Origin of the sequence: Lederbergia citri, from assembly GCF_018343625.1 — a bacterium.
GTDB classification, from domain to species: Bacteria; Bacillota; Bacilli; order Bacillales; family Bacillaceae_C; genus Lederbergia; species Lederbergia citri.
The window spans coordinates 59,855-103,324 of record NZ_JAGYPG010000001.1 but is presented as its reverse complement, the minus strand read 5'-3'; the positions used below and the strand labels follow the sequence as shown (position 1 = coordinate 103,324).

Genomic DNA, 43,470 nt, shown 5'->3' with positions numbered 1-43,470 from the left:
TTTTTCCATGATTTTCATCGAGAATTAACACGGAATTCTCGACCAAATTGTTTTTTCCATAATTTTCATCGAGAATTAACACGGAATTCTCGACCAAATTGTTTTTTCCATAATTTTCATCGATAATTAACAGGAGATATCAGCTAATTTCATCATTCAATGAGTTTCATCGTAGAAATTTTTCCACAACACGATGCCAAACATCGAATAAAATAATATTTGGCATATATGGATAAATATTCAATATCTCTTCCTAGTTCTTTTAATTTCCTCTAGCTTCGAATATAATTCTGTTTCAAGATCATATTCAAAATAATTGGCAAGTTTCAGTAAATAGGCGAGACAGTCTGCCAGCTCCTTGCCAAGATTCTCTCTAATGGATTCTTTAGCTATTTGCATTGCTTCAACATCGCTATATCCCTCTGACAAATATTTCTCTGATAAATCAAACATACTTCTGAATTCCTCAGCAACTTCTGCTACTTCAGTCGTTAACAACATATGTATGTATAGTAAAAATGTCTGATTTGCTTTAAAGCTGTTTTCATCGAAAAGATTGTATCCCATTTCTTTCTCAAAGCTGCGATAATAATTTTGTAATTTTTCCATCCATATCCCTTTCATAGTGCCTATAGATTTTTTAAAAATACATAGCTGACCTTATCATACTTCATTTTTTCCTCGTAAAACCTATGTGCGTCAACCCGTTGCAAGCCTGAAGATAAAGCGACTTTATCATACCCCTGTGCTTTTGCACAATCGTGAACATAGGATAAAAGCTCATCACCATATCCTTTAGACCTTTCATCAGGAGCGGTCACTAAATCACTTACCCAAATGTACTCACCGTAATACAACGTAATCATTGGCATGAATCCAACAACAGCGACCATTTTTCCAGTATTATCAATGTAAGCTGCCAATCTATAATTTTCTTTTTCTATTGCTTCCAAAACAAGTTTTAAATACGTATCTTCATTGAGATGTGTTCTTAAATGTTTCATAACATGATAACCATCTAATATTTCTTCCTTACTCTTTAATTCTTTAATCAACTTATCAACCCCTTTGTCTAAAAAAAGTCTTTGACACAACCTTGTAAATATTTGTATATTTTAGATACTACTTTATATTGAAACGTAAAGGAAGGTGTTTTTTATGTGGCACTGGATTATTTACATTTCTATTCCTTTCATTGCCTTTGCAATTATTGAAGAGTTAATCTATTTAATAGTAAACTTAAGCATTTTTCGTACAAAAAAGCATCCTGAAAAATTAAAGGATATTGGTGAATAGACTAATATTTTTAGAAAAATATTATCAATATCTTTTTTTGTTTACAATAGTAACAATTGTAGTCTTACTGTAGTTATTAGAATTTGAAAGGGGTTTATTATGGCAGCTAAAGACAATCGATTGGGCTTCGTTGTCACTGGATTATTGCTCGCTATCTTAATGTCCGCAATGGATAATACAATAGTAGCAACTTCAATGGGTACGATAGTTGCCGATCTTGGAGGTTTTGATAAATTTGTATGGGTGACGTCAGCCTATTTGGTTACCGTCATGGCTGGAACGCCGATTTTCGGAAAATTATCTGATATGTACGGCCGTAAACGATTTTTTATTTTTGGGTTGGTCGTTTTTTTATTTGGCTCTATCCTTTGTGGAACTGCAAATTCAATAACACAGCTTAGTATTTATCGCGCTATCCAGGGCGTTGGTGGAGGCGCATTGATGCCAATAGCCTTTACGATTGTGTTTGATATTTTTCCACCTGATAAAAGGGGCAAAATGACTGGACTGTTTGGCGCAGTATTTGGCACATCAAGCCTTTTTGGTCCACTACTTGGCTCGTATATTTCAGAATACATCGGATGGCACTGGATATTCTTTATTAACGTCCCAATCGGCATTATCGCCTTTTCATTAATATTCTTTTTTTATAAAGAATCGCTTGAGCATAAATCACTAGAAATTGATTGGTGGGGAGCTTTTACGCTTGTAGGCGCGGTTGTTTGTTTAATGTTCGCGCTTGAACTAGGAGGAAATCAGTTTGCATGGGATTCCTTGACGATCATTGGATTATTCAGCCTATTTACAGCCTTCTTTATTATTTTCCTATTTGTTGAAACGAAGGCTAAAGAACCGATTATTTCTTTTCAAATGTTTAAAAAGCGGCTATTCGCTACAAGTAATGCGATTGCATTTTTCTATGGAGCAACCTTTATCATCGCAACGATCTACATACCGATTTATATTCAAGGTGTTTTCGGGGGAACGGCTACGAACTCTGGTCTTATTTTAACTCCTATGATGCTTGGATCAGTATTTGGCAGCCAATCAGGGGGATTACTAACTACGAAAACGAGTTACCGCAATATCATGATTTTGTCAGGTGTCTTTTTTATTACTGGCATATTTTTATTAGGTACATTAACTCCTGATACGTCACGCGTAATTGTGACCATATTTATGATTATAACTGGCTACGGGGTCGGCTTTAATTTCTCTACATTAAGTATGTCTGCCATTCATAACTTTGATATGCGACAACGTGGTTCAGCTACATCATCACTTGCATTTTTTCGTTCATTAGGAATGACGTTAGGGATTACCATTTACGGGATTATTCAAAGAAATATATTTGCAAATTCATTAACGAAAGAATTTCAGGGTATGGGAAATGGAAAGGGATTCGGCGATTCTAGGCAGCTTTTATCTCCAGAAACACGTAAAGAAATACCAGCACCTGTTTTAGAGAAAATCACGGACGCACTATCTAGTTCGATTGCACAAACCTTTATGTGGGCACTTATCCCTTCTTTGTTAGCTATCATCTTTATTTTCATGATGAGTAAGGAACGGGTTGAAATACCTGCGGAAAAAGCAAGGGCATAAACAAAAGCGCAAGCGCCTGTTCAGTGACGTACAGGCCCACAGGATGTGGGTCCGTCGACGTCGCCACAGGACGTGGCGGTTTTAGTCGACGTTCCTCGCTTTTGGGTTCTGACGAGATAAAGGAAACACGATGAGCCACGAAAAGCGGAAGGCGCCGGAATAAAAGAAGAAAGGCTAAGTACACAACGTCCTGTTGCAGGCTCAGGCAGCGACGTCCTGTCGCTTCGCCTGCACTAGTACATCCATGTACGTCGCAACGCCTTCTTGACCCGCATCCTGCGGGCCTCCGACAAGCAAATGTTCTGAGTCAAAAAAGTCGCTCTTTGACTTTATTGACTCAGAGCATTTGACCTCGAGGGGCTGGCGCCAGTAGCTGGACATTAAAGGCGAGTCGATGTTGACTTATTGTAGGGAGAAACCGAAAGTTTGCTAGTCGCCGGCTGCTTGCGCTAGACTGGAACTACCTGCTTAAAAGTTATCCACAAGGTTCCAATCTATAAGTTTCCTAGAGAATAAAAGGAAGCGATTCGCTTCCTTTTTTTATTTGGACAATTTCCGAACAATCTCGTATAAAAACCAATAGATTGAACGAGTAGTATATAATGAGTATATAGAGGTTTGTTATCTGGGAGGTTTATCCAAAATTATGAAAAAACGGTTATTTGTCCTTTTATTTTCTATTCTTTTTGTATTAAGTGCATGTTCTTCAACTCCTAAAAGTGGCACCCCAATTAAAGATTTTAATTATACAGATCAAGACCGGAAACCTTTCGGACTAAAAGATCTAAAAGGAAAAGTATGGGTATCAGATTTTGTATTTACAAACTGTACGACTGTCTGTCCACCAATGACCTCAAATATGAGCCAACTACAACAAGAAGTTAAAGACGCTGGGTTAGAGGATGTCCATTTCGTATCTTTCAGTGTTGATCCCGAAAAGGATACGCCTGAGGCGTTGAAGAAATATGGGGAAGCTTTTGGTGCTGATTTTTCAACATGGCATTTTTTAACCGGCTATTCCCAAGAGGAAATTGAGGATTATGGCCCAAAAAACTTCAAAACAATCATTAAGAAACCGAAGAATGACGACCAAGTAATACATGGAGTAAGATTTTATCTCTTTAATAAAAACGGAGAAATTATTGCAGATTATCCTGGAAACGAGGACGTTCCATTTAATCAAATTATAAAAGATATTAAAGCAGCTAATAAACAATAATCTTAAAAGGTGTGCTCATACGGTCGTCTTTGTACTGCACCCCAAAAGTTAGAGTGAAATCTGACTTTTGGGGTGTTTGTTTTTGGCTAAATACAGTGAAGAATTTAAACTTATGGTGGTTAAAGAGTATCAGGAAGGAAAACTTGGACATAGATCTCTTGCTGAGAAGCATGGTGTTAAGAGTAAAGCACAAGTTGAACGATGGGTAAAAATCTATGAGAAGTTTGGAGAAATAGGATTAAAGAGGAAGAAGCATTCTGAAAGTTATTCTGTTCAATTTAAGCTAGATGTATTAAGCTTTATGAAAAGAACAGGTTCTTCAGAGACAGAGGCTGCCCTTCGTTTTGGGTTAACAAATCCTCCTATTATAGCCTCATGGAAAAAGTCATTTTTGGAGGGGGGAATTGAAGGCCTGGAGAGACCGAAAGGACGGCCGCCCATGTCTGATAAAGCTAAGAATAGAAAAAGCCAAAAAAGAACAGATGAAAAAGAAATGACATATCAACAAAAATTGGAGAGAGAAAATGAACTTCTTCGTTTAGAAATAGAATACTTAAAAAAGTTGCGAGCTTTTCAGATGGATCCGGAAGGCTATCTCGAAAAGCACAAGCAGCGTTATCATTCGAACTCAAAGAAACCTTCCAATTAAAAGATGTTTTACATAGAGTGGGTATTCCGGAGTCTTCCTACCATTATCATATAAAAGTGATGAAACGGGAAAACCCAGATCAAGAGCTTGAAGAATGTATTCAATTAATTTTTGATGAACATGATGGCAATTACGGTTATCGTCGAATCTACTTGGAATTAAAAAAACGTGGTACTCAAGTAAATCATAAGAAAGTACAGCGCATCATGAAGAAACTTAGACTTAAAGCTACAAAGTTTACAAGAAAATCACGCAAGTATAGTTCTTATAAAGGGACGGTTGGAAATATTGCCAAGAACCGTATTAAACGTCGTTTTTACACAAATGTCTGTCGTCAAAAGTTAACAACGGATATTACAGAATTCAAGTGTTCAGACGGTGTAAAACTTTATCTAAATCCTATTATGGATATGTTCAATGGTGAAATCCTATCTTACGGGGTAAGTATGCGACCAACCTTAGAAATAGCCCTTAAACCACTAGAGAAAGCTCTAGAGATAGTAAAAGAATCAAAGTATAGAACCACCGTACATTCTGATCAGGGTTGGCACTACCAACATAATATGTGGGTAAAAACACTCAAGGAACACAAGGTCTTTCAAAGTATGTCTCGAAAAGGAAACTGTTTAGATAATTCACCTATGGAGAACTTTTTCGGATTAATGAAACAAGAAATGTATTACGGGGAAGCTCTGTGCTCATATGAGGAATTGAAAACGAGAATAGAAGAATACATAAATTATTATAATTATAAACGTATAAAGAAAAAACTGGCAGGCATGAGCCCAGTTGAATACCGGATTCATACCAGCCAATTAGCAGCTTAATATAAAACTCTAACTTTTGGGGGTCACCTCACTTTCGACTTTTGAGCACACCTTTAATTATGCGTGTCTATTGAGGACAGAAAACTGTCTTTTATGTTTATATTGGAAGAAACCAAATGTGATGATCATACAACCAATGATAAATATGGTTAAGATGGCTAGGTTATACCACATAAAGCTGAAGTCACCGCTTGAAATAACCGCCTTATATGCTTGAACTGTAAAAGTCATCGGCAAGAATGTATTAAACGGCTGTAGTTGGTGAGGAATAAGCTCTAGTGGGAACGTTCCAGCACTAGTCGTTAGCTGCAATATTAGTATTATAATAGCAATAAATCTACCTGGATCTCCAAGTAATGTGACTAAAAATTGGATTAATGCGATAAATGTTAGACTTGTAACAATTGTTGTCAAAATGAATAGTGGTACGCTTTCTACTTGTATTTTGAGACCAAATAACATGATTGCAACAGCGAGTAATGATTGGATAATACCTACAATCGCAAGAATCCCAAATTTCCCCACAAACCAACTAAACCCATTTTTCGGTGACACTGCTGGCTCCCTAAGAGGAAAGACAATAGAAATCAATAAGGCTCCGACAAAGAGTCCTAATGATAAGAAATAAGGTGCAAATCCTGTTCCGTAGTTAGGAACCTGATTGAGTGCTGTTTTATCCACCGTAATCGGTTCACCCATCATATCGTAAGTGTCATCGCTCGTCTTAATACCATTTACTTGATCTGCGGCTTCCCCAAGCTTATCTTTCATCTCGGCAGATCCATCTTCGAGCTTTTTCATTCCGTCTACGAGTTCTTTTGAGCCGCCCGCTAATATATTACTTCCATCACTAAGTTTAGTAGAACCAGAAGCTAGCTCCTTCATTCCACCATTTAATGCAGATGCTCCACTTGAGAGCTTATTCGCTCCATCCCTTACATCAGCTAACTTTTCATCGAATAAGGAAATTCCACTTAATAATTGTTTTTGTCCGCCTTCAAGTGTCTGAATCCCTTTTACTAGATCTCCAGAACCGGACGAAAGTTTATCCAATCCTACTTTTAATTGATTTTGTCCGTCTGTTAATTCACTCATTTTATCGGCTAACGTGCTTGCACCAACTTGAAATTCTTTCGCTGAAGAATACAAGCTTTTAGTACCATCTTCAACTGCTCCACTGCCTGCCTCAAGCTGAGCAATGCCTTCTTCAAGATTTGCTTTCAACTCCTTTCCAATTTGTTTTTTCACTTCATCAGGTAATGGTAGTTCAGCTAACTGAGCATCAATATTTGCAAGTTGCCCTTGCATTTGTTGAATCCCGGCATGTAATTGACTTGCTCCTTTTGCCACCTCACCGGCTCCTGTTTGAAAATCTTCTAATTTATTTGCTAAATAGGCAGTTTTATCTTGTATTTGTGTGGATCCAGAAATAACGTCCTCCATCGCCTGATCAGCACTTTTTAACCCTGCGTCCAATGTATCTGCTCCACTCGATAATGATTGTACTCCTTTATGTGCAGCTGCCGCTCCCTCTACAAGCTTTCCATGGCCATCTTTTAGTTGCGCAATACCATTTGCAAGAGTTGAAGCTCCTTCTGCTAATTCATCGCTTCCTGATTGTACTTTGGACACACCATTATTGAACTCAATCGACTTTGATGCGAGTTCATCTAATCCTTCTTTTAGAATCAGCGATCCATCGTTCAGTTTTCCTGCTCCATCATGTAACTCTTTCGCACCACTACTCGCTTCTGCAAATCCACTGCCCATTTCTTGGATTTTATCAAACATTGTTTCTGAGTAAGTGGCAACTACTTCTTTTGATACAGCTGCCTTTATTTCCTTTATCGCTGTTTCTCCGATTTGTGAAGATAGAAAATTATAACTTTCATTTGGAATATATTTTAATTCTAACTTTTTAGGATGTTCATCTAAAAGAGTTGTCGCATTTTCGGAAAAATGCTCAGGAATTTCAATGAGCATATAGTATTTCCTATTTTCAAGATCCTTGTAACCTTTGTCGCTATCGACTACTTTGAAATCAAAATCCTTACTTTCATTTAGCTTGTTGACAAGCTCATTTCCTAATTGCAGCTCTTTTTCTTCAAAAACGGCACCATTATCCTTATTTACAACCGCAACAGGCAAATCGCTAAGCCCATCATACGGATCCCAAAACGCCCATAAAAACATGCCACTATACAAAATAGGAACAAACATGACAGCAATTAACGGAATGAGGAGTTTTTTATTTTTCAAAACATGTTTAATTTCAGCAAAAAATAATGTGTTTCTCATATAATTTTTTCCTCCAAGTGAAAAACTTAATGACCATTTCTCTCATTTAGTCATATTAGTCTAAAAAAATCGGATCATCTATTTTGATAATCCAGTTAATAAATAAAACTTAAACAACTCAGATATTTTTTCTTGATTCAATGGTTCATGAGATTTTTCCCAATCAAATATTAATGAAATATACATCTTAAGCATGATAAACGCTGTTATTTCTGGATCACATTCTCGAATCTCACCCTTATTAACGGCTTCGATCACTTTCTCTTTAATATAATTTACGATTGAATTCTCGACCTTATCAATCATTTCTTTTACAGCTGGAGTCCCTATTTCCCTTTCTTCTTGAAAAAGCTTAATCGTCAATTGATGTTGCTTTCTATATTTTAATAATTCATAAATAGCCAGGTTGACATTTTCAAAAAAGGATAGTTCGTCTTGAATTACGGCCTCTGCAGCTGCTTTCATTTCTTTAATTAATGAATTAACAATCTCACCAAGCAATTCTTCTTTATTATTAAAGAAAGTGTAAATGGTCCCTTTTCCAACATTGGCTATTTTCGCAACTTGATCCATTGTGGTCGCTTTATATCCGAATAGAGAAAATGATTTTGTAGCGGCTTCAATAATAAGTTGCTTGCGATCAATGGACATTTATTCGCCTCCCTTAGAAAAATGACCGAAATACCATAATGGTCATTTAGTATTGATAAAATATATCATAATCATATAATAATAGCAAGAAAAAAACAGCTAAAATAATTAGCTGCTTAATTTTAAATATTGAACGATATCTTGAACTGCTTTTTTTCCTTGATCAATGCAATCCGGGATTCCGATGCCTTCAAAAGAACTGCCGGTAATAAAGACTCCTGGCATATCTTCTTTAAGATTTTCTTTAATTTGTTCCACTCGCTGTTTATGGCCGACTGTATATTGAGGCATCGCTTTTTCCCAGCGGGTGATAATAGTAAATTGCGGTTTTGCCTCAATATTCATTGTTTTCTTTAAATCTTCTAATACGATTTTTTCTATTTCTGCGTCTGAGAGATCGACAACCGTTTCTTCCCCTGCTCGGCCTACATAGCAGCGCAGCAGGACTTTTCCTTTTGGAGTAGTATGTGGCCATTTTTTATGAGTCCAAGTACACGCAGTGATAGTATAATCACTGTTTCTAGAAACAACGAAGCCTGTACCATCAATGGTATTCTCAACATCTTTTTCATCAAACGCCATAGCCACGGTTGCGACCGTTGTAGCCGGCATGTTTTTTAAACTACTTATATATTCTTTTTCATGTAAAAGATCAGCAATTGCTAAATGAGGTAACGCCATTACTACGCTATCAGCATGGAGGATTTCTCCATTATTTAGCGAAAGCTCATAAGTCGAATCAAAATGTCGTTCTAGCGAAGTGACTTGTACACCTTTCATAATTGTACAGTTGGTCAATTTCTCTTCAATAGCATCTACCAATGATTGCAAACCATTTTTCAAAGTAAGGAAGATACCTTGATTTTTACTGCTTAATTGGTTTTTAGGTGTCTTAGGCGTTGTTTTTTTCATTCCAAGAATCAAACTTCGATGCTCACGTTCTACTTTATAAAACTGCGGAAATGTCGACATTAGACTGAGTTGGTCAATATCACCGGCATATATTCCAGATAAAAGTGGTTCGATTAGATTTTCGACTACTTCATCTCCAAGTCTCCTACGGAAAAAGTGACCTAGAGATTGGTCTTCATTTTTATTTGAACGAGGTAAAATGAAGTCACATGTTGCTCTCATTTTTCCTTGTACAGAAAATAGTCCCGTTGTCACAAATGGGCTTATTTTAGTGGGAATTCCCATGACAGCCCCTTTAGGCATTGGATGCAGTTGTTCATTAACTAAAACAAACGACTTCCCTGCCGTATTATTAACGAGATCATCACTTAATCCAACTTCGCGAACAAGTTCTGCTGCACTCTTTTTCCTCTCCAAAAATGAGTCAGGACCTCTTTCAATGACAAATCCATCTTGATAAACCGTTTGAATTTTGCCTCCTAGTTTGTGACTTGCTTCTAGAAGTGTCAATTCAATCGGCAGTTCCTTATCGGCAATTGCTTTTTGCAAATAATAAGCTGTCGTTAAACCAGTTAATCCACCACCGATCACAACAACCTTTTTTTTATTATCATTCAACGTAAAATCGCCTACTTCTGCTAATTATTGTTTTTTTCCGAGGTGCTTTAATATAACTGAGACAAGAGCGTCAATAAATTTAGGCTGTGCATCTGGCATAGCTGGACGATAATATGCTGCACCTACCTCATCCGTTACTACTTTACATTCAACATCATTATCATATAGAACTTCGAGATGGGTAGAAACGAAGCCAACAGGAATATACACAAATGCAGTATAGCCTTTTTTCTCATGAAGCTCTCTTGTTAAATCTTGTACATCTGGTCCCAGCCATGGATCAGGTGTATTTCCTTCACTTTGCCAGCCAACTTCATATTCCGTAATACTTGCTTCTTTAGCGATTAAATCTGCTGTTTCTTGAAGCTGCTTAGGATATGGGTCTCCAAATTGGAGGATTTTTTCAGGAAGACTATGGGCGGACACAATTAAACATGCATTATTTCGCTCATCCTCCGGCATATTTTTATATACTTCCTTTACCTCGTCTGCCCAAAATCGAATGAATTTAGGTTCTTCATACCAGCTCTCAACAGACGTAATGACTAAACCTCCAAGCTTTTCAGCTGTTTCCTTCGCGCGCTCGTTATAAGATTTTACGCTAAAGGTTGAAAAATGAGGAGCCAATACTAGCGAAACAGCTTCTTCAATTCCGTCTTCGTGCATTTTTTCCACGGCATCTTCAATGAAGGGCTCGATATGTTTTAAGCCGATATAAGCCTTGAACTCAATTTCATCTTGAACTTCATTTAAGCGATCTTGAAGTCCGAAAGCCTGTTGTTCCGTTATTTTGGCAAGAGGTGATATTCCTCCAATAGCTTTATATCGATTCTCCAAATCTTCGAGAGCTTCCTTAGCAGGCGGGCGTCCATGGCGAATATGTGTGTAATAACGTTCAATATCATCCTCACTATATGGAGTTCCGTAGGCCATTACTAATAGCCCCATTTTCTTTTTAGTCATATCATTCACTCCGTTTCATTAACGTAATTGTTTTAATTTTTCAGCACTGTATTCATGAATAAAAGAAGTGAGGCGCTTTAATGTTTCCGGATTTACATCTGGGAAGACACCGTGACCAAGGTTAAAAATGAACCCAGGTGTTTGAATTCCTTCATCAATAATTTCTTTTGCTCGTTCCTCAATCGTTTCCCAATTTGCTATTAAGACGGCAGGGTCTAAATTTCCTTGAACCGCTTTTGTAACACCTATTTTTCTAGCGTCAGCAATCGGCAATCTCCAATCAAGCCCTACGACATCAAGTGGTAGGTCATTCCATTCCAATGCTAAGTGGCTCGCGCCTACCCCGTGCATAATCAGTGGAACATTCTCTGTTCTCATTTCTGTAAATATTTTGGTCATGACTGGTTTAATGTATTTTTTATAATCCGTTCTACTTAACGCACCTACCCAAGAGTCAAAGATCTGGACTGCACTTGCTCCAGCGTTAATTTGTGCTTTTAAATATGTAACCGTCATTTCCCCTAGCTTATCCATTAATAAAAACCAAGCTTCCGGTTCAGAATACATAAAAGCTTTTGTTTTATGATAATTTCTTGATGGTCCGCCTTCGATCATATAGCTCGCGAGTGTAAACGGTGCACCGGCAAAGCCAATTAAAGGAACGGAGAGCTGCTCTTCTGTTAAAAGTTTGATTGTATCAAGAACATAGGGAATATCTTCTTCAGGATGAATTTCTCCTAAAACTTCTATATCCTTAATGGAACGAATTGGGTTATCAATGACTGGACCAATTCCACTTTTAATTTCTACATTGACTCCTAATGATGGGAGTGGTGTCATAATATCTTTATATAAAATGGCAGCATCCACGTTGTACATTTCAACAGGAAGCCTAGTTACATACGCGCAAAGTTCTGGCTGATGGGTGATTTCAAATAGTGAATATTTTTCTTTTATTTTGCGATACTCAGCTTGAGAGCGGCCAGCTTGTCGCATATACCAAACAGGAACATGTTCTGTTCTCTCTCCTTTTGCCGCTCGCAATAATGTATCATTTTTAATAGGTTTCATGATTGTCCACCTTTCAAGGTTTTCAGTAACTATATTGTATAATAAAAGTACATGAACAAAAAATCTAGGAATCCGATATAACTATAGTATTTTTCCTACTTAAAGTATAGGCAACAGCACGTCTTGTCATAAATTTGTCCTTTTTATATGTCCAAAAAAAGCCCACTTGTTTGCCAAGCCATAACCCGGGTAAAGCTTATGATAGGAAAATAACAGTTGTTGATTGTATTAAATGAATGGGGTGGTTGTATGTATGTTTATATTGCAATGGGGACTTACTATTTTTTGAAAAAACTCGAAGAAAAACATCCAAATGAAAAAATGGTTTTAATGCAAAATGTAGAAGGGTGTCTACTTTGGCATGAAACAGCGGGATCCACATTATTTCAGTCCCCTAAAAAGTATGAATTAATGGAGTCGATTGGCGATTTTGAAAATGAAGGAGTTGTTTCTTGTAATTTTATTCCTGTCCGAGATGAAAACCGGCCTGTATTTGAATATGGAATGACAGATAAAATTAAATTAATTCAGAACCACACTGGATTTATAACAGCAAGATTACTGCGTCCATTGTCAAATGATACGTACATGCTCATGACGATGTGGAAGGATGAAGAACATATTCGAACATGGAAAAATTCTTCTATGTACAACAATATCCATTTTCAATCAAAGGGCACGAATATATTTTCTGGACCAGCCTATACATCAACCTATTTTGTTTCAGAGGAAAAAGATACAGAATGAGCAGCTAGCAACCAGAAACATAAGAAGTATCCTTTTTTAAGATTCTAGCATCGTTTTATGAGTTTGTTGATTTTCGCTCCAGGCACTCTGTTTTCTCAGGGCTGAAAAACGGAAGGAGCTTGAGCTTGACAGGGACGAACAAGCATTATGTTCTCCAACCCAGGAAGTTGTTCTGAAACTTCTTGGGTTGCTGGTTTTTGGCCACTAGCGCCTGTAGCTAGACAAAGTACTGGGAGCCTCCTCGTGGCAAGCCCCTGTGTAGTCTCCCCTGCCCCGTACTCCCGCAGGAGTCTTCTTGCCTTCCTATCCACTTTGACAGCGTTTTAAAACAGGAATGACCATTAACAGAGACGATCTTAATATCCTCCCATTCATCAAATTAAAAAAAGAAAGATTTTCATCGCAATCAATAAATCCACTGGTTTTTAAATTTCTTACGCACACTGTTCTTAAAAATTGATATAATTATTTCGAGCCTAAAAATATTACTTAAGTGGGTGTGCGTAGCTATGAAAGAAAAACTATTCGAACGTTTAGAGAACTATTATAAAGAAATGGTTAATATTAGACGTTACTTGCACCAAAATCCAGAGCTATCCTTTAAAGAAATTAAAACATCGGCATTTATTGCAGAATACTATAAACGCCTTGGAGTAGAAGTAAAAACTGGTGTTGGGGGCAATGGAGTTGTCGCTAGAATTAAAGGTGGAAAACCGGGAAAAACGGTAGCTTTGCGTGCAGACTTCGATGCTTTACCGATACATGAAGAAACAGGCCTTCCATTTAAATCTCTTGTTCCAGGCGTCATGCATGCGTGCGGTCATGATGGACATACCGCTACGCTGTTAATCTTGGCAAGAGTTCTGAATGAAATGAAAGCTGAGCTTTCCGGCGAATATGTCATGATCCACCAACATGCTGAAGAGTATGCACCAGGTGGGGCTAAACCGATGATTGAAGACGGATGTTTAGAAGGGGTTGACGTCATTTTCGGTACCCATCTTTGGGCGGATGGACCTTATGGAAATATCCGTTATCGAAAGGGACCGATTATGGCAGCAGCAGATCGTTTTGAAATCATCATTAAAGGATACGGCGGTCATGGTGCACAACCTCATAAAACAAAAGATGCGATTGTAATTGGTGCTCAGCTTGTCACGAATTTACAACAAATCGTAAGTCGCAGGGTGTCTCCTATTGAGTCAGCAGTTGTAACTGTTGGGTATTTCGTTTCTGACAATGCTTTCAATGTAATAGCCGACAATGCCAAGCTTGGTGGGACAGTCCGAACATTTAATGAAGATGTACGAAGTATGATAGAACAAGAGATTGAGAGAATTGTAAAAGGTACTTGCATCGCAGCAGGTTGCGAATATGAGTATAACTACTATCGAGGATATCCAGCAGTCGTCAATCACGATGCTGAGACAGACTTTCTAGTTGATGTTGCAAAAGAAATTCCTGAAAATACATTAATTGAAGAATCCAAGCCAGAAATGGGAGGCGAAGACTTTGCCTATTACTTGCAGCACGTGAAAGGAACATTCTTTTTTACAGGCGCAAGACCAGATGGAGTTGAACAAGGCTATCCTCACCATCATCCAAAATTTGATATTAATGAAAAAGCAATGCTAGCAGCAGCGAAAACGATGGGATTGGCTGCTATCAAATCAGCAATTGAATAATAAAATCCCTTAGTAACTATTTGGTATTTCATTTTTATTGGATAGAAAAGTTCACTCAAAACTAAATTTGGCAATTTGAAATTGTTGTAACTACATTTATTTTGAAAAAGAGATAAAACTGCCTTACCAGTCAGTCTTTAACTGATTGGTAAGGCAGTTTATTATATCCTTTCAAATTTTAGAATCCTTCCAGGTGCATATATAATTGCAAATGCTACTGCAAAAATCAGTGCTCCCCCTCCGACGATAACCCCTTGAAGAAAGTTTCCGCCAATGGCCCCACATATACCAAAAAAGAGTGCTTGTCCAATCAATACTTTCAAAAGCAAGGAAAGAAAAGCGGTTCTTTTTTGTGTTGGAGCAACCGGATAAAGGTGTGGCCAAATCGTCAACTCATGTTTCCGTAGCAGCGGTAATAGTTGAAAGCCGGTCAAATAGATAAATAAAAGGGCAATAACGATTGAAAAATAAATGTTTCCATAAAAGAGCAAGAATACTGCTGCTATAAGCGATAATCTAACAATCATGCCCGAAAATTCGCTCGTTCGAATAAGTGTCCTAGCCAATAAAAATCGATACGTATAGTCGCTTCCGTACGGAATACGTGTAAATAACGGATCTAGCCACCTTCTTCTCTTCACTCTACCTTTTAAATGTGGAACATCTGTAAACATGTTTGCGGCGTGGTAAAATGCCTGCATTCTTCCTTGTTCTTTTTCAATTAATAATTCCCATTTAATCGTTTTGTTTTTAGTTACTTCCCTTACATAGATCGTAAACACCGCCATTATTAATAAAACGACGCCGAAAAACCAAAATGATGCTTTTTCAATAAAGAAATAAAATAAAAGAGCATTAAAAATATAGCGGATGATCCAGTCGTATATATGCACGTAAGAATCTCTTATCTTCAACATTCGCCAATGAATCATGAGATTCCATATTTTTAAACCAAGGGCTAAAATTAGCATGGAAAAAAACATAGAGAACCCATTTCCAGTCACTTGCACATACATGGGCATACAAACAGCTAATATCAGCAAAATGATATACGCTTGACTTATAAAGCTTGCGCTTATTCCTTTTCGAAAATACGGACCGAGCTTTGTCTCAAGAGGAAGCAAAAATACGAGATCTGCTTCTTTTAGAAAGGTTGAGATTGGGCTAATTGTAATTACAATCCCTAAAATAATCGCCATTACGATTCCAACTGGAAATCCTGCAGTTAATGTTTTCACCCACCCGGAATAATAATAGATTGCCGCTCCCCCGCCAAAAATGAGCACAAAAAGTAAGTGGTCATTGAACATATATTTCAAATAGCGTCTAAGCTCTTTCATATAAGCTTGAAATCTCTCCCGCCACAACTCATTAATATGATTCATGACATCTCTTCCTTTGTAAGCTGTATATAAATATCATCTAATGTCGCATTTGGCATTGAAAATTCCTTTTGCAATTCTTGTAGGGTGCCTTTGGCTCGTACTTCCCCATTATGTAAAATAATAAATCCATCACAATAACGTTCCGCTGTCGCTAATATATGAGTGGACATTAAAATTCCTGCCCCACTCTCTTTCATACTATTCATTAATTCAAGAAGGGATTGAATTCCTAATGGATCTAGTCCAACAAAAGGTTCGTCAATGATGTATAAAGACGGTTCAATTAAAAATGCACACATGATCATTACCTTTTGTTTCATCCCTTTGGAAAAATGAGCTGGAAACCACTTCAGCTTTTTATCTAGACGAAATTCCTTTAATAGTGGATGAACCCGCTCTTCATATTCTTTTTCAGAAAGTCCGTATGCCATCGCCGATAATTTTAAGTGCTCCTCCAATGTCAGCTCTTCATATAATATTGGGGTTTCAGGAACAAATGAAAATTGCTTTCGATATTCTTCAGGCTGCCCTTTTAAGGTTAATCCATTTATTGTAATTGATCCTGAACGTTCCTCCATCAATCCAATAATATGTTTAATCGATGTACTTTTCCCCGCACCATTTAATCCAATTAATCCAATCATTTGTCCAGCTTCAACTGAAAAGGTTACATTTTTTAAAACAGGATTTTTTGTATATCCACCTGTCAAATTTTTCACTTCAAGTAATGACATGAAAAACGCCCTCTCTAATATTTCGTACAGTACCATTATTGTACCAAAAGAAATCCTATGGCACATGCTTTATGGTTATTTTTACCTCTAATACAGATTCAAATTGGGGACAATATAATATCGAAGGAGCGGGACTAAGCTAAAGCTGGGGTGGTTGTCGAAGACACATATCTGCAGTAGAAGCGGAAAGCCACGATGAACATGACCATGCTTATCAAACTTGACACAAGCCAAGGGAGATGATTGCGTTGGGCTATGAAGATTCGGATATTTCTTTAATCCATCATTAAAGGAACCTTTCCAAGTAACCCGCTAATCCCTTCAACGTGCAGGATTTTCATTAGATCCTGCACGTTTTCATTTTCCTAACAGTGTGTGTTAAAATATTTCTATTATCTCTAGGAAGGTGGAACATATGAGCGATTGTATTTTTTGTAAAATTGTAAATGGTGAACTGCCATCTGCAAAGGTTTTTGAAAATGATAATGTGTTGGCATTCCTTGATATAAGCCAAATTACAAAAGGACATACTTTAGTCATTCCGAAAGTACATAATGAAAATGTATACGATTTGCCTGAAGACACAGCAAGTAAATTATTCGAGATTGTACCAGAAATTGCTCGAGCCATTAAAAAAGAATTTCAACCTGTTGGATTAAACGTATTAAATAATAATGGATCCTTTGCTGGCCAAGCTGTTTTTCACTATCATTTACACCTTATTCCTCGCTACGATGAGAATGACGGATTTGGTACTAAATATATTAGTCGCCAATCCGAATATACAGGAGAGGATCTCCAATCGATCGCACAATCTATTCACAAGCATGTTTCAAAATAACTTCCATTAGGTGGGAGTTATTTTTTTCTTGATTGGAGCGGAAGATGCGACACTACTGCAGTTAAAAACGGGTGTTTAAAGGCTCCCGTGGAAAGCGAGCATTTGGAGCTGTAATCAACATACTTGGTTTACAAATTTTATTTTTTTAAAATACTTCTTCTTTATCTAGGACTATTATGCTACAATATTCTTAATCTTTCGCTAGCAGCAACAGTGCATGTCTAGGAAAGAAGAATAGAAGAGAATAGTTGAGAAGAGGAGAGATTTCACATGAATACAAGAGTACTTGTTATTCTAGCTTTACTGATGGGAATCGGTACAGTACTTCATTTTGTTATTCCGCCAATAGGAGGAATAAAGCCTGATATGGCACTGCCATTAATGTTTTTAGGGATTGTATTATTTCCTGAAAAGAAAAACGTATTATTACTAGCTATTGGAACTGGAATCTTAACAGCTTTAACAACCGGATTTCCTATGGGGCAAATCCCAAATATTATTGATAAACCAATTACTGCATTTATCTTTTTTGGATTATATCTTTTAATCGTTAAACGAATTCCTAATATTATAGGAGTAGCAATCTTGGCTGCAGTATGTACAGTCATTTCGGGCGTAGTTTTCCTAGGTTCAGCTGCTATCCTATTTGAATTGCCTGGACCATTTTTAGCTCTTTTTGCTACAGGGGTCGTCCCAGCAATGATTATCAATGCAATCGTATTATTTATCCTTTACCCTATTGCAAGCTCAATTCTTAAAAGATCAAATTTAGTAAACGCAGCATAATTAACTAGAACCTGGATTTTCCGTCCAGGTTCTTTTTATCATTTTCCCAAAATAACAATTATTATACCGATGATAAGAAAAATAAAAGTCGCTCCCCCTAAAGATAGTACACGTTTTTTTAATATCCTTTTAGGAGGGTAAATTCCTGGCCGTTGGTAGGCTGTAAAACTATAAAACGTCCCTATAAAAAGAATAAATCCAATAATAATAAATAAAATCGAGACTCCTTTCATAGTACTTCACCTCTAGTCGCCTGTCTTATTTCATACTATGCAAGAAAAGGTGTTTACATGTGCATGGTTGGGTAAAGTTCAATGCAGGAGTTTTTAACTTTTTGGAGAAAAGGTTAAAATAATAACAAATAATGGTTGAGGTGATCTTCTTGAATACAAAAGCACTTGCATATGGAGTTTTAATCGGTGGAGTTGTCGGCGCTGCAACAGCATTATTAACTGCCCCAAGTTCTGGAAAAGAACTTCGCAATCAACTTAAAGAATCAAAAAGCGATTGGATTAGAATTGCACAAGATTTAAAAGAAGATGCAATCGATATAAAAAACTCTGTGGCCAAAGTTTCCAAAGAGGGAAAGGAAATTATTAAAGAGCTTGCAGGCGATGTAAAAATGGCCGTGGAAGAATGGCAAAGAGAAATCGAGCCAAATATTACAGCTATGCAAGAAGAAATGCGAGAAATACAAAACACGATTTCCCAATTGGAGCAAAAATTACAAGAGGAAAAATCAACAGTTTGACATTGAGGGGGGTGGCCAGTAATGATTGGCACCCTCTTTTAAATTTTTTATTAATTTACATCTTTATTAATTTTTACTTTATTGGCATAATAATTAAAAGGCATTTTTTATAAAGTCACTAAAATACATTGGGAGTTTTTTGATATTTCTACAAAATAAAAAAAGCAGAAAACATTAAAAAATAGGACGGGGAAATCATATGGAAGGAAAACATCACTCACTAATTGAATCTTTGCTTTTTAGCCAAAGAATGGCTCAATTAAGTAAAGCGCTATGGAAATCAATTGAAAAAGATTGGCAAAATTGGATTAAACCATTTAATTTAAATATTAATGAACATCATATTTTATGGATTGCTTACCATTTAAATGGCGCTTCCATATCTGATGTTTCTAAATTTGGAGTCATGCACGTTTCGACTGCATTTAATTTTTCTAAAAAGCTGGAAGACCGTGGGTTACTCGAGTTTTCTAAGAAAGAATCCGATAAACGAAATACTTATATAAAATTAACTTCTCAAGGAGAAAGTCTGTTATTACAATTGATGGAAGTGTATGAGCCGAAAAATAACTCCGTTTATCAAGGTGCGCTTCCACTTCGTGAGTTATACGGTAAGTTTCCAGATATCATTGAACTTATGGCGATAATCCGAAACATATATGGGGATGATTTCATGGAAATTTTTGAGAAATCATTTAATAATATTGAAACACAATTTATTGAAGAAGATGGCAAGATGAAAAAAAATGATATAAAAACTGTCGTGTAATATAGATTTCTTTTAATCTTTTTTCAGAATATTCAATTTCCCACATTACATACTTATAAATTTTTCTGAAATACTTTCATAAGATCAATGTAAATTTTTTGTTTTAAGCAAGCATGTATGACTTCTGAAGGATCTAATTTGGGATTAAGTTTTTCAATAAATTCATTAAAAAGCGGTGTATAAAAAACAAATTTCTCCGCTTTTTGTTCTTCCATTTCTTTGCTCACATATTCACAAAGTGAATAAAATTCCCTTACTTCCTTCTCATCAAGATTATTTTCTATAATTAGCCGGTCAAATTCATGCCCTTCAGAGCGGATCATTCCAAGCAATAATTTTTGATGAAATTCAAGGCGTTCTATTTTCGCAAGTAATTTATCCATTTACATAACCCCATTTTAAAAAAATTGGTCTATCTATCAGTGTATTCGCTGTTTACTCTCATAATCCTCCAATAGAGTTAAATATATAAAAAAAAAAATACCTATTGCTATTCTGGATAATTCATCGTAAAGTATGTAGTTGAAACTGCTTGAATGTCAAATTTGGAGGTTATCAGTAATGCATTGTTGGAAATCCTATAATGTAAATAAAAAATACGAATTCCATCGTCTTTTTATCATATCGAGCTTTATTACGTTACTTGTATTCGTGTTTGCGTATGTATTAATGCAGTCCATTGCTGTTAATCCATTGAGTGATAATAATTTTATTTTATTTTCATGTATATTCATTTTACTATATCCTTTGCACAAGTTATTTCATATCATTCCGTTAATGAAATATCGTAAACATTTAAAATTTGAAATAGAGTTTTATTTTTATATATTACCAATTATTCATACAACAATGAGAACTATGACTTCAAAAAGAAGGTTTGCAACTTCGTTATTTTTTCCTTTTACCATTAATATACTTTTGGTGTTGGCCATGTTTCTTTTCCCGGAATATGTTCATTATTTAACCATTTTACTGGCTTACCATGTCGGCCTCTGCTCGATTGATATTATATACGCCAAGGTACTCTTGTCTTCTCCGAAAGGCGCATTGATAGAGGAAAATGAAGATGGTTATGAAATATTGATTAAAGAATAATGAGGGTTATTCATAAATATTAATCTATCTTTTTTCAAACGAATTTGCTATCCTTTTACTAGTAGGAGACGAAAGGAAGGATGACAATTGATCTCCATTTTTATTGTATTTGCTATTTTCATATTATATATATTTAACAATCTAACCAATTCACTTTGTATTCAACGTGAAATCCCTGAAGAACGACAACCTAAGGTTTTTCGTACAATCAATATTTTAATTACCATTTTATTATTTTCTTCATATATTGAAATTTTGTACACATAAAAAGGCAGATCCATTTTGGAATCCGCCTTTTTATGTTTTATGGCCATTTAAGCCGTATGCATCCATTTTAGATAAACCATGCAGCACCTACAATAATTAACAAGATGAACAACACCACGATTAAAGCAAAGCCACCACCGTAACCTACTCCTCCGCCCACTCTTTACACCTCCTCTAGGTCACTTCTGTTTATCCTATTCAATTTTTTTATAAGGTGTCAGGATATTAGCCCATATATAACAGATTTTTAATTTATATATAAGCTACTCCTACTATGACTAACAATATGAAAAGTACTATTACAAATGCAAAACCAGAGTAAGCACCAAAGCCCATATTAATTACCTCCTTTTTCTCTTTCGCTATATCATATGCCCTCCACATTTATCTTGGTTGAATCAAAAGCCCATTTTTAAACTCCATCGCGTTTAATCTTTTATGTGAACAAACTTCCTGTCTTTATTTAACGTCAATTGGGATTTGCACTGCTTCCTATTTCATAATCTAAACGGTAATGCTTTTCCTTCAGACGTTTTTCTTTTTTATGAATTCTCCTTAAAAGAGTTTTTTTTATCTGTTGTTTTATGATATAGTAAGTTTTGTGGCTTTCAACAATAATTGACATAAATATAGGGAGTGTCTTGAAATGAAAAAATGGGTGTTATCCCTTGCTTTAACTGCAGGAGTCATTGGCCTTGCTGCATGTGGTAACAACGGCGGAGAAGCAGTTGTTAAATCAAAAGCAGGAAATATTACAAAAGACGAGCTTTATGAAGCAATGAAGGATAGAGTTGGGGAACAGGTCTTACAACAACTTGTTTTGGACAAGGTCCTTTCAAAGGAATATAAAGTAACTGATAAAGAAGTAGACAAAAAAATGGAAGAAATAAAGGCCCAAGTTGGTCCTCAATTTTCGATGCTTCTTGCTCAAAATGGCTTTAAAGACGAAAAAGAATTCCGTCAAGTTGTGAAGCTTAATATTCTTCAAGAAAAATCAGCCACAAGAGATATTAAAGTAACAGAAAAAGAAGTTAAAGAATTTTACGATAGCGAAAAACCTGATAGAAAAGTACGCCATATTATCGTAGAAGACGAAAAAACAATTAAAGATATAAAAGCGAAATTAGATAAAGGCGAAGATTTTGCTGCACTTGCAAAAGAATACTCAACAGATGGAACAGCTGAAAAAGGTGGAGATCTTGGCTTTATTGCCTATGAGGATCCAAGTATGGACCAAGACTTTAAAGACGAAGCGTTTAAATTGAAAAAGGATGAAATCAGCGCGCCATTGCAAACACAATTCGGCTGGCATATTATCCAAGTGACAGATATTAAAGAAAAAGAACCTTTCGACAAAGTTAAAGATAAATATGAGAACGATCTTAAATTGTCCAAGATTGATTCTGATCTAGTTCAAAAGTCGATGAAAGATGAACTTAAAAAAGCAGATCTTAAAGTTGAGGATAAAGATTTAAAAGAAACTTTTGATCCTATTCTTAACTACGAAGAGCCAAAAGCTGAAGAACAACCAGAAGACAATGCAACAGATACAGAGAAAAAGTAAAAAAAGCTGCGATTTGCAGCTTTTTTTTCTTGCGGAAAATACATAGGCAGCTTTTTGGAATGGACGAAGGTGAATTAAAAACTTAAATCTCAGCTTGGATACATTTCAGTCTCGATCAGCGATGGGTCGAGACTGAAAACTTGGTTCTGTCCATTTCAGTCCGACTGGTGGCGAATCGAGACGCAAAAATCGGTTTTATCACATTTCAGTCCTGATTGTTGATGAATCGAGACGCAAAAATCGGTTTTATCTCATTTCAGTTCAGTACCTATTGGCGATGAATCGAGACGCAAAACTCGGTGCTGTCCCATTTCAGTCCCGATTGGTGATGTATCGAGACGCAAAAATCGTTTTTTTCTAATTCCAGTCCCGATTGGCGATGAATTAAGACTCAAAACTTGGTTCGGTCCGATTTCAGTCCCGATTGGTGATGTATCGAGACTCAAAACTCGGTTTTATCACATTTCAGTCCCGATTGGCGATGAATCGAGACTCAAAACTCGATTCCTTCCAATTTCAGTCCTGATTGGTGATGTATAGAGACTCAAAACTCGGTGCTGTCCCATTTCAGTCCTGATTGGCGATGGATCGAGACTCAAAACTCAGATCTGTCACATTTCAGTCCTGATTGGTGATGAATCGAGACGCAAAACTCGGTGCTGTCCTATTTCAGTCCCGATTGGCGATGAATCGAGACGCAAAACTCGATTCCTTCCAATTTCATTCATGATTGGTGATGTATAGAGACTCAAAACTCGGTGCTGTCCCATTTCAGTTCCGATTGACCATGAACCGAAACTGAAACTCTCTTGGTTTCATTTCCGTCCTGTTGTACGTGAATCAAAACCACTTCCGAAAAAATGTTTTAGCCCATTATTCTGAAACGTTGACTTTTCCTCTCCGTTCTTTTTCCTTTTCCATTCTGTCCATGTATACTTTCCCCTCTTTTTCAATCCATTCCGTTTCCATCTCCTTATCCTCTTTAGCTGTTTTAATGGCCATAAATGCGCTAGTAAAGATTCCTAAGATCACAAAATAAATCCAAATAGGCAAAGACAAAATAATCGCTCCTTTCAGGTGCTTGTCCACTTGCTACACTATATGACCATTCAATAAAAAAAATGCCCTCATTGAAGGCATTATGAATGAAAAGTTGGTTTGTAAAACGAACGGTTATCCAATGGAAATATTTTTTCTGAGAACTCTCCTGGTTTTACACGGATTAGTGCACGATCAAGCATATTCATTTTTGCATCAAGGTTATCAATTAAATGTAACATTTCAGCTTCTTTAATCATCGGCTGCTTAGGACTGCCCCATTCAAGCTTTCCATGATGACTTAGAACAATATGTTGTAGAACAACAACTTCTTCACCTTGTATCCCGAGTTCTTCTGCGGCCTTGCCGATTTCATTGACGATGATTGTAATATGACCAAGTAAATTTCCTTCGACTGTATACGAAGCTGAAACAGGTCCCGACAATTCAATTACTTTTCCAAGATCATGCAAAATAATCCCTGAGTACAATAAATCTCGATCCAATGATGGATACAGTTCTGATATTGCTTTGGCGAGATCGAGCATGGATACTACGTGATACCCTAAACCGGATACAAATTCGTGATGATTTTTTGTTGCTGCAGGATATTCCAAAAATCCATCCATATGTTTTTTTATTAAATGCCTTGTAATCCTCTGGAGATTAGGATTTTTCATTTCGAAAATATATTGAGTTACTTTACTCGATATTTCATCTTTGCTGATAGGTGCTTTTTCTAATAAATCAGATAGCCTGACACCATCATGTTGGTTAGCTGGCCTTATTTGCTTTATTTTCAACTGCAGTCTTCCCCGATAATTATGTACTTCACCCGCAACCCTAACAATTGTTTCCGGTTGATACATTTTAACTTCATCATCAGACGTATCCCATAGTTTTGCTTCAATATCTCCAGAACGGTCTTGAAGGATAACGGTTAGGAAAGGCTTTCCGTTGCTTGCAATTCCTTTCGTCGCACTTTTAATGAGTAAAAATAAATCTACTTGTTCCCCTACATCATGCTGCAATAGTTCTTTTCCCATAAAAAACACCCCGATTCTTCAATCAATTATGCCTCAGCACCATTGTGCTCATATTACTCGTTATAACGTCGCCTGAGGATATAACTTAATCCAGTTTGTTTTTTAAGATTTACTATCTTCATACTGCCATGAATCTAGCGAAATTACTTCTGAACTAAGTTATTGCTAAAAAAATTATAACATATCAGGTTATTCAGGTCTTATATTCTTTACAGTTTAATAGTTTGTATGATCGCATGCTCTTGCTGCAATATTTTAACTTGTTTTTCAGAAAAATGATTTCTAATATGCTCATGGCACGAAAATAATAATATTTGAGTACTTTTGCTAATTGTTTCAATGAGTTCTAGCACTCTCTCTGTCCGACGTTTATCAAAATTTACAAAACTATCATCAATTATTATTGGAAATGGAAAATCATCATAGAGAACTTGGACAAGCGCCAATCTAAGTGACGTATACAGTTGCTCGCTTGTTCCTTGACTAAGCTCGGCAGGTGTAAAACGTTGTGCATCAGCACGATCTATTACGATACTCTCATCTTCCAAAAAGTTAATACGATTATATTCATTATTAGTTAAAAAAGCCATATATTCTTCAGCTTTTGAAATGACTTTTGGAAACCTCTCCCCTATATACTTGTCCATTGTTTTTTCAAGAATGGTTTTTGCCATTGTATATTTAGCCCATATTTTAGCTTCATCATTAAAGGAGGACTTCAGCAAATAAAACTGGTGAAGCTTCTCCGAGTACGTCCCGCCTTCCTCTAAAACTTGGATTTCATGACGAAGAGACGCTAATTCATTTCTTAGATTACCTAACAATTTAGTTTTTTCGTCTTTTACGTTGATTAATTCTTTTCTTCTGCTTTTTAGTTCTAAATCAGATTGATAGGTATTTGCCTGTTCCAATAACCTATCCCCTAATTGCAGTTGTAAAGTTCCGAGACGTTCTTTCAGGTTTTGGAAATCATTATTTTGACTCGCCAGTTGCCGGAATTCTTCTTCATTAGTTGTCTGTGTAATCTTAAACAACTGCTCTTTAATGGACTTATATTCTTGTAGTTCGAGTTCGAGTTTTCCACATTCTTCAAAAAGCTCGTCCCGTTTGGCAATAAGATCTTTTTGTATAATCTTTTTTTCTTGTTCCATTTGCAGCAATTGTTTTAAGCGAAAAATCACTTCATTTGTTTCAGTAAATTCAAATCCAGCGAAATTAGATATCTCGCGAAGTTCATCAATCCATAACTCCTGTTTCTGAATATTAAGGCGTAACTCCTCCTTCATTTTTTGAGCCTGTTTGATTAATTTCGCAAGTTCCAGTATTTGGTCAAATGCTTCATCAAGACGTGTGCCGTTAAATTCAAGGGGTAATCCCAGTTCCTCTTTTATGAAATTGGTCTGCATTTGATTTTTTTGAATAAGGCCATATATTTCATTTTTATGGCCATCTAGTTGCTCCATCTGTTTTAACCTTTGATCCAATTGATGGTCAACATTTATTAACTCATTCCGTAATTTTATTTGCTCATCATAAAGTTGTATTGGGTTATATTTTTTACTTCTTTCATTCGTCATTTCTGAAATAGATCGAATCCGATCTAGTAGTTTCTTATTTTCATACTTTGTGGATTTTACTCTCTTTAATAAAATATTTATGTTTGTACAAACATATATTAGGACAATCCCAGCAAAAACTGTAATCATCCATTCCGATGATAGAGCAGCCCAAACAATGAAACCAATTGCAATTAGCGAATAGATAAAATTAAAAAGCAATCCCCTTTTGGCATTTTTAGCATCACTATTGTTTATTTTTAAAGAATTTTCAAGCTCAGCCTTTTCTTTAATGATTTGATCTGGATTTTTCCAATTTTCCTTTTCTTTTTCCATTTGTTTGAGGTCACGTTCCGGCAATAAGTCCATTTCTATTTTTTCACTTGAAACTTCTAGCTCCTCAATTTCAGTTTGTGTATGATTTATTTGAAGTTGAACAGCATCAAGCTTTGTGCTTAATGTTACCTTTTCATTTAGACTTTCTTTTATTTTTACTTTCATATCAAGTCCAAGATTTACGCTTAAAACGTTAGATAAAGATTCGTTAGAGTAATTTAAATCTCGGCATATTTTTTCGACTTGGTCTTCATAGCTCGATATTTCCCTTTTTAAGCTAATGATATCCGACTGAAGCCGTTCATAAATCGGCCACTCCATAAGCGCCTTTTCTGCTCTTACTACCATCGATTGGAATGTTGCTAAAGGTGTATTTTCATTGATGCGTTTTTCATTATTTTCAATTTTTTCTTGAACAGATTTTAATCTACTGGTAATCTCAATGATTTTTTCATCAATATGTTCATATCGCTTCAATCCATCAGTTGGAAAGTTTATAACACCAATTTCTTCCATCCGTCGTTTGCTACGATTATATTCATTCACTTTTTCCCACTTTTCAATTAATTCATTTGCATTTTGAAGTTCATCATTTATCTCATTTAATTCCGTTTGAAGTACTATCAACTGTTCATCTATAGATTCTTTTTTTATTAGTAGCGTCCCATATTCTGCATTTTTTTGCTTTGCCTTTTGTAAATCTTTTTCACTTTCGCGTAGTAATGAAATCATCTCATTTAGTTTTGGTTTTCTGCCGTTCGGTTTAAAAAGTTGATCAAGCTCTTTCTGAAACGATTGCTCTAAATGTAACAAGATATCTGACCCCATTGTTCCTGAGGCAACTAAATAACGGTTGATTTCATCACCTTTTAATTTTTGAACTTCTTGAATGCCTTGAAGATTAAATGAAAATACACTTTCATATAAAGAGCGATTCATTCCACCGAGCAATTTGGAAAGAAGCTCCTCTCCTCCCGTCATTCCATTTTTCAAAAAAACAGTGACATTTCCAGCTGATTTTCCTTTTACGCGTTCAACGATGACATCTCCATGCTCCTCTGTTTCTATAGTAATTCTACCGCCATATGTAGAGTGGTTTTTCGGTTCATATCGTAAAATAGTTTGCTGCCTGGAAGGGAAGCCAAAAAGAACGCTATGAATAAAGGACATAATTGTTGATTTACCTGCTTCATTTTCACCATATATAATTTGCATATCAGAAAAATCATCGATGTAAAAATCAATAAATTTTCCATACCCATAGGTGTGAAGACTTTTTATTTTCAATCCTATCTCCTCCCTTCATCACCAGATATACTCGTTAAAATTAATTCCTTAGCCTCTTCATACAGTTGTTTTTTCTCTTCTTCCTCAAAGTTTATTAAATAACGTCTTCCATAGATATGTGAAAATAAACTTGATACGGATTGGTCAAACGCATCTTCCCGCTCCATATCTTCAATCGTTGTATCTAGATTCTTCATGAAGGAATCCTGAATGTTGCTGCCATTAACATGCTTTTGTAATGTATAAGGCCAAACGAACAATTCGTGAAAATCAATTCCATCTTGAAGCATCTCTAAAAATTCTCCATTATCCAATATTTGATGGATTTCATTAGATAATTGTCCTTGGAAATGAATATTCAGCTCTAACATAAGCGATTGTTGATGAGCTTGCATAATCGAATCCATTTCTTCCTTGCATTTGCTATATAGCTCAGAGAGAGAAATGTTCCCATCACAATTTACGTTGATAGTTTCCCATCGAATCACATCGGTTTCAATGAAGGTAATTTCTCCGAATCCACTTTTGGATAACGAAACATGATAACATCCTTTTCTGCCCTGTTCATTTTTGTGTCTGCCTTGAATATTTCCCGGGTAAACTATAAAAGGATCTTTATGTAAAATTTGTTCCAAATGTATATGGCCTAAAGCCCAATAATCCATATCTTTTTGCAGCAATTCTTGAATAGTAAATGGGGCATAAGGTTGGTGTGAGCTACTCCCACCTTCACAATGACCGTGTAGAAGTCCGATATGAAAATCTGCTTTGCCTTTTTTTTGATATTCAGAAATTTTCCTGTTGACAATATGACGTTCCCCGTAGCTAAATCCATATAAATGTACTTTGTCACCACGTTTTGATGTGAAGGAAATCACATCTACTTCTTTACCAAATACATAAACGTTGCTCGGCATATCTAAAGTTACCCAGTTTCCTTGCAAATGATCGTGATTACCGTGCAAAATATAAGCATTAATCCCTGTTTCTCTCAGCCTTTCCATTTGCTTGCGCAATCTCGCCTGTGCCTTGATGCTTCTGTCTTCCCCATCAAATAAGTCACCAACTATAACGATAAAATCAACGTCTTCCTCAATCGCTGCATCAATGACCTTTTCAAATGCCGTAAAGGTGCTCTCTTGGATTATGCTAAAAAGCTCCGATGGTAATTGCTTTAAGCCTACAAAGGGACTATCCAAATGCAAATCTGCAGTATGTATAAAACGAATCCCATCCATTTATAGCCCTCCTTTTTTATCGAATGTACGTTCCTATTATTATACATCATAAAAGTTCTATTTTAAAGGACAAGCAAAAAGCTCTCGCATTTGGAGAGCTTTCAAAATAATTGTGATTGTGCTGTTTTTCTTACTTACTATTTTAAGACATTGATTTTTCTCAAAAATTCAAGTTTGTACTGTTTACGAAAATGTTCTTTTACCATGTAAGCAAAACCGTTATCATTATTCGTCCTCGTGTTCCAATCCGCTGCGGCACGAACGGCGTAAGGGGCATTACCCATAGCAACACCAAGCCCCGCCCATTGAACTAAAGGGAGATCATCCATTCCCGCACCAATCGCTACAACCTCTTCTCTTTTAATGAAATGTTGATTACATAAATATTTGACACCATCCAATTTTGAGACTCCGGCAGCAACAATGTCGAGCCTTCTATTTTCAGTTTCAATACATACAACTTCATCATACATTTCTTCTATTGCTTTTTTCGCATCGCTTAAATCGGCTGATGTTTCAAAAACAGCTTCAATTTTTGGTGGAGATACAGGATTTTCAAGAAGTTTTTCACTAAGTTGATCAACATATTGCTCGGAATAGGAAAAGCGGTTCGCTCGTTGGAATACCACCTTTGCTAGAATATTATCCGGAAGCTTCACTTTATTTCCCAGGGAAAATTTTTCATGAACAAGCTTTATTTGACATGAAAAAGATTCAAGGAATGTAGTTAATTCCTTCGTAAGATTCTCGTGTATTCTATTTACATAAACAGGCTTATTTAATTCTTTAGCTATATATCCACCTTGATGGGCTACAATATGATTATCTATTTTTAATGATTTCGCAACTCTTTTAGCTGCTGGGAAATTTTTTGCTGTGGCCAAAATGACTTTAATATCTTTTGATTGCGCAAATTCAATTGCTTCACGGGTCATTTTATTTATGCGGCCATTATCCTGTAATAATGTACCGTCAATATTTAAAACGAGCATTTTGTAAACCATGATGTCCCCCCTCATCGTGCAGAATATAACATTCCTATCTTATAGTTATGTAGTTAGCTATTGGGATAGAACACATGCTATTAGAAAAGCTCAAGCGCCTTGCTTATCGACGTACAGACTAAAGATGTGGGGCCGTGGTTGTCACCATAGGACGTGGCTGTTATTCGACGTTCGTTTTTCGGCTGGGATAAAGGAAACATGATCAGGTAAGAAAGGCGGAAGTCGCCAGTATGTGCAGGCTCTAGCAACGACGTCCTGTCGCTTCGCCTGCACTAGTACATCCCTGTACGTCCCAACACCTTCCTGACCAGCATCAAGGTCTCCGAAAGCAAATGTTCAGAGGCAAAAAAAGTCGCTCTTTGACTTTATTAACGCGGGTTTATGACCTCGAGAGGCTGTGGCGCCTGCAACATACTAAATAGAAAGCCGCCTTCGTTAGAAAGCGGCCGTTTTGTTTTTATACAGATTCAATTTTTCCTTATCGATTTATAAAGCCATATAATTCATCAAGTGGCTTCATAATGATTTTGTTTAATTCATTAATGGACATACTCATTCGCTGTTCAGCTTCCATAAGCATCGTCACTTTTTCATTCATTTGAACGCGATTAGCAATTTCCTGTGCCTCTAATACTTCTGTCTCTGTAATATCTCGCCCTTCCATTTGCTTTTGCTGTAGCTGCATTTGAATATTTCTAAAAGAATCGAACATCGATTTTGCAATTTCATCATTTTCAACTGCGGCATACATATTCTTTAAATGAATAAACTCTTCACTATTTCGCAAAGCATTCTCAAGATCATAGGCATAATCATATAAATTTGTTGCCATTAGGGTAAAACCTCCTTTCTGCCATATTATCATATTACGAAGTTAACAAAACGATAATACCTTGAATTAGACCGATTAACCCACCAAGAATTGCCCCTAAATATGTGATCATGACTAATTCTTTTTTAGCAATGGAGATGACAAGTTCCTCAAGGTGCGGCAAAGAAAATGATTCAATCTGTTCCCGGATAATCGCCTCCACTTGGAATCTTTCCATTATTTCACCTGAGCGTTGGGCAATATAGATTCCCGCCGAATCTAACATTCGCGGAACAAACGACTCTTCAAGCTTTTCCCTAAACGGCAGCAAGATTTCCGCAATATCTTTTTTAAAGAATTTTTCTAGTTGGATGGTATCCTTAACAAACCTTTTAATATAAAGTAACACTTTTTCATCTTCCAATTGCTTTAATATTTCACCTACTGGCTTATTTTGCATTTTGTCCCATTCCGACTCTATAACATTCGTTAACATCGATTTTGTTCCTGGACTATTTAAAAATTTGATAATTTCAGGCTGGACTTTTTCAGTCAAAGAATCGTTACCAATAAACATTTGAATCATATTCCATAGTCTTCCGCGATCCTTAAAAAAATCTTCTATCATAGCTTTAATTTTGTCTTTTCCTTCCTGGCTTGAAAAGTACTCGATTGTCTTTTGAAGTATACTGTCAGACGCACCAGGAATTTTCCCGCGAATATTCTCATTTAATTCAATCGGTAAAATGTCTTGGAATTCTTTTTGCCAAAATTCATCTTTCATTCCTGCGTATTTATTTTCGATTTTTGCGTCCATATATGAAATGATTGTTTTACTCGGATTCTCGATATGAATTATTTTTAAGAGTTCCTCCAACGTCATTCCTTTTTCCAAAAAACTTCTAATTTTACCTGAAAACCATGTTTCCATATCGTGTTTAAATTTTTCTTCCGACAACTTTTTTTGTATGCTTTCAGGTGTCACTAAATGATTGACAATTAGTTTTCCAATTTGTGCGGCTAGTTCATTTTGACGTTTTGGAATTAAACCTGGAGTAAAGGGAAGTTGCCACTTTCCGATATAAAATGTTTTATATGGACGAAATAACATTCGAATAGCTATAAAATTTGTAAAACCTCCAATAGCTGCTCCAACAAATATCATAAATAATATTAACGACAACCAGTTTGGCATCTATATCATCCTCTCATACATCTCAATTGGTGCAATGTAAATCAATTATAGTTTTTACGTTTTCAGTCTGCAAAAGGATTCTCTTTATCCGTTAAAAAAATGGGAATAGTCTTTAAATGTTGTGTTTTATTCTGATACAATAAGGAATGAGGTGATATTCATGCTTCAACATTTCCAGATACAATCACTGTATAAAGAAAATAAGCTCCCAGGGTGGCTTTTTTCCTTTTATTTCGGGCAACAGAAATTTAAAGGGATCTATCATCCTGATGGTAATATTGAATGGCAATCAAAATCACCTGATGGAGTACATCTTTCAGTTTTGGAAAAACAAATACATGATCTAATGATTTATCATATTTATGATCATCAGCGGTGACAAAATATATATTACACAAATTTACCATTTAATTAAATGAATGTCCCTTTCATCCAGCCTCCAAACTATGTATGAGGAGGCTGAATTTAAAATGGGTAAAGATAAAAAAGAGTATGAATTTTTACCAGATGCACAATATGAAGGTCGAGATCAGCTATATGTTGATGTTGACAGAATGGTTAACGAGGGGATGTCCGGAGGGTCCGTTCATATGCGAGCCGATTCCACAAATATTGAGGAAGCCATTGATTTTTTCCCCGAGGATAAACCGAAAGAAATTTAATGGGATGGGCTGGCATCATGTCAGCCCTATTATATTAGTAGAGCAAAAGCGACCTTATTTATCGAAATTAAAACTTCGTTGGTATTGACTTACGCAAAGAATAGGACTGGAAGTTTGCTAATCGATAGGCGCGGGAACCTGAGTTCAATAAATATAGATTCCTTAATATTAAAATAGAGAGGCGACATCATGTTCAATCGATTATTACAATTATATCCAAATTCCATTTCTACTCATAAACCTCTTGCAAACCCTAACTATATTTGGTTGCAAAGCGACAGTAACTATATTGGTATACCAAAATCCAATCTCTCAGAGGCTGAAAGATCCTTATTACTTGCATTATTCCCTATAGAAAATGTTGGCAAGCAACCGCCCCTTTCTGCTCTTGCCAATGAATGGCATGATTATTTAATAAATGATGGTCAGCTTCCATCTACTCATTCAGTTCGAATTAGATTCATCCATTTTTCCATTTCAAATATTCGTGATGAGTTTCCATTTGATGAATGGGAAGAAGCATTGAAAAGCTTGTTTCCAAACGAAGTGATCATAATTCCTTTTAATAGTGGCCAAGGAGTGATTATAGAAGAACAAAGTAATGTATCGATTACAGAAGAAGAACTATTTTCTGCCATTCAAGCCTTCGAAAGTGATTTTTTCTTTAAGACTCATTTTTATATCGGTCGTTTTCAAGAACCGGGGCCATCATTAAAATCATTATTTTCATTAGAACAATCATTTTTAGAACTATCCCTAACAGAACACCCGGAAGAAAGAATAGTTACTCGTGAAAAACTCTTGCCCTTATTCTTATATCAAATGATTCCAAATGCTGAAAAAAATATTATGTTTGCTGATGTACATAGCCTTTTAAAAGATGATATTGAATTGGCAGAAACGATTAAAGTTTATATTGAAAATCAGTCAAATGCCACCCTAACCGCAAAACAGCTGTTTATGCATCGAAATAGCTTGCAATATAGAATTGATAAGTTTATTGAAAAAACAGGAATCGACATTAAAACATTTCATGGTGCATTTTTTGCTTATTTGGCTTGTTTGCACATTGACGAAAAATAATATGCAGCTTGCATAAAAATCCTGTTCTTTTTTTGTGCACCATGTCCATAGTCTCATGAAAGCGGATTCTGTAAACTATAAATTAATCATATTATTATTTTTAGGGGGAATTATAGTGGCAGAATTACGCTTAGACAGTATTTATAAAGTGTACGACAACAAAGTAACAGCTGTAGAAGATTTCAATCTTCACGTAAAAGACAAAGAATTCATCGTTTTCGTTGGTCCATCTGGATGTGGTAAATCTACTACTCTACGTATGATCGCTGGACTAGAAGAAATTACACAAGGTGATTTCTATATTGATGATAAAAGAGTAAATGATGTTGCACCAAAAGACCGCGACATCGCGATGGTGTTCCAGAACTACGCTCTTTACCCACATATGAGTGTTTATGATAACATGGCATTCGGATTGAAACTTCGTAAAATGCCTAAAAAAGACATTGAACAACGTGTAAACGAAGCTGCTAAAATTCTCGGACTTGAAAACTTCCTAGATCGTAAGCCAAAAGCTCTTTCCGGTGGTCAGCGCCAACGTGTTGCTCTTGGCCGTGCAATCGTTCGTGACGCAAAAGTATTCTTGATGGACGAGCCGCTTTCTAACCTTGACGCTAAGCTTCGTGTACAAATGCGTGCTGAAATTGCAAAGCTTCACCAAAGACTACAAACTACTACTATCTATGTAACGCATGACCAAACAGAAGCTATGACAATGGCAAGTCGTATCGTAGTTATGAAAGATGGTATTATTCAACAAGTAGGAACTCCTAAAGAAGTTTATGATAACCCAGATAACATTTTTGTTGGTGGTTTCATGGGTTCTCCTGCAATGAACTTCTTCCATGGCAAACTTGAAGCTGATGGCTTTGCACTTGAAAATAAAGTTAAAATTGCTGTTCCAGAAGGCAAAATGAAAATGCTTCGTGAACAAGGATACGTTGGTAAGGATCTTGTACTTGGTGTTCGTCCAGAAGATATTCATGACGAGCCAGCATTCATTGAAGCTTCACAAGGTACAAAAATAAACGTTGTCATCGAAGTTGCTGAGCTTACTGGTGCAGAAACAATTCTTTATTCTAAAGTTGGAAATCAAGAATTCGTTTCTAAAATTGATTCCAGAACAGTCGTTGAGCCAGGACAAAAAATGGATCTTGCCTTTGACTTGAACAAAGCACACTTCTTTGATATCACTACTGAACAAAGAATTCGCTAATATGAATACTAAAACCCTTGCCGTAAATGGCGAGGGTTTTTAATTTACTATTTATCTAATAAATGCGTTACTTGTGCAAAATCATCTATATAATATTTCATTCCATCATATCGAATAATTGTAATGGAGCACTCTGGAATAAGCTTGCTTTGAACGTCAATAAAATTAGAATGCAAATCATTTAACTGCTCAGCATTAAAAACATTCACCATGAAATCCGTAATAATTCCTCCATGTGTCACAGCAATGATCTCACTGTCTGGATATTGATTTTTACATTCATTAATAAATTGTTCCATCCTTTTTCCAGCTTGTCTGGCAGATACTCCGTTCGGCGGCTCATAATCGCGTTCACGAGTACATTTATCCCATAGTTCTACAAATTCATCAAACGATTGATTCGGTATATCTCCCCAATTAGCGCGTTCCCTTAATCCTATTTCCTCATTGATATCTTTATCAATAGCAGTTGCAATGATTGCAGCTGTTTCTTTTGCTCTGCTTAAAGGGCTTGAAAAAACTGCATCTATCTTCTTATCTCTGAAAAAAGATGCCGTTTTTTCAGCTTGTTGAATCCCTTTTGCTGATAATTTTGCATCTCCAACAGATTTTTCTTTTATCCCATGACGTACAAGGTAAATCGTATTCATCGCTCTCTCTCCCAAAACTTCCTTTAAATTAATTCATATTCATCCTATTATCTTAGCCTCTAATAAGGGGAAGTTTTTTTGTACATGATTTACGCCCAAGAAGGGATCATCGACGGAATCCATTTTTCGTTTTGTTTCATCGAGAATTATGCCGCATTATCGAACCAGTTCATTTTTTAGTGTAGTTTCATCGAGAATTACGACTGATTTATCGACCAAATTCCTTTTTCATGCTGTTTCATCGAGAATTACGATGGATTTATCGACCAATTTCTTTTTTCGTACCGCTTCATCGAGAATTACGCTGGATTTATCGACCAATTTCTTTTTTCGTACGACTTCATCGAGAATTACGCTGCATTTATCGACCAATTTCTTTTTTCATACTGTTTCATCGAGAATTATGTAGGATTTATCGATCAAATTCCATTCTAGTGCCGTTTCGACGAGATAAAACTAGGATTATCGAGCAAATTCAATTTTTAAACCACTTTCTTTGCGAATCAATATCAAACCACATCTCAACCGCGATCACATCAAAGTTTCAAAATATTATATTGATAATTTCATTCTAAACGAATTCTCTAAAATCAGGGAGAGTTTTTTCTATTAAAAGAAACATACTAACTTTACATACAACTAAATTATTTGGAGAAAATTCCCTGATGGGCTAGCGCATATTTTAAAGTAAAAAAAATCATAATACAAAATACAAACGGAGACATATCAATGGGTTATCCAAAGTTGGCACGGAGACCCGTGCGCCGGTGCAATTCCGGCTGACCCAACCATTACTATATTTCACAACAAGGAGATGACACAAAATGGCTAACAACAGCAACTCCAACCAAATTCTAGTAAACGGTGCAGAACAAGCAATTGATCAAATGAAATATGAAATTGCTCAAGAATTTGGAGTGAACCTTGGCGCAGAAACAACTTCTCGTGCTAACGGATCTGTTGGTGGAGAAATTACAAAGCGTTTAGTGCAAATGGCTGAACAACAGCTTGGCGGTTTCTCTCGCTAACACACAATTTCATACAAATGGAAAAGCCCTTGGTATAAAACCAGGGGCTGTTTATTTGCCAGCTTCTTTAAATCAATTTATCTTTAGACTATAAAACATTACGTTTCTTTTTATAAAATAATTTTATCATTAATTGTTTACCTAACTGATTATTTCTGAATTCAATAAAACAGGATATTATAATTTCTGAACTTCAAATCTCTTTCCGCAATGAGGGATTGTATCTATACTACGATTGGTGTCCTTCACGCTTTGACCTTATACCACAATTTCCAACGCCGAAGGGTACCTATACAACAATTGGTACGCTATGATATCCAACTTTTAACAACAAAGGTCACCAATAAAAAATTTGGTGACCTTTTACATAGCATGTACCATCTCTTGTTTATACTTTTCTTAGAGGTTTACCATTTTACTTGGAACAATCCATTCGTCGTATTGTTCCTCAGTAACGTAGCCTGTTTTGATGGCAGCTTCTTTTAATGTAGAGCCATCTTTAAATGCTAGTTTTGCAATTTCTGCAGCTTTTTCGTATCCAATGTATGGATTCAGCGCTGTTACAAGCATTAAAGAGCGATTTACGTTTTCTTCGATTACATCTGTATTAGGTTCTAGTCCTTGTACACAGTTAACGTCAAAGGAAATCATTCCATCAGCTAGTAAATGAACGGATTGCAAGAAATTATAAATAATCACAGGTTTATAGACATTAAGCTCAAAGTTACCTTGGCTAGCAGCAAATCCAATTGCAGCATCATTTCCGAATACTTGAACTGCCACCATTGTCAGTGCCTCGCTTTGAGTTGGATTTACTTTACCAGGCATAATGGAACTTCCAGGCTCATTTGCAGGGATGGTAATTTCGCCAATTCCACTTCTTGGACCACTAGCCAACCAGCGAACATCATTGGCAATTTTTGTTAAATCAGCAGCAAGTCCTTTAAGTGCACCGTGAGCATATACGATTTCATCATGGCTTGTTAATGCGTGATATTTATTATCGGAAGAAACAAAGGAATATCCTGTTTGTTCTCCAAGCTGAGCTGCAACCATGTCTCCGAATTTTGGATCAGCATTGATTCCTGTACCTACAGCCGTTCCACCAATTGCAAGGCTAAGCAAATGTTCTGCACTTTCTTTAATCATTTTTTCACTTTTATCAAGCATTGCACGCCAACCGCTAATTTCTTGTCCAAGTGTAATTGGCGTTGCATCTTGTAAATGAGTACGACCTATTTTAATAATGTTCATATAGGCTTCTTCTTTTTTAAGAAGGGTTTGTTTCAATTGATTAATTGCTGGCAATAGACGACTATGTATATCATGATATGCGGCTACATGCATAGCAGTTGGAAACGTATCGTTTGAGCTTTGTGACATGTTAATATCATCGTTCGGATGAATTTTTTCTTCGGAACCTTGTTCTTTTAAAAACTCATTTCCACGTCTTGCTACGACTTCATTCACATTCATGTTTGACTGTGTACCACTGCCTGTTTGCCATACGACAAGTGGAAAATGATCATTGAATTTTCCCTCTAAAACTTCATCACACGCTTGCGTAATTACCGCTGTTTTGGCATCTGATAATTTTCCAAGCTTGTTATTAGAAATAGCCGCTGCTTTCTTTAATTGTGCGAACGCCCTAATAACCTCGATTGGCATTTTCTCTCCGCCAATCTTAAAATTTTCTTTACTTCTTTGTGTTTGTGCTCCCCAATACTTATCTTGAGGTACTTTTATTTCACCGATTGTATCTTTCTCAATACGATAATCCATATGTATTGCCTCCTATTACTCTTTTTCACAATTTCTATTTTCTCATAATTCTTCCGAGTTTTCATCTTTATTACAATAATAAGAATAAGAAAAGCGTGAGCTACTTGCCCATCGATGTAAAAGCTTACAGGACGTGGAATACCTAAGGATTTGGCGATATTAGTGGATTTTTGTTTTTCGGGTAACTGCTATATAAGAACCACGAGTTTCCTAAAAAAATGAGAGGACGAAAAACTCCGTCCCCCCTAATGTCTATATTTGTTATAGATGTCTTTCAGTTTTTCTTCAAACTTTTTAAGATTACCTTTTCCTTTTTCAAGCTTTTCTTTCCATTTCTCTGCTTCTTTTATCATCTTTTCATCGAACTTATCAAATTTCTCTTTAATTGATATGTTATCTTGTTGTTGTTCCTGTAAATGTTGGTTTATTGATTTAGTTTCAAAACTCATTTTTTCTACATGTGGAAGTGCTCCGCTCATTATCGCACGAAAAACAGGTACTACTGTATCCCCACTTTTACCTTTTAAATAGTGGTTTCGATCAGTTATATCGTAACCTAACCATACGGCTCCGACCAGATTAGGAGTATAGCCAACGAACCATTGATCTTTTGTTCCTTCTTTTATGTCTTCATACGGAAGCTGTGTAGATCCAGTTTTTCCTGCAATCGTATATCCATTTATTTGTGCATTCCTCCCGGTTCCGGATTCTACGACGTTTAATAACATGGAAGTCATTTGTTCTGCTGTTTTCCGGTCTGTAACGCGGGTTTTCTTAGGTTTTACTTCTACTTCAAAGTTTCCAGTAGGTCCAACGATTTTCGTTATTATATGACTTTGCACCCTTTGGCCGCCGTTCGCAAAAACTGCATATGCTTCAGCCATTTGTTTAGGAGAATAACCTGATCTCGTTCCTCCGAGAGCTAAGCTTAGATTTTTGTCCTTGTCTTGAAGCGGAAGACCAAATCTAGTAACAGAGTCGATCCCCTTATTAAGACCAATTTCATTTAATAACCAAACTGCCGGTACGTTTAATGAGTCTTCTACCGCCTTATACATCGGAACTTCTCCAAGATACTGGTTATTATAGTTTTTAGGCTGATAGCCATCATAAGATAAATCTGCCTCATCTTTAAGTTTTGATTGTACAGTATACCCTGTTTCTAATGCTGGAATGTACACGGCTAATGGTTTCATTACAGATCCTGGTTGTGCTGTTAATTGTGTAGCGCGATTATAGGCACGGAATGTATGATCTCCTCTACCGCCCACAAGCGCTCTTAATCCTCCAGAACTTGGATCGAGCAACACTGCTCCACTTTGTGCCAATGTTCCATCGCTGCTCACTGGGAAAAGCGAATTATTCTCATAAACCTTTTCGAGTGAGGATTGAAGATTTTGATCCATTTCCGTATATATTTTGTATCCTTTTGTTAAAAGTTCATCTTGAGTGTATCCGTATAAATTGATTGCTTCATTAATAACCGCGTCTACATAATAAGGATATTTCCCTTTTAATGGGTCGCCTCCTTTATCGTTCAACACAATTTTTTCAGCGACAGCGTCTTGATATTGCTGATCTGAGATCATATTGTACTTTTTCATTTGTCCTAGTACAACATCACGACGTTTCATGGCTCCATCATAATTATTATTAGGATCCAGCGCAGTAGGGCGGTTAATAATCCCAGCAAGCGTTGCCGCTTCACTTAACGTAATATTCTCTACATCTTTCCCAAAATATTTTCTTGATGCATTTTGTACACCATATGCACCACTTCCGAAATACACTTGATTCATATACATTTCTAAAATCTCATCTTTTGAATATGTCTTTTCCATTTCAACCGCTAAAAACAGTTCTTCTAATTTTCTCTTGAACGTGCGTTCAGGTGACAATAGTGCAACCTTGGTCAATTGTTGGGTGATTGTACTTCCCCCTGCACTTATTCGTCCAGATTTTAGATTAAGGAAGACCGCCCTCATGATTCCTTGTACATCAAATCCTTTATGCTCTTTGAAACGGTGATCTTCAATGGCGATAATAGCATTCTGTAAATTAGATGGAACTTTGTCAATCGATACTCCTTCGATCCTATTAGCTGATATTTTACTTGCCTCGTCCTCATCTTTATCATAAATAACAGTCGATTGAGAAAGGCCTTCTTTTAATGATTCGACATTTGCTGCACTCGCTAAATAGGCAAAATAAGCAAGTCCAATCAATATAGATAATGATAAAAGCAAAATTATAATTTGATTAAGATGAGTTCTTCTCCAAAATCTCCTAATCGCCTCTTTTGCTAAAATAAAGTATTTCATCAAAAAGTCCCCACTTTCGCTGCTTAACAACTATTATATAATATACGATTGTTAAAAGACTAATTCCTTACCAAAAGTTCGATTTTTTCACAAAAAATAGTCTTAGTAATACCATAAAAATGGATTACTAAGACTATTTTACGTTTTAACATGCAACTAGGTTTCTTTTTTTAATTTAGCTATTTCATCGTCCATCGCTTTCAAATACATATACACAATTTGTTTCGTTTTGTCATTCGCCTCAATAACATCTAGATGCTGCATGCACTTTCGAACAAGTGGATGGGTTAATGGTTTCTTTACAGTCTCGCCTTTCATTTACTTCACCCCATTATCATAATTAATGTTTTGAAGCAATATCTATAAGTAGGGCGCAAACGGCCTGGATGTGAATAGTCATATTATGCACAAAATTTGTCTGAATTTTAGTAAAATAAAAGATAGAGTAAGAAATATGATAATTTATAGAATAATTATAAACTACATTTTCCAATAAGTGTATAGGTATATTTTCGGGCTTTTATATTATTTTCCCTGGAAAAAGTCCTATTTTTAGAATTATTTAAGTAAGAAAATACAAGTAATTCTTTACTATTTCAATAAATCGACGATAATAGAGAGAGATGACAAACAATTCTTTCATTTACAAATATTAGATTTCATTATACAACTAAATATACAGCTACATTTTTACCATTTGATAGATTTTTAGGAATAAATTGGTATAATAGAGTTGAGGTGAAGTGATGGATCAAATGAATTTAGATATTGTTTCTTTCATAGACTTTAGAAAAGAAGACATTTTTGACCGTTGGAAAGAAAAAATTGTTATACCTTCGGAAAATGATTATGAAAAAATATTTTTACAAGGACAGTTATTTCTAAAGATACTGGTGCATGCATTTTCTTTTAAAAAAAATGAACTAGATCAATATCTAAATAAAATTATCCTTGAAAATGCTGAAGTCTTAAATATCTATGAAATAACGAACATCAGCTACTTTATTTACAATGCAAATATTATAAAAAATGAAATGCTTATCGAATTATCCCAGTATCATAGTAATTGGGAGGAAATTCAGCCTATTTATTTAAAATTATCTGAAACAATCGATCGCTTTTTATTTTTCGTTACAAAAAATTACACCTCAAAAAAAGATCAACAAATTGAAGAAACAAATCCTTTAAACAAAGACAATCATGAAGAAAGATTAACATTATTAGGTCAGATGACTTCTAGCTTTGTTCATGAATTTAGAAATCCATTAACGACAATCCATGGTTTTGTGCAATTATTGCGTTCAGAAAATCCCGATCTTCCATACATGGATATCATTTTAAGCGAACTTGAACAATTAAAATTTAGGATTACTCAATTCTTGATGTTATCAAGAAAAGAAATGCTCAATCAAGAAATGGCTTTATTTTCATTAAATGACTTGCTTGATCAGATAGCTTCGTTTATCTATCCTCGACTTTTGGAAGCAAATGTTGAATTAGAAAGGGAGCTTGAAGAAAACTTGTTTGTGAGCGGATACATAGAGGAGATTAGACAGGTTTTAATTAATATTATTTTTAATGCAATCGATGTATTAACTGAACAAATGACTTCTTCCGTTATAAAAATTAAGGGTTTTATAACAGAAGATCGATCTATCGTATTAGAAACTTCAAATACAGGTCCAAAAATTCCCGAGCCATTATTAAATACTATTTTTGATCCATTTGTTACAACTAAAAAAACGGGTACTGGGCTTGGCCTTTATGTATGTAAAGAAATTATCGAAAAACATGAAGGACAATTATATTGTACTTCAGATGACGAGTGGACAACATTTACAATTAAGTTGCCGCCAGTAAAAAAGAAAGACTTAGAAACCAGAAAAGAATGAATACTTTTCTGGTTTTTTCATTTCTAGGGCTGGAGGGAAATGATTCCCACCAGCCCTATACCATTCTCCATATGGTGTTTTAATAAGGAACATTTTAGAACCAAGCTGCTCCCACGATGATTAATAGGATAAACAATACTACGATCAACGCGAAGCCACCAATGCCGTAGCCAAAGCCGCCTCCGTAGCCGCCATAGCCGCAACCGTAACCATAACCGCCCCATCCGAAGCCCATTCTGCCTCACCTCCTGATTCGGAATAAGTGAGTGAAATCACTCTTGCACAATAGTCTATTCAATAATGTAAAATGTGTATGGACGTTTTGAAAAAAAGTGGATTTTTTACTCATATCGGACTTTTCGTTATAATGTTATTTAGTGAAGTTATAGTTTGAGAGGGGTATCACCTTTATGAAATCATTAGTTTTAGCTGAAAAACCGAGTGTTGCACGTGACCTTGCTCGGGTTCTAGGATGTACAAATAAACACAAGCATTATATTGAAGGTCCTAAATATATCGTTACATGGGCTCTTGGGCACCTAATCGAATTAAAGATGCCTGAGGACTATGATCCAAAATATAAAACTTGGAA

Annotated in this window: 45 protein-coding genes and 1 pseudogene (1 of these 46 running past the window's edge); 21 read left to right on the top strand and 25 right to left on the bottom strand. The window is 35.9% G+C overall.

Translation table 11 applies throughout. From position 1 onward, the window contains the following. Positions 1 to 240 precede the first annotated feature (240 nt). Positions 241 to 609: a MazG nucleotide pyrophosphohydrolase domain-containing protein gene (locus KHA97_RS00615; RefSeq protein ID WP_213122871.1), complete on the bottom strand. Its 369-nt coding sequence runs from the start codon at positions 607 to 609 to the stop codon at positions 241 to 243. A 20-nt stretch (positions 610 to 629) separates the two neighbouring features. After that, positions 630 to 1,004: a GNAT family N-acetyltransferase gene (locus KHA97_RS00610; RefSeq protein WP_213124257.1), complete on the bottom strand. Its 375-nt coding sequence runs from the start codon at positions 1,002 to 1,004 to the stop codon at positions 630 to 632. Positions 1,005 to 1,158: 154 nt separating this feature from the next. Between KHA97_RS00610 and KHA97_RS00605 the strand changes: the two genes are divergently transcribed. From KHA97_RS00605 to KHA97_RS00585, 5 genes are all read left to right on the top strand, one after another. Further along, on the top strand, positions 1,159 to 1,296 hold the full coding sequence (locus KHA97_RS00605; protein WP_213122870.1) for a hypothetical protein: 138 nt from the start codon (positions 1,159 to 1,161) through the stop codon (positions 1,294 to 1,296). A gap of 99 nt (positions 1,297 to 1,395) precedes the next feature. Further along, positions 1,396 to 2,901, top strand: a complete 1,506-nt coding sequence (locus tag KHA97_RS00600; RefSeq protein ID WP_213122869.1) for an MDR family MFS transporter — start codon at positions 1,396 to 1,398, stop codon at positions 2,899 to 2,901. Positions 2,902 to 3,547: 646 nt separating this feature from the next. After that, on the top strand, positions 3,548 to 4,120 hold the full coding sequence (locus KHA97_RS00595; protein WP_213122868.1) for an SCO family protein: 573 nt from the start codon (positions 3,548 to 3,550) through the stop codon (positions 4,118 to 4,120). An 82-nt stretch (positions 4,121 to 4,202) separates the two neighbouring features. Beyond that, on the top strand, positions 4,203 to 4,769 hold the full coding sequence (locus KHA97_RS00590; protein ID WP_213122867.1) for a helix-turn-helix domain-containing protein: 567 nt from the start codon (positions 4,203 to 4,205) through the stop codon (positions 4,767 to 4,769). Further along, positions 4,670 to 5,596: an IS3 family transposase gene (locus KHA97_RS00585; RefSeq protein ID WP_213124256.1), complete on the top strand. Its 927-nt coding sequence runs from the start codon at positions 4,670 to 4,672 to the stop codon at positions 5,594 to 5,596. Before KHA97_RS00590 ends, KHA97_RS00585 begins: the two co-directional genes overlap by 100 nt. A 57-nt stretch (positions 5,597 to 5,653) precedes the next feature. Here KHA97_RS00585 and KHA97_RS00580 read toward each other — a convergent pair whose 3' ends face one another. From KHA97_RS00580 to hemE, 5 genes are all read right to left on the bottom strand, one after another. Continuing rightward, positions 5,654 to 7,894 carry a YhgE/Pip domain-containing protein gene (locus KHA97_RS00580; RefSeq protein ID WP_213122866.1) on the bottom strand — a complete coding sequence of 747 codons (2,241 nt, stop codon included), beginning with the start codon at positions 7,892 to 7,894 and terminating at the stop codon, positions 5,654 to 5,656. A 78-nt stretch (positions 7,895 to 7,972) separates the two neighbouring features. After that, positions 7,973 to 8,545, bottom strand: a complete 573-nt coding sequence (locus KHA97_RS00575) for a TetR/AcrR family transcriptional regulator (protein ID WP_213122865.1) — start codon at positions 8,543 to 8,545, stop codon at positions 7,973 to 7,975. A gap of 108 nt (positions 8,546 to 8,653) precedes the next feature. Continuing rightward, a complete protein-coding gene (hemY, locus tag KHA97_RS00570; RefSeq protein WP_213122864.1) occupies positions 8,654 to 10,075 on the bottom strand; it encodes a protoporphyrinogen oxidase in 1,422 nt (473 codons plus the stop codon). A 24-nt stretch (positions 10,076 to 10,099) separates the two neighbouring features. Beyond that, positions 10,100 to 11,038 (bottom strand): ferrochelatase, encoded by a 939-nt coding sequence (hemH, locus tag KHA97_RS00565; protein ID WP_213122863.1) that lies wholly within the window; start codon positions 11,036 to 11,038, stop codon positions 10,100 to 10,102. A gap of 18 nt (positions 11,039 to 11,056) precedes the next feature. Beyond that, positions 11,057 to 12,109, bottom strand: coding sequence for a uroporphyrinogen decarboxylase (gene hemE, locus KHA97_RS00560; protein ID WP_213122862.1), 1,053 nt, complete (start codon positions 12,107 to 12,109; stop codon positions 11,057 to 11,059). Between the two features lie 216 nt (positions 12,110 to 12,325). Here hemE and KHA97_RS00555 point away from each other — a divergent pair, with 216 nt between their 5' ends. Then, the gene (locus KHA97_RS00555; protein WP_233713265.1) at positions 12,326 to 12,856 is read left to right on the top strand and encodes an antibiotic biosynthesis monooxygenase family protein; all 531 of its coding nucleotides are present in this window, start codon (positions 12,326 to 12,328) and stop codon (positions 12,854 to 12,856) included. A 509-nt stretch (positions 12,857 to 13,365) separates the two neighbouring features. Then, positions 13,366 to 14,541, top strand: a complete 1,176-nt coding sequence (locus tag KHA97_RS00550) for a M20 family metallopeptidase (protein WP_213122861.1) — start codon at positions 13,366 to 13,368, stop codon at positions 14,539 to 14,541. Between the two features lie 161 nt (positions 14,542 to 14,702). Here KHA97_RS00550 and KHA97_RS00545 read toward each other — a convergent pair whose 3' ends face one another. Then, on the bottom strand, positions 14,703 to 15,926 hold the full coding sequence (locus KHA97_RS00545) for an ABC transporter permease (RefSeq protein ID WP_213122860.1): 1,224 nt from the start codon (positions 15,924 to 15,926) through the stop codon (positions 14,703 to 14,705). Further along, positions 15,923 to 16,660 (bottom strand): ABC transporter ATP-binding protein, encoded by a 738-nt coding sequence (locus KHA97_RS00540; RefSeq protein WP_213122859.1) that lies wholly within the window; start codon positions 16,658 to 16,660, stop codon positions 15,923 to 15,925. The genes KHA97_RS00545 and KHA97_RS00540 overlap by 4 nt, the downstream gene beginning before the upstream one ends. Before the next feature lie 415 nt (positions 16,661 to 17,075). On the opposite strand from KHA97_RS00540, the gene KHA97_RS00535 reads away from it, so the two are divergent. From KHA97_RS00535 to KHA97_RS00520, 4 genes are all read left to right on the top strand, one after another. Continuing rightward, the gene (locus KHA97_RS00535) at positions 17,076 to 17,501 is read left to right on the top strand and encodes an HIT family protein (RefSeq protein ID WP_213122858.1); all 426 of its coding nucleotides are present in this window, start codon (positions 17,076 to 17,078) and stop codon (positions 17,499 to 17,501) included. A gap of 270 nt (positions 17,502 to 17,771) precedes the next feature. Next, positions 17,772 to 18,287: a tryptophan transporter gene (locus KHA97_RS00530; protein WP_213122857.1), complete on the top strand. Its 516-nt coding sequence runs from the start codon at positions 17,772 to 17,774 to the stop codon at positions 18,285 to 18,287. Between the two features lie 382 nt (positions 18,288 to 18,669). Beyond that, positions 18,670 to 19,038, top strand: coding sequence for a YtxH domain-containing protein (locus tag KHA97_RS00525; protein WP_213122856.1), 369 nt, complete (start codon positions 18,670 to 18,672; stop codon positions 19,036 to 19,038). Between the two features lie 199 nt (positions 19,039 to 19,237). Continuing rightward, complete coding sequence (locus KHA97_RS00520; protein ID WP_213122855.1) at positions 19,238 to 19,807, top strand: HTH-type transcriptional regulator Hpr; 570 nt, start codon at positions 19,238 to 19,240, stop codon at positions 19,805 to 19,807. A 53-nt stretch (positions 19,808 to 19,860) separates the two neighbouring features. Here KHA97_RS00520 and KHA97_RS00515 read toward each other — a convergent pair whose 3' ends face one another. Beyond that, on the bottom strand, positions 19,861 to 20,190 hold the full coding sequence (locus KHA97_RS00515; RefSeq protein WP_213122854.1) for a DUF1878 family protein: 330 nt from the start codon (positions 20,188 to 20,190) through the stop codon (positions 19,861 to 19,863). Between the two features lie 178 nt (positions 20,191 to 20,368). Here KHA97_RS00515 and KHA97_RS00510 point away from each other — a divergent pair, with 178 nt between their 5' ends. Both KHA97_RS00510 and KHA97_RS23785 read left to right on the top strand, forming a co-directional pair. Further along, entirely contained in the window at positions 20,369 to 20,902 is a 534-nt protein-coding gene (locus KHA97_RS00510; protein ID WP_213122853.1) for a DUF3267 domain-containing protein, read from the top strand. An 87-nt stretch (positions 20,903 to 20,989) separates the two neighbouring features. Continuing rightward, complete coding sequence (locus tag KHA97_RS23785; protein WP_233713264.1) at positions 20,990 to 21,169, top strand: hypothetical protein; 180 nt, start codon at positions 20,990 to 20,992, stop codon at positions 21,167 to 21,169. Between the two features lie 67 nt (positions 21,170 to 21,236). Here KHA97_RS23785 and KHA97_RS00505 read toward each other — a convergent pair whose 3' ends face one another. Next, on the bottom strand, positions 21,237 to 21,329 hold the full coding sequence (locus tag KHA97_RS00505) for a YjcZ family sporulation protein (RefSeq protein ID WP_213122852.1): 93 nt from the start codon (positions 21,327 to 21,329) through the stop codon (positions 21,237 to 21,239). 92 nt (positions 21,330 to 21,421) lie between these two features. Next, on the bottom strand, positions 21,422 to 21,505 hold the full coding sequence (locus KHA97_RS23780; RefSeq protein WP_233713346.1) for a YjcZ family sporulation protein: 84 nt from the start codon (positions 21,503 to 21,505) through the stop codon (positions 21,422 to 21,424). Between the two features lie 310 nt (positions 21,506 to 21,815). Between KHA97_RS23780 and KHA97_RS00495 the strand changes: the two genes are divergently transcribed. Continuing rightward, on the top strand, positions 21,816 to 22,733 hold the full coding sequence (locus tag KHA97_RS00495; RefSeq protein WP_213122849.1) for a peptidylprolyl isomerase: 918 nt from the start codon (positions 21,816 to 21,818) through the stop codon (positions 22,731 to 22,733). Positions 22,734 to 22,984: 251 nt separating this feature from the next. Here KHA97_RS00495 and KHA97_RS00490 read toward each other — a convergent pair whose 3' ends face one another. The 8 genes from KHA97_RS00490 to KHA97_RS00455 all read right to left on the bottom strand — a co-directional run bounded on the left by KHA97_RS00490 (position 22,985) and on the right by KHA97_RS00455 (position 32,244). Next, positions 22,985 to 23,179, bottom strand: coding sequence for a hypothetical protein (locus KHA97_RS00490; protein ID WP_213122848.1), 195 nt, complete (start codon positions 23,177 to 23,179; stop codon positions 22,985 to 22,987). 427 nt (positions 23,180 to 23,606) lie between these two features. Then, positions 23,607 to 23,792, bottom strand: coding sequence for a sporulation YhaL family protein (locus KHA97_RS00485; protein ID WP_233713263.1), 186 nt, complete (start codon positions 23,790 to 23,792; stop codon positions 23,607 to 23,609). Between the two features lie 80 nt (positions 23,793 to 23,872). Beyond that, positions 23,873 to 24,817 carry a 3'-5' exoribonuclease YhaM gene (gene yhaM, locus KHA97_RS00480; protein WP_213122847.1) on the bottom strand — a complete coding sequence of 315 codons (945 nt, stop codon included), beginning with the start codon at positions 24,815 to 24,817 and terminating at the stop codon, positions 23,873 to 23,875. A 209-nt stretch (positions 24,818 to 25,026) separates the two neighbouring features. After that, a complete protein-coding gene (locus tag KHA97_RS00475; protein ID WP_213122845.1) occupies positions 25,027 to 27,996 on the bottom strand; it encodes an ATP-binding protein in 2,970 nt (989 codons plus the stop codon). 2 nt (positions 27,997 to 27,998) lie between these two features. After that, positions 27,999 to 29,234 (bottom strand): metallophosphoesterase family protein, encoded by a 1,236-nt coding sequence (locus KHA97_RS00470; protein ID WP_213122844.1) that lies wholly within the window; start codon positions 29,232 to 29,234, stop codon positions 27,999 to 28,001. 137 nt (positions 29,235 to 29,371) lie between these two features. After that, positions 29,372 to 30,238 carry a Cof-type HAD-IIB family hydrolase gene (locus KHA97_RS00465; protein ID WP_213122843.1) on the bottom strand — a complete coding sequence of 289 codons (867 nt, stop codon included), beginning with the start codon at positions 30,236 to 30,238 and terminating at the stop codon, positions 29,372 to 29,374. Positions 30,239 to 30,716: 478 nt separating this feature from the next. Next, positions 30,717 to 31,070, bottom strand: a complete 354-nt coding sequence (locus tag KHA97_RS00460) for a YlbF family regulator (RefSeq protein WP_213122842.1) — start codon at positions 31,068 to 31,070, stop codon at positions 30,717 to 30,719. A gap of 34 nt (positions 31,071 to 31,104) precedes the next feature. After that, the gene (locus KHA97_RS00455; protein WP_213122841.1) at positions 31,105 to 32,244 is read right to left on the bottom strand and encodes a DUF445 domain-containing protein; all 1,140 of its coding nucleotides are present in this window, start codon (positions 32,242 to 32,244) and stop codon (positions 31,105 to 31,107) included. 160 nt (positions 32,245 to 32,404) lie between these two features. Between KHA97_RS00455 and KHA97_RS00450 the strand changes: the two genes are divergently transcribed. From KHA97_RS00450 to KHA97_RS00435, 4 genes are all read left to right on the top strand, one after another. Further along, positions 32,405 to 32,623, top strand: a complete 219-nt coding sequence (locus tag KHA97_RS00450) for a DUF5342 family protein (protein WP_213122840.1) — start codon at positions 32,405 to 32,407, stop codon at positions 32,621 to 32,623. A 91-nt stretch (positions 32,624 to 32,714) separates the two neighbouring features. Continuing rightward, a complete protein-coding gene (locus KHA97_RS00445) occupies positions 32,715 to 32,906 on the top strand; it encodes a hypothetical protein (protein ID WP_213122839.1) in 192 nt (63 codons plus the stop codon). Positions 32,907 to 33,095: 189 nt separating this feature from the next. Further along, positions 33,096 to 33,989 (top strand): PucR family transcriptional regulator, encoded by an 894-nt coding sequence (locus KHA97_RS00440; RefSeq protein WP_213122838.1) that lies wholly within the window; start codon positions 33,096 to 33,098, stop codon positions 33,987 to 33,989. 115 nt (positions 33,990 to 34,104) lie between these two features. Beyond that, positions 34,105 to 35,205 (top strand): ABC transporter ATP-binding protein, encoded by a 1,101-nt coding sequence (locus KHA97_RS00435; protein ID WP_213122837.1) that lies wholly within the window; start codon positions 34,105 to 34,107, stop codon positions 35,203 to 35,205. A 47-nt stretch (positions 35,206 to 35,252) separates the two neighbouring features. Here the strand turns inward: KHA97_RS00435 and KHA97_RS00430 are convergent, their stop codons facing one another. Next, positions 35,253 to 35,855, bottom strand: coding sequence for a histidine phosphatase family protein (locus tag KHA97_RS00430; RefSeq protein WP_213122836.1), 603 nt, complete (start codon positions 35,853 to 35,855; stop codon positions 35,253 to 35,255). An 824-nt stretch (positions 35,856 to 36,679) separates the two neighbouring features. Between KHA97_RS00430 and KHA97_RS00425 the strand changes: the two genes are divergently transcribed. Beyond that, positions 36,680 to 36,883 carry an alpha/beta-type small acid-soluble spore protein gene (locus KHA97_RS00425; RefSeq protein WP_213122835.1) on the top strand — a complete coding sequence of 68 codons (204 nt, stop codon included), beginning with the start codon at positions 36,680 to 36,682 and terminating at the stop codon, positions 36,881 to 36,883. Between the two features lie 399 nt (positions 36,884 to 37,282). Here the strand turns inward: KHA97_RS00425 and fumC are convergent, their stop codons facing one another. The 3 genes from fumC to KHA97_RS00410 form a co-directional block, all read right to left on the bottom strand. Further along, complete coding sequence (gene fumC / locus KHA97_RS00420; RefSeq protein ID WP_213122834.1) at positions 37,283 to 38,665, bottom strand: class II fumarate hydratase; 1,383 nt, start codon at positions 38,663 to 38,665, stop codon at positions 37,283 to 37,285. Between the two features lie 245 nt (positions 38,666 to 38,910). After that, a complete protein-coding gene (locus tag KHA97_RS00415) occupies positions 38,911 to 40,986 on the bottom strand; it encodes a transglycosylase domain-containing protein (RefSeq protein ID WP_213122833.1) in 2,076 nt (691 codons plus the stop codon). Positions 40,987 to 41,142: 156 nt separating this feature from the next. Beyond that, complete coding sequence (locus KHA97_RS00410) at positions 41,143 to 41,304, bottom strand: hypothetical protein (RefSeq protein WP_213122831.1); 162 nt, start codon at positions 41,302 to 41,304, stop codon at positions 41,143 to 41,145. 428 nt (positions 41,305 to 41,732) lie between these two features. Between KHA97_RS00410 and KHA97_RS00405 the strand changes: the two genes are divergently transcribed. Beyond that, positions 41,733 to 42,878, top strand: coding sequence for a sensor histidine kinase (locus KHA97_RS00405; protein WP_213122830.1), 1,146 nt, complete (start codon positions 41,733 to 41,735; stop codon positions 42,876 to 42,878). Positions 42,879 to 42,972: 94 nt separating this feature from the next. Here KHA97_RS00405 and KHA97_RS24550 read toward each other — a convergent pair. Then, positions 42,973 to 43,050: pseudogene (locus tag KHA97_RS24550) on the bottom strand (YjcZ family sporulation protein); the annotation flags it as partial. Between the two features lie 238 nt (positions 43,051 to 43,288). Here KHA97_RS24550 and KHA97_RS00395 point away from each other — a divergent pair. Next, positions 43,289 to 43,470 carry the 5' end (the start) of a DNA topoisomerase III gene (locus KHA97_RS00395; RefSeq protein WP_213122828.1) on the top strand. The gene runs 1,912 nt beyond the window's last position, so the window shows 182 of its 2,094 coding nt (coding positions 1-182); it begins with the start codon at positions 43,289 to 43,291; the stop codon falls past the right edge of the window.

Excerpts from the sequence above, each read along its gene's own strand:
- KHA97_RS00615 (WP_213122871.1), bottom strand. The coding sequence starts at position 609 with ATGGAAAAATTACAAAATTATTATCGCAGCTTTGAGAAAGAAATGGGA.
- KHA97_RS00610 (WP_213124257.1), bottom strand. The coding sequence starts at position 1,004 with ATGAAACATTTAAGAACACATCTCAATGAAGATACGTATTTAAAACTT.
- KHA97_RS00605 (WP_213122870.1), top strand. The coding sequence starts at position 1,159 with ATGTGGCACTGGATTATTTACATTTCTATTCCTTTCATTGCCTTTGCA.
- KHA97_RS00600 (WP_213122869.1), top strand. The coding sequence starts at position 1,396 with ATGGCAGCTAAAGACAATCGATTGGGCTTCGTTGTCACTGGATTATTG.
- KHA97_RS00595 (WP_213122868.1), top strand. The coding sequence starts at position 3,548 with ATGAAAAAACGGTTATTTGTCCTTTTATTTTCTATTCTTTTTGTATTA.
- KHA97_RS00580 (WP_213122866.1), bottom strand. The coding sequence starts at position 7,894 with ATGAGAAACACATTATTTTTTGCTGAAATTAAACATGTTTTGAAAAAT.
- KHA97_RS00575 (WP_213122865.1), bottom strand. The coding sequence starts at position 8,545 with ATGTCCATTGATCGCAAGCAACTTATTATTGAAGCCGCTACAAAATCA.
- hemH (WP_213122863.1), bottom strand. The coding sequence starts at position 11,038 with ATGACTAAAAAGAAAATGGGGCTATTAGTAATGGCCTACGGAACTCCA.
- hemE (WP_213122862.1), bottom strand. The coding sequence starts at position 12,109 with ATGAAACCTATTAAAAATGATACATTATTGCGAGCGGCAAAAGGAGAG.
- KHA97_RS00550 (WP_213122861.1), top strand. The coding sequence starts at position 13,366 with ATGAAAGAAAAACTATTCGAACGTTTAGAGAACTATTATAAAGAAATG.
- KHA97_RS00545 (WP_213122860.1), bottom strand. The coding sequence starts at position 15,926 with ATGAATCATATTAATGAGTTGTGGCGGGAGAGATTTCAAGCTTATATG.
- KHA97_RS00540 (WP_213122859.1), bottom strand. The coding sequence starts at position 16,660 with ATGTCATTACTTGAAGTGAAAAATTTGACAGGTGGATATACAAAAAAT.
- KHA97_RS00535 (WP_213122858.1), top strand. The coding sequence starts at position 17,076 with ATGAGCGATTGTATTTTTTGTAAAATTGTAAATGGTGAACTGCCATCT.
- KHA97_RS00530 (WP_213122857.1), top strand. The coding sequence starts at position 17,772 with ATGAATACAAGAGTACTTGTTATTCTAGCTTTACTGATGGGAATCGGT.
- KHA97_RS00520 (WP_213122855.1), top strand. The coding sequence starts at position 19,238 with ATGGAAGGAAAACATCACTCACTAATTGAATCTTTGCTTTTTAGCCAA.
- KHA97_RS00515 (WP_213122854.1), bottom strand. The coding sequence starts at position 20,190 with ATGGATAAATTACTTGCGAAAATAGAACGCCTTGAATTTCATCAAAAA.
- KHA97_RS00510 (WP_213122853.1), top strand. The coding sequence starts at position 20,369 with ATGCATTGTTGGAAATCCTATAATGTAAATAAAAAATACGAATTCCAT.
- KHA97_RS23780 (WP_233713346.1), bottom strand. The coding sequence starts at position 21,505 with ATGGGCTTTGGTGCTTACTCTGGTTTTGCATTTGTAATAGTACTTTTC.
- KHA97_RS00495 (WP_213122849.1), top strand. The coding sequence starts at position 21,816 with ATGAAAAAATGGGTGTTATCCCTTGCTTTAACTGCAGGAGTCATTGGC.
- yhaM (WP_213122847.1), bottom strand. The coding sequence starts at position 24,817 with ATGGGAAAAGAACTATTGCAGCATGATGTAGGGGAACAAGTAGATTTA.
- KHA97_RS00470 (WP_213122844.1), bottom strand. The coding sequence starts at position 29,234 with ATGGATGGGATTCGTTTTATACATACTGCAGATTTGCATTTGGATAGT.
- KHA97_RS00465 (WP_213122843.1), bottom strand. The coding sequence starts at position 30,238 with ATGGTTTACAAAATGCTCGTTTTAAATATTGACGGTACATTATTACAG.
- KHA97_RS00460 (WP_213122842.1), bottom strand. The coding sequence starts at position 31,070 with ATGGCAACAAATTTATATGATTATGCCTATGATCTTGAGAATGCTTTG.
- KHA97_RS00455 (WP_213122841.1), bottom strand. The coding sequence starts at position 32,244 with ATGCCAAACTGGTTGTCGTTAATATTATTTATGATATTTGTTGGAGCA.
- KHA97_RS00450 (WP_213122840.1), top strand. The coding sequence starts at position 32,405 with ATGCTTCAACATTTCCAGATACAATCACTGTATAAAGAAAATAAGCTC.
- KHA97_RS00445 (WP_213122839.1), top strand. The coding sequence starts at position 32,715 with ATGGGTAAAGATAAAAAAGAGTATGAATTTTTACCAGATGCACAATAT.
- KHA97_RS00440 (WP_213122838.1), top strand. The coding sequence starts at position 33,096 with ATGTTCAATCGATTATTACAATTATATCCAAATTCCATTTCTACTCAT.
- KHA97_RS00430 (WP_213122836.1), bottom strand. The coding sequence starts at position 35,855 with ATGAATACGATTTACCTTGTACGTCATGGGATAAAAGAAAAATCTGTT.
- KHA97_RS00425 (WP_213122835.1), top strand. The coding sequence starts at position 36,680 with ATGGCTAACAACAGCAACTCCAACCAAATTCTAGTAAACGGTGCAGAA.
- fumC (WP_213122834.1), bottom strand. The coding sequence starts at position 38,665 with ATGGATTATCGTATTGAGAAAGATACAATCGGTGAAATAAAAGTACCT.
- KHA97_RS00415 (WP_213122833.1), bottom strand. The coding sequence starts at position 40,986 with ATGAAATACTTTATTTTAGCAAAAGAGGCGATTAGGAGATTTTGGAGA.
- KHA97_RS00410 (WP_213122831.1), bottom strand. The coding sequence starts at position 41,304 with ATGAAAGGCGAGACTGTAAAGAAACCATTAACCCATCCACTTGTTCGA.
- KHA97_RS00405 (WP_213122830.1), top strand. The coding sequence starts at position 41,733 with ATGGATCAAATGAATTTAGATATTGTTTCTTTCATAGACTTTAGAAAA.